Source organism: Rhizobium sp. SRDI943, assembly GCF_057653695.1.
In genome coordinates, this window is the sequence record NZ_JBYGKN010000004.1 from 111,123 (window position 1) to 168,793 (window position 57,671).

At 58.7% G+C, this 57,671-nt stretch carries 46 protein-coding genes and 10 pseudogenes (1 of these 56 only partly in view); 34 read left to right on the forward strand and 22 right to left on the reverse strand.

Annotation, left to right across the window (positions count from 1 at the left end):
• The first annotated feature begins 277 nt into the window (after positions 1-277).
• Positions 278-589 carry a response regulator gene (locus AC245Y_RS33660; RefSeq protein WP_313903143.1) on the forward strand — a complete coding sequence of 104 codons (312 nt, stop codon included), beginning with the start codon at positions 278-280 and terminating at the stop codon, positions 587-589.
• Between the two features lie 156 nt (positions 590-745).
• Here the strand turns inward: AC245Y_RS33660 and AC245Y_RS33665 are convergent.
• From AC245Y_RS33665 to AC245Y_RS33675, 3 genes and pseudogenes are all read right to left on the reverse strand, one after another.
• Positions 746-1,606: pseudogene (locus tag AC245Y_RS33665) on the reverse strand (ATP-binding protein); the annotation flags it as partial.
• Positions 1,607-1,782: 176 nt separating this feature from the next.
• A complete protein-coding gene (locus AC245Y_RS33670; RefSeq protein ID WP_003555433.1) occupies positions 1,783-2,049 on the reverse strand; it encodes a hypothetical protein in 267 nt (88 codons plus the stop codon).
• A gap of 177 nt (positions 2,050-2,226) precedes the next feature.
• Positions 2,227-3,255 (reverse strand): zinc-dependent alcohol dehydrogenase family protein, encoded by a 1,029-nt coding sequence (locus AC245Y_RS33675; protein WP_026157716.1) that lies wholly within the window; start codon positions 3,253-3,255, stop codon positions 2,227-2,229.
• Positions 3,256-3,362: 107 nt separating this feature from the next.
• On the opposite strand from AC245Y_RS33675, the gene AC245Y_RS33680 reads away from it, so the two are divergent.
• The 5 genes from AC245Y_RS33680 to AC245Y_RS33700 all read left to right on the forward strand — a co-directional run bounded on the left by AC245Y_RS33680 (position 3,363) and on the right by AC245Y_RS33700 (position 7,399).
• Positions 3,363-4,298 (forward strand): LysR family transcriptional regulator, encoded by a 936-nt coding sequence (locus AC245Y_RS33680; protein WP_017997363.1) that lies wholly within the window; start codon positions 3,363-3,365, stop codon positions 4,296-4,298.
• Between the two features lie 57 nt (positions 4,299-4,355).
• A complete protein-coding gene (locus AC245Y_RS33685; protein WP_017997362.1) occupies positions 4,356-5,246 on the forward strand; it encodes a LysR family transcriptional regulator in 891 nt (296 codons plus the stop codon).
• 177 nt (positions 5,247-5,423) lie between these two features.
• Positions 5,424-6,218, forward strand: coding sequence for an SDR family NAD(P)-dependent oxidoreductase (locus AC245Y_RS33690; RefSeq protein ID WP_012760431.1), 795 nt, complete (start codon positions 5,424-5,426; stop codon positions 6,216-6,218).
• Between the two features lie 33 nt (positions 6,219-6,251).
• A complete protein-coding gene (locus AC245Y_RS33695; protein ID WP_003555162.1) occupies positions 6,252-7,025 on the forward strand; it encodes an SDR family oxidoreductase in 774 nt (257 codons plus the stop codon).
• Entirely contained in the window at positions 7,013-7,399 is a 387-nt protein-coding gene (locus tag AC245Y_RS33700) for a hypothetical protein (protein WP_245274076.1), read from the forward strand. Before AC245Y_RS33695 ends, AC245Y_RS33700 begins: the two co-directional genes overlap by 13 nt.
• Here the strand turns inward: AC245Y_RS33700 and AC245Y_RS33705 are convergent.
• A complete protein-coding gene (locus AC245Y_RS33705) occupies positions 7,368-7,985 on the reverse strand; it encodes a TetR/AcrR family transcriptional regulator (RefSeq protein WP_003555158.1) in 618 nt (205 codons plus the stop codon). The genes AC245Y_RS33700 and AC245Y_RS33705 overlap by 32 nt on opposite strands.
• A gap of 89 nt (positions 7,986-8,074) precedes the next feature.
• On the opposite strand from AC245Y_RS33705, the gene AC245Y_RS33710 reads away from it, so the two are divergent.
• A complete protein-coding gene (locus AC245Y_RS33710) occupies positions 8,075-8,848 on the forward strand; it encodes an SDR family oxidoreductase (RefSeq protein ID WP_012760428.1) in 774 nt (257 codons plus the stop codon).
• A gap of 254 nt (positions 8,849-9,102) precedes the next feature.
• Positions 9,103-9,252: pseudogene (gene ligD / locus AC245Y_RS33715) on the forward strand (non-homologous end-joining DNA ligase LigD); the annotation flags it as partial.
• A gap of 28 nt (positions 9,253-9,280) precedes the next feature.
• Here the strand turns inward: ligD and AC245Y_RS33720 are convergent.
• The 4 genes and pseudogenes from AC245Y_RS33720 to AC245Y_RS33735 form a co-directional block, all read right to left on the reverse strand.
• Positions 9,281-9,474, reverse strand: a pseudogene (locus AC245Y_RS33720) (hypothetical protein).
• 464 nt (positions 9,475-9,938) lie between these two features.
• The gene (locus tag AC245Y_RS33725) at positions 9,939-10,196 is read right to left on the reverse strand and encodes a thioredoxin domain-containing protein (protein WP_003555151.1); all 258 of its coding nucleotides are present in this window, start codon (positions 10,194-10,196) and stop codon (positions 9,939-9,941) included.
• Positions 10,197-11,480: 1,284 nt separating this feature from the next.
• Positions 11,481-17,018, reverse strand: coding sequence for an ATP-binding sensor histidine kinase (locus AC245Y_RS33730; RefSeq protein ID WP_017997359.1), 5,538 nt, complete (start codon positions 17,016-17,018; stop codon positions 11,481-11,483).
• Positions 17,019-17,792: 774 nt separating this feature from the next.
• Positions 17,793-18,431, reverse strand: coding sequence for a response regulator transcription factor (locus tag AC245Y_RS33735; RefSeq protein ID WP_003555145.1), 639 nt, complete (start codon positions 18,429-18,431; stop codon positions 17,793-17,795).
• Between the two features lie 526 nt (positions 18,432-18,957).
• On the opposite strand from AC245Y_RS33735, the gene AC245Y_RS33740 reads away from it, so the two are divergent.
• The 6 genes and pseudogenes from AC245Y_RS33740 (at position 18,958) to AC245Y_RS33765 (ending at position 24,050) form a co-directional block, all read left to right on the forward strand.
• Positions 18,958-19,353: a response regulator transcription factor gene (locus tag AC245Y_RS33740; RefSeq protein WP_012760425.1), complete on the forward strand. Its 396-nt coding sequence runs from the start codon at positions 18,958-18,960 to the stop codon at positions 19,351-19,353.
• Between the two features lie 481 nt (positions 19,354-19,834).
• Positions 19,835-20,350: a hypothetical protein gene (locus tag AC245Y_RS33745; RefSeq protein ID WP_012760424.1), complete on the forward strand. Its 516-nt coding sequence runs from the start codon at positions 19,835-19,837 to the stop codon at positions 20,348-20,350.
• A gap of 642 nt (positions 20,351-20,992) precedes the next feature.
• Positions 20,993-21,118: a hypothetical protein gene (locus tag AC245Y_RS33750; protein WP_017997356.1), complete on the forward strand. Its 126-nt coding sequence runs from the start codon at positions 20,993-20,995 to the stop codon at positions 21,116-21,118.
• A 43-nt stretch (positions 21,119-21,161) separates the two neighbouring features.
• Positions 21,162-22,351, forward strand: a protein-coding gene (locus tag AC245Y_RS33755) for an IS3-like element ISRle4 family transposase (protein ID WP_085989693.1) whose coding sequence is annotated in 2 segments (ribosomal slippage) — positions 21,162-21,411 and positions 21,411-22,351 — 1,191 coding nt in all. Because the reading frame shifts where the segments join, the coding sequence is not laid out codon by codon here.
• A pseudogene (locus AC245Y_RS33760) lies at positions 22,348-23,021 on the forward strand (HD domain-containing protein). Before AC245Y_RS33755 ends, AC245Y_RS33760 begins: the two are co-directional and overlap by 4 nt.
• 102 nt (positions 23,022-23,123) lie before the next feature.
• On the forward strand, positions 23,124-24,050 hold the full coding sequence (locus AC245Y_RS33765; protein WP_012760422.1) for an NADP-dependent oxidoreductase: 927 nt from the start codon (positions 23,124-23,126) through the stop codon (positions 24,048-24,050).
• A 33-nt stretch (positions 24,051-24,083) separates the two neighbouring features.
• On the opposite strand, the gene pdxR is transcribed toward AC245Y_RS33765, so the two are convergent.
• Entirely contained in the window at positions 24,084-25,511 is a 1,428-nt protein-coding gene (pdxR, locus tag AC245Y_RS33770; RefSeq protein WP_026157715.1) for a MocR-like pyridoxine biosynthesis transcription factor PdxR, read from the reverse strand.
• 88 nt (positions 25,512-25,599) lie between these two features.
• Here pdxR and AC245Y_RS33775 point away from each other — a divergent pair, with 88 nt between their 5' ends.
• Both AC245Y_RS33775 and AC245Y_RS33780 read left to right on the forward strand, forming a co-directional pair.
• Positions 25,600-26,019, forward strand: coding sequence for a cupin domain-containing protein (locus AC245Y_RS33775; RefSeq protein ID WP_017997354.1), 420 nt, complete (start codon positions 25,600-25,602; stop codon positions 26,017-26,019).
• Positions 26,020-26,180: 161 nt separating this feature from the next.
• Positions 26,181-26,825 (forward strand): HD domain-containing protein, encoded by a 645-nt coding sequence (locus AC245Y_RS33780; RefSeq protein WP_003555127.1) that lies wholly within the window; start codon positions 26,181-26,183, stop codon positions 26,823-26,825.
• A 256-nt stretch (positions 26,826-27,081) separates the two neighbouring features.
• Here the strand turns inward: AC245Y_RS33780 and corA are convergent, their stop codons facing one another.
• Positions 27,082-28,047 carry a magnesium/cobalt transporter CorA gene (gene corA, locus AC245Y_RS33785; protein ID WP_012760421.1) on the reverse strand — a complete coding sequence of 322 codons (966 nt, stop codon included), beginning with the start codon at positions 28,045-28,047 and terminating at the stop codon, positions 27,082-27,084.
• 603 nt (positions 28,048-28,650) lie between these two features.
• Between corA and AC245Y_RS33790 the strand changes: the two genes are divergently transcribed.
• From AC245Y_RS33790 to AC245Y_RS33815, 6 genes are all read left to right on the forward strand, one after another.
• Positions 28,651-30,093: a DUF7125 family protein gene (locus AC245Y_RS33790; protein WP_003555124.1), complete on the forward strand. Its 1,443-nt coding sequence runs from the start codon at positions 28,651-28,653 to the stop codon at positions 30,091-30,093.
• Positions 30,090-31,148 (forward strand): sensor histidine kinase, encoded by a 1,059-nt coding sequence (locus AC245Y_RS33795; RefSeq protein WP_003555123.1) that lies wholly within the window; start codon positions 30,090-30,092, stop codon positions 31,146-31,148. The genes AC245Y_RS33790 and AC245Y_RS33795 overlap by 4 nt, the downstream gene beginning before the upstream one ends.
• Before the next feature lie 288 nt (positions 31,149-31,436).
• Positions 31,437-33,620, forward strand: a complete 2,184-nt coding sequence (locus tag AC245Y_RS33800) for an ATP-binding protein (RefSeq protein ID WP_017997352.1) — start codon at positions 31,437-31,439, stop codon at positions 33,618-33,620.
• Positions 33,621-34,212: 592 nt separating this feature from the next.
• Positions 34,213-35,379, forward strand: a complete 1,167-nt coding sequence (locus AC245Y_RS33805) for an SMP-30/gluconolactonase/LRE family protein (RefSeq protein ID WP_487762881.1) — start codon at positions 34,213-34,215, stop codon at positions 35,377-35,379.
• 210 nt (positions 35,380-35,589) lie between these two features.
• Complete coding sequence (locus tag AC245Y_RS33810; RefSeq protein WP_017997350.1) at positions 35,590-36,498, forward strand: alpha/beta fold hydrolase; 909 nt, start codon at positions 35,590-35,592, stop codon at positions 36,496-36,498.
• Between the two features lie 338 nt (positions 36,499-36,836).
• Entirely contained in the window at positions 36,837-37,025 is a 189-nt protein-coding gene (locus AC245Y_RS33815) for a hypothetical protein (RefSeq protein WP_017997348.1), read from the forward strand.
• Between the two features lie 71 nt (positions 37,026-37,096).
• On the opposite strand, the gene AC245Y_RS33820 is transcribed toward AC245Y_RS33815, so the two are convergent.
• Complete coding sequence (locus AC245Y_RS33820; protein WP_245274074.1) at positions 37,097-40,402, reverse strand: DEAD/DEAH box helicase; 3,306 nt, start codon at positions 40,400-40,402, stop codon at positions 37,097-37,099.
• Positions 40,403-40,534: 132 nt separating this feature from the next.
• Here AC245Y_RS33820 and AC245Y_RS33825 point away from each other — a divergent pair.
• A pseudogene (locus tag AC245Y_RS33825) lies at positions 40,535-40,942 on the forward strand (transposase); the annotation flags it as partial.
• Between the two features lie 204 nt (positions 40,943-41,146).
• Here the strand turns inward: AC245Y_RS33825 and AC245Y_RS33830 are convergent.
• Positions 41,147-41,419: a helix-turn-helix domain-containing protein gene (locus AC245Y_RS33830; RefSeq protein ID WP_003555113.1), complete on the reverse strand. Its 273-nt coding sequence runs from the start codon at positions 41,417-41,419 to the stop codon at positions 41,147-41,149.
• Positions 41,420-41,499: 80 nt separating this feature from the next.
• Between AC245Y_RS33830 and AC245Y_RS33835 the strand changes: the two genes are divergently transcribed.
• On the forward strand, positions 41,500-42,390 hold the full coding sequence (locus tag AC245Y_RS33835) for a LysR family transcriptional regulator (protein WP_017997344.1): 891 nt from the start codon (positions 41,500-41,502) through the stop codon (positions 42,388-42,390).
• 309 nt (positions 42,391-42,699) lie between these two features.
• On the opposite strand, the pseudogene AC245Y_RS33840 reads toward AC245Y_RS33835, so the two are convergent.
• The 5 genes and pseudogenes from AC245Y_RS33840 to AC245Y_RS33860 all read right to left on the reverse strand — a co-directional run bounded on the left by AC245Y_RS33840 (position 42,700) and on the right by AC245Y_RS33860 (position 45,684).
• Positions 42,700-43,082, reverse strand: a pseudogene (locus tag AC245Y_RS33840) (type II toxin-antitoxin system VapC family toxin).
• Positions 43,079-43,279: a type II toxin-antitoxin system VapB family antitoxin gene (locus AC245Y_RS33845; protein WP_012760413.1), complete on the reverse strand. Its 201-nt coding sequence runs from the start codon at positions 43,277-43,279 to the stop codon at positions 43,079-43,081. Before AC245Y_RS33845 ends, AC245Y_RS33840 begins: the two are co-directional and overlap by 4 nt.
• 107 nt (positions 43,280-43,386) lie before the next feature.
• Positions 43,387-43,485 (reverse strand): annotated as a pseudogene (locus AC245Y_RS33850) (LysR family transcriptional regulator); the annotation flags it as partial.
• A gap of 142 nt (positions 43,486-43,627) precedes the next feature.
• Positions 43,628-43,906, reverse strand: a complete 279-nt coding sequence (locus tag AC245Y_RS33855; protein ID WP_012760412.1) for an HU family DNA-binding protein — start codon at positions 43,904-43,906, stop codon at positions 43,628-43,630.
• Positions 43,907-44,403: 497 nt separating this feature from the next.
• Positions 44,404-45,684 carry a DUF3422 domain-containing protein gene (locus AC245Y_RS33860; protein WP_012760411.1) on the reverse strand — a complete coding sequence of 427 codons (1,281 nt, stop codon included), beginning with the start codon at positions 45,682-45,684 and terminating at the stop codon, positions 44,404-44,406.
• 407 nt (positions 45,685-46,091) lie between these two features.
• Here AC245Y_RS33860 and AC245Y_RS33865 point away from each other — a divergent pair.
• The 7 genes and pseudogenes from AC245Y_RS33865 to AC245Y_RS33895 form a co-directional block, all read left to right on the forward strand.
• A pseudogene (locus AC245Y_RS33865) lies at positions 46,092-46,618 on the forward strand (aldehyde dehydrogenase family protein); the annotation flags it as partial.
• A 27-nt stretch (positions 46,619-46,645) separates the two neighbouring features.
• Positions 46,646-46,837, forward strand: a pseudogene (locus tag AC245Y_RS33870) (ISNCY family transposase); the annotation flags it as partial.
• Between the two features lie 295 nt (positions 46,838-47,132).
• Entirely contained in the window at positions 47,133-47,429 is a 297-nt protein-coding gene (locus AC245Y_RS33875) for a type II toxin-antitoxin system TacA family antitoxin (RefSeq protein ID WP_017997340.1), read from the forward strand.
• Positions 47,426-47,932 (forward strand): GNAT family N-acetyltransferase, encoded by a 507-nt coding sequence (locus AC245Y_RS33880; protein WP_017997339.1) that lies wholly within the window; start codon positions 47,426-47,428, stop codon positions 47,930-47,932. The genes AC245Y_RS33875 and AC245Y_RS33880 overlap by 4 nt, the downstream gene beginning before the upstream one ends.
• A 762-nt stretch (positions 47,933-48,694) precedes the next feature.
• Positions 48,695-48,823 carry a hypothetical protein gene (locus AC245Y_RS33885; protein ID WP_017997338.1) on the forward strand — a complete coding sequence of 43 codons (129 nt, stop codon included), beginning with the start codon at positions 48,695-48,697 and terminating at the stop codon, positions 48,821-48,823.
• Between the two features lie 151 nt (positions 48,824-48,974).
• Complete coding sequence (locus tag AC245Y_RS33890; RefSeq protein ID WP_017997337.1) at positions 48,975-49,892, forward strand: zinc-dependent alcohol dehydrogenase; 918 nt, start codon at positions 48,975-48,977, stop codon at positions 49,890-49,892.
• A gap of 75 nt (positions 49,893-49,967) precedes the next feature.
• Positions 49,968-50,840 carry a sugar phosphate isomerase/epimerase family protein gene (locus tag AC245Y_RS33895; RefSeq protein ID WP_012760408.1) on the forward strand — a complete coding sequence of 291 codons (873 nt, stop codon included), beginning with the start codon at positions 49,968-49,970 and terminating at the stop codon, positions 50,838-50,840.
• Positions 50,841-50,966: 126 nt separating this feature from the next.
• On the opposite strand, the gene AC245Y_RS33900 is transcribed toward AC245Y_RS33895, so the two are convergent.
• From AC245Y_RS33900 to AC245Y_RS33920, 5 genes and pseudogenes are all read right to left on the reverse strand, one after another.
• Complete coding sequence (locus tag AC245Y_RS33900) at positions 50,967-51,935, reverse strand: LysR family transcriptional regulator (RefSeq protein ID WP_487762882.1); 969 nt, start codon at positions 51,933-51,935, stop codon at positions 50,967-50,969.
• 168 nt (positions 51,936-52,103) lie between these two features.
• A complete protein-coding gene (locus AC245Y_RS33905) occupies positions 52,104-52,718 on the reverse strand; it encodes a DUF1989 domain-containing protein (protein WP_003555093.1) in 615 nt (204 codons plus the stop codon).
• 116 nt (positions 52,719-52,834) lie between these two features.
• Positions 52,835-53,718, reverse strand: a pseudogene (locus tag AC245Y_RS33910) (polysaccharide deacetylase family protein).
• A 2-nt stretch (positions 53,719-53,720) separates the two neighbouring features.
• Positions 53,721-55,064: an amidase family protein gene (locus AC245Y_RS33915; RefSeq protein WP_017997335.1), complete on the reverse strand. Its 1,344-nt coding sequence runs from the start codon at positions 55,062-55,064 to the stop codon at positions 53,721-53,723.
• Positions 55,065-55,081: 17 nt separating this feature from the next.
• Positions 55,082-55,747: an FMN-dependent NADH-azoreductase gene (locus tag AC245Y_RS33920; RefSeq protein ID WP_017997334.1), complete on the reverse strand. Its 666-nt coding sequence runs from the start codon at positions 55,745-55,747 to the stop codon at positions 55,082-55,084.
• A 287-nt stretch (positions 55,748-56,034) separates the two neighbouring features.
• Here AC245Y_RS33920 and AC245Y_RS33925 point away from each other — a divergent pair, with 287 nt between their 5' ends.
• The 3 genes in view from AC245Y_RS33925 to AC245Y_RS33935 are tightly spaced (at most 51 nt apart) and all read left to right on the forward strand, a layout consistent with a single transcriptional unit that may run on beyond the window.
• Complete coding sequence (locus AC245Y_RS33925) at positions 56,035-56,205, forward strand: hypothetical protein (protein ID WP_017997333.1); 171 nt, start codon at positions 56,035-56,037, stop codon at positions 56,203-56,205.
• Complete coding sequence (locus tag AC245Y_RS33930; protein ID WP_017997332.1) at positions 56,206-57,474, forward strand: purine-cytosine permease family protein; 1,269 nt, start codon at positions 56,206-56,208, stop codon at positions 57,472-57,474.
• 51 nt (positions 57,475-57,525) lie between these two features.
• A protein-coding gene (locus AC245Y_RS33935) for a VOC family protein (RefSeq protein ID WP_003555081.1) crosses the window boundary here: on the forward strand, positions 57,526-57,671 show its 5' portion. 412 nt of this gene lie beyond the right edge of the window; only the first 146 of its 558 coding nucleotides appear in the window; the start codon lies at positions 57,526-57,528; the stop codon falls past the right edge of the window.

The window sequence follows — 57,671 nt, forward strand, 5'->3', positions numbered from 1 at the left end:
ACCCCTCAGCTGCGACCATGAAGCAATATATTCGATCCGCCCGAGCAAAATAGGGTGTACCGACTTGCGAGCAAGATGCCGCCGAAAGAGGCGCGAGGAGGAGATAGGACCGACTTTCGAAACCTTCTCTACGCCACCTGCTTTCGAGCCGGCCATAGCAGGCGGTCTGAAAATTGCGGAACCCCAATCAAAGCAGAAAGTTATAGGTCGAACGGGAGGCGGGACCTGCGCAATGGCAATGAAGATACTCGTGGTGGAAGACGAACCAATGCTCCTGATGTTGGCGGTAGACATCGTCGAGGAAGCGGGGTTCGAAGCAGTCGAAGCCCGTAATGCTGATGAGGCAATGGTTGTGCTTGAGGGCGACGAAGACATCTCCATCCTTTGGACAGATATCGACATGCCGGGCTCCATGAACGGATTGATGCTTGCGGCCACCGCTCGCAACCGCTGGCCACCCATGGAAATCCTCATCGTCTCCGGTATGAAGCGCCCGGCAAGTTCCGACATACCCGACCGCGGCGTGTTCCTTCCCAAGCCCTACGATACTCACAAGATCACCGAAACTCTGATGAGAATGGCGGCCTGAAGATGGCCGGGCGATCTGTCCGAATCTAGCCGTCGAGAGCGCTACGCACTTTGCGGGCAAGATCGCCGAGTGTCGTGGGTTTCTGCAAGAATATGACGCCGGGAAGACGACAGGCAGGTGCGGATGCTTGCTTCGGACCTCGTCTGCCAGCTTGCGGCCATTCATTGGCGCCATGACGATGTCGGTCAACAGCAGGCGAATGTCGGCGCGCTCGTCAACGATCTTGAGAGCCGTGACTGGTCCATCTACTGCAATGACGCTGTAGCCGAGTTCTTCCAGCATCTTGGTGTGGATCTCACGGACACTGGCGTCGTCCTCCACCAGCAAGACGGCTTCGCTCGCGGTCCCTCGCGGCACACTTTCGTCCTTCACGTGGGGCGCGATGTCGTTCGTGCCATAGTCACGCGGCAGGTAGATTTTCATCGTCGTGCCGGTTCCGACCTCTGAAAAAATCTTCAGATGTCCACCCGACTGCCTGGCAAAACCAAAGGCCTGGCTGAGGCCAAGGCTGGTCCCCTTACCGACAGGCTTGGTGGTGAAGAACGGGTCGAACGCCTTCTTGATGATCTCCTGCGGCATGCCGCAGCCGGTATCCGTGACCGCAATCATCACATACTGTCCGGGCGCGACGTCGTGTTCTGCCGCGTAAGCTTCGTCGATATGAGCGTTTGCTGTCTCGATCGTCAGCTTGCCGCCGTCCGGCATCGCGTCACGCGCATTGACGGCGAGGTTGAGCACCGCGTTTTCGAGCTGGTTCGCATCGGCCTTGGTCCTCGTCTCACCAAGGGTCGAGGACAGGATCTCGGCCATGTTAGCAACCAGCTTGTTGGCATCGACAGTGTCAGGAGAAAGCGGTTGCTGTCGCGAAAACGCCATGGCGTCAAGTCGAAGTGTGGAGGTATGGACCAATTGATCTCTCAGACGAGCGTGAAATACCGCTGCGGCCTCGAACCAAGCTCCCGCCCGTGCGTTTCTGTGGTATCTGCAGAGGGCGACTTTACTCATGACAACTGACATTGCGAACCATGTAGCAAGACTTGCGTTCGATTCGACCGTGCTTCGCGCAGTCCATGCATTGCCTCAGCATCAGCCCATCGCGGCCGACGAGCGTTTCAATGAACTCCTCAATCGCCTTTCCCAGTCAGAGCAAGGGCCCTCCCTGCCGGTGCATTCGTCACCTGCGACGCAAGAACTCAGGCACGATCATAGGTAAAGGACGTCAAGAGCGTGGTGACGAAGTTGCTCACCCTTTCCTTGACAACCACTTCCGTCCATTCGTCCGTGCCAAGCAGTCGCAAATCGGTATAGTTGCTGTCGACAGAAGCTTCCTCTATGCGTTTGATATTCCTGTTCTCACTGCCGGCATGATACATGTCCCTGATGACCATGCGCAGGATTTCCTGAATGGCGTTCTGCCAAGGGGTATTGATAGCCTGAAGCTCGTGAGCGTCCTGCGTCATAGGAAGTCCTTCGATCGGGGAAAGGTTAGCCCGCTAATGCAGGAGTTTAACGGGCGCGATGATTTCAAAGGTGGCATCCATCCGGGGCCGCAGCCTGCTACTGCGGCACCGAAGAACGCTGTGGTCGACATGAAATCTCTACGGTACATGGTTCACCTTACCTTTTCCGTTGTTCGATCAAAGAGCGAAGTCGACGACGATCTTGCCGAAAGCACCACGGGTGAGGTGGTCCAAGGCCTTCTGGAGATCCGATAGGCCATAGCGGGCGTCGACGATGGGCTTGATCTGCAATTCGTCGATCGCCCTCACAAGCTCTTCCTGCGCGCGTTGATGACCGACGGCAATACCCTGAATGACAGGCCCTTTCAGAAGGAGTGGGCCAACGGAAGCAGACAACTGCCCGCCTTCCAAAACGCCGATCATCGAGATGCGGCCACCAGGCGCGACTGCTTCGAGAGCCTTTGCGAGGTGAGGGCCGCCAACAATTTCGAGAACATGATCGACGCCGCGGTCCGACGTGATGTCGTAGACTTTACCGACCCAGTCCTCGCGAGTTCGGTTGATCACGAAATCGGCAAGGCCAAGCGCCTTCGCCCGTTCGAGCTTCTCGTCGCTTCCGGAAACGAGGATCACGGTCGCACCTTTTGACTTGGCGATCTGCGCGCCGAAGATCGCGACGCCGCCCGTTCCCTCAATCAGGACTGTCTGGCCCTTCTCGACCCGGCCGAGTTCGACGAGCGCGTACCAGGCGGTGAGCCCCGCGCAAGGAAGCGTGCTGGCCCCGACCTCGTCGAGTGTTGATGGGCCTTTCGTCAGCCATGCCGCCGGAAAAGCGACGTATTCGCTCAAGACGCCTGGATAGTGACCGCCAAGGGATTGGTAGTTTGGATGTCGACCGGACCCGAGAGGGCGACCATCTTTCCAGTCCGGAACGAATGTCGAGATCACCCGGTTTCCGAGCGCGAACTTTTCAACTGACTTGCCCACCTCGACAACCGTACCAGACATGTCTGAGCCTATGGTAATCGGCAAGTCGAACTCGCCCATGCGCCCGGCAATAACGTCCTGGTCGCGATAATTGAGTGCGACCGCATTGACCCTGACGAGCACTTCGTCTGGCCCAACTATTGGGACTGGCACTTGTTCAAGGCTCAGTCCGTTCCGGTTGAAGGCTGATAGTTCCCAACGCTTCATGAGGTTTTGCATGGATTTAATCCTTCCGATTTTTGATGACGAGAAGGTAGCACCTCGAACAGCGCACCAGTCGCGCCGTTTCGGCTCGACTCTGGTGCGTAAGGTGCTACAATGACTTTATGACGATCTCCATGAGCGACATCCCCGTTTTCGTCTGTGCCGTCGATACCGGAGGCTTTTCCGAAGCTGGGCGACGGCTGAACCTGTCACGCTCTTCGGTCGGAAGGGCGGTCGCCCGCCTCGAAGCAGGTCTGAATGTCCGGCTGTTCGACCGAACCACGCGTCATCAGAGCGTCACGGCGGACGGACAGCTCTTTTACGAGCACTGCCAGCGGGCGATGGCCGAACTTCGTGCCGTCGAGGCCGCGCTGGATTCGGGATCGAGCGCGCCGCGGGGCAAGCTTCGGGTGTCTATGCCTGTTCTCTTCGGTCGAATGTGTGTCGCTCCCATCCTGACCAGGCTTGCCAGAGAAAACCCCGGCCTTGAGCTGGAACTCAGCTTCAGCGATCGTAAAGTCGATCTCCTGGAAGACGGCTTCGACCTCGCGATACGAAACGGTTCGCCGGGCAATGCCGCGGGCACGCGCATCCGTCGGGTCGGCCATGAGGAGACGATGCTTTACGCCGCGCCGGGCTACCTCGAAAGGCAAGGCGTTCCGGAAGCTATCTCAGAGCTCGACGCCCATGACACGGTCACGTATTCCCGCGCGGGGCGGGTGCAGTCCTGGACGCTCGAGGTCGAAGGTGTCGTCCATGAATTCAATCCTGTCTCCCGGCTCCGGTTTGACGACATCGACGCCATAGCAGACGCCGCGACAGAGGGTTTCGGACTAGCGTGGCTGCCGTTCTGGCTCGTCAAGAAACGGGTCGAGACCGGTGAGCTCGTGCCTGTGATGCGGCAGATGCCTCCCTATGTATCCGAGGTCTGGGCTTTGTGGCCGGATGGCGCTCACCTGCCAACCCGGGTGCGGGCGGCCATAGATGCACTCGTAACGGAACTGCCGAAGCAAGCATCATCGTCGAACGGCGCTGGGAGGGATGATACATGTGTGTAAAAGTATGTGCAGGAATGGTCGGAAATATCCCAGCCTTCCATACCGTAAAGGCATAAGATGGACCGGCTTTCCGAGCTCAAGGCGTTCCTTGCGGTCGTCGAGACGGGCGGCTTTACGGCGGCCGCCCGCAGAACCGGCACGTCACAGCCGGCGGTCAGCAAAGCGATCGGTGCGCTCGAAAACCGTCTGGGCGTCGCACTCTTCAATCGCAGCACCCGAAACGTCACCTTGACGGATCAGGGGCAAAGATACTTCGACAGGATGAAGCCGTTGCTCGAGGAGATCGACGACGCCAATCGCGAGGTCATAGGCAGCGCGGTCGACATGTCGGGGTCGATACGCATTGCTGTCCCCACCACCCTCGGTCGACTTCATATCCTGCCAATCATTCCGGATCTGCTGTCCAGATTTCCCAAGCTCGAAGTGGATCTGGTTCTATCGGACCTCATGCGGGACATGGTCGAGGATCGGGTCGATTTGGTGATAAGAGTGGGGTCTGTCGAAGAGCCCGATGCCGTCGTCAGACGGGTGGCAAAGACTCCTCTCGTATGCGTCGGATCTCGCCAGTATTTCGAAAAGCATGGTATTCCCACAAAGCCTGCCGATCTTGCAGATCACAACTGCCTCGTCTACGGCGGCTTCAAGGAGTCGGCGAATTGGCCATTCGTCGGTCAAGAAGGTCACTTCAGCGTCGCAGTGCGCGGCAACCTCACCTCCAACAGCATCGAGACGATCCGTGCGGGTGTGCTTGCAGGCGTCGGGATCGGCATGTTCACCAAGGCATCGCTCGTCGAAGAGCTCTCGCATCCTGACGTCGTGACGATCCTCGGCGAATATGTTCAGGGCACAAGGGACATCAGCTTTGTCTGGCCGAAGCGTCGGCTGGTTTCTGCGCGGGTTCGGCACGTGACAGACTTCCTCGCCGCGTCGCTCGAAGGGCGGATCTAGCGGCATTTGAACGCCTTGGCGACCTTCGGTAACAAGCGCCGGAGTGTGAGATCCGCACTTTAAGCTCGCTGCTATTTATTCCAATATCGCATCAATTTCATGCCATTCGTCCGTATTATAGTTATTTTCGCCATGCGCTACAAACAGTGATCGTCAGAATTCATCGAGAACACGATCATGAACATTTCACTTGAAGGTCGCAAGGCAGTCGTCACCGGATCCACCGCCGGCATTGGTCGGGCGATCGCACAGGGCTTGGCGCGGGCCGGCGCATCCGTGGTTATCAATGGCCGTAGCGAGGGCCGGGTCTCCACAGCGGTGGCTGAAGTCAAGGCGCTCTTCCCAGACATCGAGATCGCCGGCGTGGTTGCGGATCTGGCCACCAAGGAAGGCAGCGCGGTTCTTGCAGCCCAGGCGCCCGATGCCGACATTCTTATCAACAACGCAGGCACAGCCAATCCCAAACCCTTCTCCGATCTTACCGATGAAGACTGGCTGAGCCTGTTTCAGCTCAACGTCATGAGTGGCGTTCGTGCAGCGCGCCATTACCTGCCGAGGATGACCGCGCGGGGCTGGGGGCGTGTTGTGTTCATCAGCAGCGAATCCGCACTCGCAATCCCAAGGGATATGATCGACTACGGCATGACCAAGACGGCGCAGTTGGCGATCTCGCGAGGTTTGGCTGAGACGGTTGCGGGGACGGGCGTGACGGTCAATTCGGTGCTTCCTGGTCCGACGAACTCTGAAATCATGGCGAACTGGATGGCGGGAACGGCTCGGGAACAGGGCATCACCCAGGAAGAGGCGGAACAGCAATTCCTGAAGGCCATGCGCCCGACAACGCTCATCAATCGGTTCACGAGCACGGAGGAGGTGGCCAACATGGTCGTCTACATATGCTCGGAGCAGGCATCCGGAACAACCGGGGCCTCCATGCGCGTTGATGGCGGTGTGCTTAGACAGATCGCATAGCTCATTCAGACAAACACACTCAAGGAAGCTATCATGGCAACGGCACAGAACGAGCTGAAGCGTGCGCAATCACCCTCATATGATCTCACTGGAAAACGTGTGGTCGTCGTCGGCGGCAAAACAGGGATAGGGCTCGGCATCGCTCAGGCCGCTCACGCGGCGGGAGCGAGCGTAACGGTCGCCAGCCGGCGCTCGGTTTCTTCAGCAGACCATCCAGAGCTGGCGCCCTTCGAGCAGCTAGTGCTCGACATTAGCGATGAGGACGACGTTCGGGCTTCCTTCAAGGCAATTGGCAATCTGGATCATTTGCTTGTCGCTGCGGGGCCAACCGATGGCAGCTGGGGTGCATTCATGGACGAAGACATGCGAGGGGCGCGCAGCTACGGCAATAGCAAGTTTCTCGGCTCCTGGGCATGTGCGCGCTATGCTGTACCAAAACTCTCCTCTAACGGGTCGATCACCTTTATGACCGGAGGGATCGCGGCCCGTTCGAAGATCGGCATGACGAGCGTCACATCGACTTTTGCCGCAGTGGAGGCACTCGCGCGCTCGCTGGCGCTCGAACTTGGCCCAATCAGGGTAAACGTCATTCGGCCTGGGTTCATCGATACCGACCTTTGGAACTTCCTTTCCGCGACAGACGCCGCTGATGTCCGCGAAAAGGTGCGCGCCAATTTCCCAGCGCGCCGGATCGGTCAACCGGCCGACGTGGGGCACGCTGCGGTGTTTTTGATGACCAACCCCTACGTTACAGGCACTGTGCTTGAGGTGTCTGGCGGAGAGCAGCTCGTCGATTGGCAGTTCTGAGCGGTTTCTTGCCGTTTTCACATTCCAAACCCGAGACGGTTATCATCGCGCATCATACTCGTGCCCCTCGTCACCCCATCACGATTACGGATTTTCCTGGAAGCCGGTTGCCGGCTTCGAAGTCTCCGATCAGGGAAATCGCCTCGGATAAAGGGGCGGTGCGGCTGATCGGTATCGTGAACTGGCCGGTGGTGGCCAGGTCGATGATCTTTTGCAGGATGGATGTGACCTATGCTCTCGACCGTTATACTGTTTTTGAAGAACAGTATAACGCCGGAGTCGAGCTTATGAAGTCCGTCGATCTCACGTATCAGACGATGCTCGCCGAGTTGCCAGCGCTCGTTAGGTGCTACGCTTCCCGGGCCAGGCCGTGAGTGCGATGTCGATCATCCGCTTCAGCCGCGCATTGCAGGCGCCATCGCAGGCCTGTGCGGACATGCCCTGGATAATCGCACCATAGAAGCGCGCGAGCGTATCGGTATCGGTTTGCGCCGGCAGTTCGCCTTCCTCGACGGCCCGGTCAAACCGGGCTTTGAGTGTCTGCATCGAGGTCTCGCGCAATGCCGCCGTCATCCGCGCCACTGACGCATTCTCTTCCGCGTGCTGCAGGACCGCCGTCGAGACCATGCAACCTCGCGGCTTGTCCGGCTGGGTGTCACCATCAGCGATGTCGTAAAGGTAGAGGCTTAGGGCTTTGTGAACCGGAAGGTTGGACGCTAAGATTTCTAACCGGCGGCTGTTTTCACGGGCAATGCTGAAGTCGAGCGACTGACGGTATAATTCCTCCTTTGAGCCGAACATCGAATAGAGAGTCGGCGGATTGATCCCCATGGCCTTCGTGAGGTCGGCCGTCGAGGTTCCTTCGTAGCCGCGTTCCCAGAACAAGCGTGCCGCGATGTCGAGCCCGACGTCGCGATCAAGCACGCGTGGTCTGCCTCGTTTGCGGACTGGATCCGTCATTAAAATAGCAATCCCTATTAAATTGTTGACAGGCGAGCTTCACCGCTTATGATAGCGATCACTACTTAATTTAGCAACGGAGTGACCCCATGTCCCAAAGACTAGCAAACAAGATAGCCCTTATCACAGGAAGTTCGCGCGGTATCGGCCGGGCGGTTGCTCTTGCGTTTGCGAGGGAGGGTGCCGCACTGATTGGCGTGCACTACACCGCCAACGGGGATGCGGCCAAGGCCACCGTACGCGACATCGAGGCGCTTGGTGTCAAGGCTGTCGGTGTCAAAGCTGATCTGAGACAGGGCAAGGAGGCGGCCGACAGTCTCTGGGCGCAGTTCAGCGAAGCCGCGCGTACCGAGACGGGCTCGTCCGCTCTTGATATTCTTGTGAACAATGCAGGCATTGCGCCGGCACTGCCGTTGAAGCAGACGAGCGAAGCTGCTTTCGATGAGGTGATGACGATTAACTACAAGGCGCCGTTCTTCCTGATCCAGGCAGTGGCCGATCACATTCGTGACAACGGCCGCGTCATCAATGTCTCCACTGGGTTTACGCGGATCGCGGCGCCGACCCATCCCGCCTATGCGGCCTCCAAGGGGGCGCTGGAGACATTGACCCTGGCGCTGGCGCCTGAATTTGCAGCTCGCGGGATTACGGTCAATGCCGTGCTGCCGGGTGTAACGGAGACGGATATGAATGCCGAGTGGTTGGCATCGCCGGATGCGCGCGCCGGCGCCGAAGCCCTCTCGGTCTTTTCACGTGTCGGACAGGCGGAGGACGTCGCCGACGTCATCGCCTTCCTCGCATCGAACGATGCGCGTTGGACGACGGGCCAGATGATTGATGCGACGGGTGGCGCCCGGATCTGATCGATCCCGACACTCCGCTATGTTTGTAGCCATTCCAGCTGCGGCAGAGGACGCACCCTTGACAAGGCGCCGGTTGAGGTCCGGCTCCCCGTCAAACTACTAGACAGGATCGCGCTCGCCGAGCGCGATCCTGTCTTCATCCACTCGGCGGGGCGGCTGCCCCAAGCTGGCGGGATCATTCCTCACATCGTGCAGAACGATGGAGCGGTCCGGATCGATAGTGGGAATGCATTGCTGCGCGGCCGCCGGCCTAGATCGGCGGCGTTGAGCTGCATCCCTGGAACTGTGAGCCTGGTCAGCCGGAAGTGCCTGGCCATCCGGTGTTCGACCTCGGTCCTGATGTCGAGTTCTCGACTGTCGTCGAAGGCGCCCGTGAAATCCGCGACCGCCTGGAAGAGCTCGGTCGATGTTGCGCTGGGTCACCGGTTGCTCCTAAAACCGTTCAGCAAAACACCAGTGGCTCACTTGGCTGCCACGGTTTAGCAGATCGACCAATTTATTGGCCTCCTCGGCGGTGAGCATGTCCATGACAAACCCATCGATGATGGCCGCCTGTCCGATGACTTATCGAACACCGTCCAGTAAATGTTGAGGTTCTTGCAAGGGCTGTATCTCTGCGCTGCCATCGTGAACGACCTCCGTGTGGTAACGACTTTCGTTCAATTGTGAGCGGTCGATCAGACATGGCTGCCGGGCGTCTCTTGGAAATCTGCGAGGCTCGTGACACCAGTCGGCAGCTCAGCAGAGGAAGAGGGCTCGCATTCAGCGGGTGGCAAATGAACTCTGGCACCACGAAGAGTTAGGCCGCTCGTTGCCTTCAAGAAGGCGCTCACAATAGAGCATTCTTGTACCCGCTAATGAAGAGATGCGTTGGAATCAGGCATGCTATCTTTTCGTATAACGGCGCTTGCATCACTGGTTTATCCACCATGCGCTTGCCGCCGCTTCCTACAGTCCTCCCGGCCTCGTGTTTCCAGTTACCGCGGCCTCGATGAAGAGCTTTCGCGCCAAGGATGACTCAGGTGAAGACCATGGCGAGCCATCGGAGGGCGGACGCAATGGCGGGCGCGACTTCCGCAGGACTGCCATTTCATTCGGCCGTTGGGCTGTGCATCGATTTGTGTGGACCTCCATTCGCTCGGCAAAGAATACTGAGGGCATCTTGCAATCTAAGGGCGGCCAGCGCCCGCGTTGCTTCCTCGGCTGGCCATCCGGCTGCCATTGCCGCCGAAAGCAAGGTGGATTCGGTGCGCAGCGCCAGTCTTTCGTAGAGGGGTTCAAGCGCCTCGTGGGCGGTGACTAGGCGCTCGTCTCGAGGCGTGATCGGAGTCGGAGATAGCGTCGGCATTCTGCGTCCTTCCCTAAGGGTTTTGAACCTGAAAACTGGCCATAGTTCCAACGTTCTGTGAATGGCTAGCGACCCCGGTGCGAGGATGAGCAGCGTGGCGAAGCCTGCACTTGCGAGCAACGTTAAAACAAAGTGCGCAGGTCAACCATCATACTTGTGTATGCGGAAATTATACGGCCGCAGCAGACAAGCGGGAGCTGGGGAGCCATCCCAGGCTCAACCAGTCGTTTTCGAGGATGTTGCCCTCGGAAAAGGAGCTCGATATCGGCGTCATGGTCGTCTGTCTTTGCCGAGGGCATCTCGCGAAGCGTGTGATGGTCGACTTTTCAGCAGAGCCATCGCGCGGCTTGCCGGCCTCGAGCAAGGCCTCCTAAACCCCCGTATAAGTCATCCCCTCCCATTTGCCACCCGATCCTAACCTCCGATCAATGGCAGGTCGGGCAGCGTCCTGCTATGGTCAGGTTACATTCTCCCACGCGGCCATTTCGTCAAGCTCACTGGGAGTTCAGCGGGGTACCTGAATCAAGGACATTCCGGACGGCGGGTTCACCGCCGGCGAGCCCACGGGTCGCACCGTTTGCGTCGTTCTTTGCGTTCTTCCGAGGATTGGCACCATGACATATGAACTCGACCGAATCGAAATCGAGCTGGTCCCGTTGACGCTGTTTCCCAGCGCACGAGGGAAAGCTGGGCCCTGGATTCTGGCCTCTCCGCTCCAGATGCCGCCAGATGGTGCATCACGGCCGAATACGGCCTTTGAAGCTCATTTGATGACGTTTTCCACCAAGCCAAGCCAAGCAATCACGCCTCCTTGGGAACAAGCTTTGCTCGCCTGGAGATCTGTCTTTACCCTATATGTTACGGGGACGCGGTTCGATCTTTGGTGCTACTCCCTCGGGCTTGTCCGTCTTGTGGAGGACCTCGAGAATCTTTGCCCTTCAGAGAGTTCCGCGGCCATGCATTGAGCCCAAGCGATCCGCGTCTTGGAAGGGGTTTTTGGGTCCGTACCCGAGGACCATCGAGCTTGGGGCCTAGACCGTTTTGCTGGTGTGGACATGGTGGTACTGTCCGTCGCGTTCAGCTTACTGCCGCAAGATTTCGTGCGATGCGATGCGCTTGTTGCTTTCGCCACTGCTGCCTCCATTGGCCTGAAGACCGCGCCGTGAAGGTGAATTCAACTTCGGCAGCACCTCAGTCGTCTCGCGATGGAGAGGAGAGGCCCGCCGACGGCCTTCACACTTCGCGGAGAGCACTGCCTGCGTGAGCTTCAGCCAGTCGTTGGCCCTATTTTCCAAACATCGCGATTTGGTCGGTATGGGTTGCGCCAGGGGTTTCGTCTCGTTCTAGAGGCAGGGTGAACAGAAACGCCGCCCCACGAGGGCCATTAGCGGTGGCCCACATCCGACCGCCATGAGCCTCGATGATCGAACGGGAGATCGCCAGGCCCATACCCATGCCGCTGGATTTGGTGGTGTAGAAGGCCTCGAAAATGCAGTCCATACTTTGTGGGTCAAGGCCCGGACCCGAGTCGCGCACCCCGACGACCACACCTCCCGAGGCCTCTGTCCCCGTGCTGATCAGCAAATCGCGCTCTTCCTCATTAAGGCCGATCATCGCCTCGATGGCGTTCATGATCAGGTTTAGGATCACCTGTTGCAGCTGGACGCGATCTCCTTCCACGGATGGGAGGCTCGTCGCGAATTGGGTCCGCAGCGTGACGCCTTGTCGGAGCACTTCATTGCCGGTCAAGGCAATCACGTGACGAATGGCCTCGTTGAGGTCGAATTGCCCCTTGCGAGTGGGTTCCTTCTTGACCAAGGCACGGATCCGGCCAATGACATCGCCGGCTCGATTGGCGTTCTCGACAATCCGGTCGAGCGCCTGAGTCACCTCCTCCAGGTTCGGCGGACGGGTAGCGAGCCAGCGCAAGGCCGCCTGGGCGTTGGTGAGCGACGCGGCGAGCGGCTGATTGACTTCATGGGCGATGGAGGCTGTGAGCTGCCCCATCGTGGCGACGCGGTTAACGTGGGCCAGTTGCACCAGCGCTTCGCGCAAGGCCTCCTCGCTCTCCCGTAACGCCTCTTCGGCCTGCCGGCGCTCCGTCAAATCGAGGACGAAAGAGACACCTTCGTTCCTGCTTTCTTCTAAAAGAGCACCGCCCATCAGCACGGGTAGACGGCTGCCGTCTTTCCGAAAGTACTCCTTCTCGAACGGTTGGACCGACCCGATCGTCTTTAACTCCGCGACGTTCCGAGCATCGCGGTCGCGCCATTCGGCCGGCGTCAGGTCCGTCCAGCATAGCCGACCCGAGGCAAGATCCTCTCGGTCGTATCCCACCATGCGGAGGAACGCGTCGTTGGCCTCAAGGATGCGACCTTCGATATCCCAGATGACGATCCCGATGATGTTGGCCTTGACGAGGCGACTGATCTTGGCTTCGCGTTCATCGAGATCGCGGTACAGCCGGGTATTCTCCAGTGAGATCGCTGCCTGAGAGGCGAGCAGCTTCAGCACTACGATCCGGGTCGGCGCGAAGACCCGAGGGGCGAGGTTGTTCTCAAGATAGAGTACCCCGGCAAGTTGGCCCTGATTGAGCAACGGAACACAGAGAATGGAACGAGCACGGTGGTGACAAATGTAAGGGTCCGCGGAGAATGGATTCTGAGCCATGGCGTCGTCGAGTACGACGCTTTCGTTTGTGCGCAAGACATAATGAAGGAGCGATTGCGGCAGGGTTGTCCCTGTCACGATCTCGTCACGCATCCGCACCACCACCGTTTCGCCGCCCGTCGTGGCCTCCGCGGTGATCCGTGACTCACCGCCACGCGGCAGGATCAACAAGCCGCGCTCGGCGCCCGCCTGCTCAACGGCTGTGCGCAAGACCGTGTCGATCAGCTTTTGAAGAACAATCTCGCCCGACACGGCTTGCGAGATTTTGATAACGGTCGCGAGATCGAGTTGTTCGACCGGTGCACCAATAGTGCTCGTTGGAGCGGGAGCACGTTCTTCCCCTCTCAAGTCGGGATAGAGTTGGTCGAGTTGCCGCACCTTGCCGTCGGCACCCCAGCGCAGATAGCAGCCACGCGCGTTGCGGAGATAAAGACGAGTGAAGTCCTCGAAGCGTCCTCGCGCATAAAAGCGGGCGGCGAGTTCATATGCGAGGGCTTCATGATGAACGAAGCCGTTTGCGCGCGCCGAGCGGATAGCTTGTTCGTAAAGGCGCGCCGCGTCGATATCGCGGCCTTCAAGGCGTGCTATCTCGGCGCCGACCAGCCCGGCTCGGTTCTCGAAGTTCTCCGGGCAATTCTTCGCGTAGATTTCAAGCTGTCGGTGGTGGGCGAGCAGCGCCTCCGTATGCCAGGCCCGCTGGTCAGCTGCGGCAGAGTCGCAGCATGCGGCGCGCGCCAAGGCGCCGTAGAAATGATGCTCCGGCGTTTCTTCGAAATGCGACACCGATGTCCATGGCAGTCTCTGTGCCCGCAATGAGGCATCCACGGCCGCCTCATGGTCGCCCGCGAAGAACCGCGCCTGCAGTTTTCTGACGAAGTAGCAGGTTTCCGCAAGATTCGGATTTTCGGAAAACCGGCGTTCGATCTCACCTTCGTCAAATCCGTCGTCGTCAAAGGAGCCGAATTTCCGTGTCAACCCGCGCAGTGTCCGGACGAGTCCGAGCTGCGCGCTGGCGAGGTCTTCAACGAACTGGAACCGCACCTCGCGCGCGAACGCGAGGCCAATCTCTGCTTGCTGTTGCACGTCGATAAGCGGATCGCCAGCCGCCAGCAGGTTCGAGTTCAAACTAACATGGCTGTATCCGGCGAACGTGAGGTCGCCGCTCTGGTTGGCGATGTCAAGCGCGCGCCGCAAGATGTCGCGGCCGGTCCGGACATGTCTCGTCCACGGTATGACGTGAGCCCCGAAGTCTTTGTAAGTCCTGGCCTGAAAGCGGTTCAGGTCGTGCTTTTCGACGAGACGGCAGCCTAGCTGACCGAACCGAAATCCGGCCTCATAGTCGCCGAAGCGCGGCCCGGCAATGTAGCCAAGCGACACATAATGGTAGCAGGAGCCGTCGCTGTTACCCCGCTCGAGGCTCAGGTTCACAGCTAGGCAGATTGCCATGCAGGCCAGATTCGCATCCGTATGCCATACCGCCCCAACGAGCCGCGTGAGAATATCCAGGGTCGCGGAGGATGCTGGGTCGCTCATCAACGGAAGATCAATGAGCTCCTCGATGGCGTGGCTCCCGAGCCCCGACCATATCCGGTCATATTCTCGCTGCACCTCCTCGTCGGCCGGATGCGGCGACCAGTCAATGGCGAGATGCTGCCTGAGATAGTCGAGACCGACCGCCGCGGATCGATTGGTCTGACCGAGCGCCGCATAGAGATCGATGCGCAGGCCGGCGACAGCAGCCTGGTCGTCGCAGCAGAGAGCATGATTGGAAAGCTGAGCCAGCCGCTCCTCCGCGTCCGGCAGCGCGCCCAGGTGGAACTCGCATTCGGCTCGGTTCAGCTCAAGCGCGAAGGTCAGATTGGGCCGGCGCTCCCAGGCGTCTTCGGGCAGCAGCTTCGTGCCGGCGACAAAATAGTTGAGCGCAGAGGCGTATGCCGTCGACGCCTCGGCGCGCTTGCCAGCCAGCAGATTGAACTCGGCCAGTTGCTCGCGCTCCTCGGTTGACTTGATCAGTGCGGCTCCCCGATTGAGCTGGCTGACAATCTCGAAAACATAATCGTCGATCAACCCCGGCGCGGTGTTCGCCGCAAGCAGTCTGCCTATGCGTAGGTGCAACTCGCCGCGTCGCTCCTCCGGGATCAGCGAATAGGCGGCCTCCTGAACGCGATCGTGGACGAACCGGTAGGCGTCCGGCAGCCGCTCGAGTAGCTCATGAGCGACGGCGGGCCACAAGGCCCCGGCGACTTGCTCTTCCGGGATCCCGAGGACGAGTGAAAGCATCGTGGTATCAGCGATGTTTCCAAGACAGGCCAACTGCTGCAACGCCTCCCGCGTTTCGAGTGGCTGGCGCGCGAGCTTGCCGACCATAAGGTGCACGACGTTGTCGGTGTATCCCTTGGCGTGAATGCGCTCGAGATCCCAGGACCAGCATGCCGCGTCATGATCGAAGGTGAGCATTCCCTCTTCGGCGAGCGAAAATAGAAACTGACGGACGAAGAACGGATTGCCGCCAGTCTTGTCGTGCATCATTTGCACGAGCGGGTCTGCACGGTCGGGCTGACAGTAGAGCGCATCCGCGATCAAGTGCTGGAGACAGCCTTTGGTAAGCGGCGCAAGCGTGATCTCCGCGACCTTGCCGCCGGCGCTTTTGATCGCGTGAAGTTTCCGCATCAGCGGATGGGCGGCGGTTATTTCGTTGTCGCGATAGGCACCAACCAGCATCAGGTATTGTAGATCCGGCCGGGTCAAGAGATCTTCCAGCAGATCGAGCGTCGCTGTGTCAAGCCACTGCAGGTCATCCAGGAACAGTGCCAGCGGATGCTCCGGCTGGGCGAAGACACCAATGAACCGCCGCAGTACGAGCTCAAATCGCCGTTGCGCCTCCGATGGCGGAAGGTCAGCCACCGGCGGCTGGTCGCCGATGATGAGCTTCAGTTCGGGGACGAGATCGACCATCAGCCGTCCGTTCGGTCCCAGAGTCTCTATCAGCGTCTCGCGCCAGGGTGCCAGATCGGCGTCGCTCTTCGCGAGAAGTCCTCGGATAAGGCTTTGGAACGCCTGTGCCAGGGTCGCATACGGAATGTCGCGCTTGTACTGATCGAACTTGCCGGACGCGAACAGGCCGTGCGGCGGCACCAGAACTTTGTGGAGTTCATTGACCACCGCCGACTTGCCGATGCCGGAATAGCCAGAGACCAACACCAACTCCGGCGCCCCGCTCGACACCACGCGTTCGAAGGCGGTGAGCAAGGTCTCGACCTCGTCGTCCCGCCCGTAGAGCTTCTCGGGAATCAGCAGGCGGTCGGGGATATCGCGTTCGCCGAGCGGGAATGCGTCAGTCGGGCACTGCATTTCCCATTGGCTGAGACAGCGGCTCAGATCGTGCTCGACGCCGCCTGCCGTCTGGTATCGTTCCTCGGCCGTCTTAGCGAGCAGCTTCATGACGATGGCCGAGACCGCCGGTGAAACATTCACCACCCTCTCGTTGGGCGGTGTCGGCTGCCGTGCGACATGGCAATGGACCCATTCCATCGGATCGGAGGCGGAAAAGGGCAGGCTCCCGGTAAGCATTTCGTAGAGCGTCACGCCGAGCGCATAAAGGTCGCTGCGGGAATCGATCGAGCGGTTCATGCGCCCGGTCTGTTCTGGGGCCATGTAGGCAAGCGTTCCGGCGACCACTTCGGGCGGCTCGAGGGCCTGCCGCTCGCGGGAGAGGCGCGAGGCGATTCCGAAGCCGGTTAGCCGCACCTCGACGCCCGTGCCCGCTACCAGGATATTGGCGGGTTTGATGTCCTTGTGGACGAGACCGCGTTGGTGGACCTTGCCGAGCGCAGCGGCGATGCCGATCGCGAGGCGCAAGAAAAGCTCCGTTTCCATTGCCGTCCCGAGCAGCCGGGCGAGCGGCTCGCTGCCCGCGTCTTCGAGCACCAGCATGGTCCGGCCGCCTTCGCGCACCAACTCAAGCGGTCGCGCCGCCCATGCACCATCAAGTTCGTCCTTCAATCCATATTCATGGTCGAGGTGGCCTAAGCTTGAAGGTGTCGGGTACTCGAGGGCCGAAAGGACGACCAGCACCGGGTTCAGCTTGCCGTCGGTACCCCGGCGCCATTCCCGGTGGAACACGCGATCACCGTCCTCCCAAAGAACCTCCAAACTCCCATCTCCACCAACGCCGAAGAAAGAACATGTGCCTGCTTGCCGACTTCGTCATCTCGAGTGGCGCATCTGGCACCGCCACTTTCGCTTCGGAGATCCTTCCAGTCAATTTGGCCAGGGTGAGCATATATGACGAACCGCGACCACTCCCCCACCTTATCACATCTCGCCTGATCGTCCCAACAACGAGCGGCCATCGCCCGCCCGTTCGATACGTGGTCCACCTATACGAAGGACCGCCCAGCGGCTGCTGGGCGGTCGGGCGGGTCGTGGACCCGCAGAGCTCCGGATGGAGGGAGCGCCGAAGCTTGGTGGTAGCATCGGGGGGATTCGCCACCTATCTCCCGAGGCAACGAATAGACTCTAGCGATAGACGGGACGATGGGAAATTATACCGTGGTTTCGTCTTTGCGATACTTTGGAATACCCATCGGCGAACTTCTGCCCGGCGGGTCATGTCGGCGAAGTCATCCTGCGCCCCGCTAATGACTGGGGCGATGGTCTGAGGTACTCCAGCGCGGATGAACGTGCCGTCAGTTGCGAACCGTTGCCGGTGTTGGAGTCGAAAGTGTCTTGCCGGGACCGAGGCCAAAAAGAAAGCCTCCCGCGGGGTGGGAGGCCAAGGCGGGCCGATCGGTGGCGATCCGGCCTCTGGGAGGAGGGGAGAAAAGGAACGCTCACCATACGGCAGGGCTCCCGCCGGGGCTATTGGCCACCAGGAAGAATCGATTACCAATGAGGAGGAGATGACCTATACGCGCGGCCAAGACCTTATATCTGCGTTTGTGGCTTTCCCGGAGCGAGCATCAGCTTATCGGCCATACGCGCAAGTTCGGGCAGGGATCTGGTGCCCATCTTCTGCATGACCTGGCTGCGGTGAACTTTCACGGTAATCTCGCTCACGCCTAGATCGCCGGCAATCTGCTTGTTGGGCCTTCCGGTTACCACCAATGCCATCACCTCGCGCTCCCGCGGGGTCAGGCTATCGAAACGCGCTCGCACCGTCGCCAATGCCTTTTCATTTTCAAGCCAGGCGCGGTCGCGCGCCAGGCCGACGTGAACGGCGTCGAGCAGATCCTGGTCTCGGAACGGTTTCGTCAGGAACTCGACCGCGCCCCCTTTCATCGCCTTGACAGACATGGGAATGTCGCCGTGCCCGGTGATGAAGACGATCGGCAGCTGAATATTTTCCCGCGACAGCTCGAGCTGAAAATCAAGGCCGCTTTGCCCCGGAAGCCGGACATCGAGCACGAGACAGGTTGGTCCGCTGGGTCGCCCAGACCTGAGGAAGTCGCCCACCGAAGCGAGGAGATTGACGGCAAAGCCGACGGAACGCAGCAGACTGCCAAGCGCCTCGCGGATTTCCGGGTCATCATCGATGACAATGATGGTTGCTGGCGCCTCGGTCAATCGTCAGAGCCCTCAAGGTGAATCGACGTCTTGGGATATATACTATCCACCCCCACTGCAGCAGAGGGCGAAGCCCAACCAGCAGAGCGCCAGTCATGCGATGAGAACACTCCTCCTCTCTCCTTCGCTAGTGATGAAACGGAATTTCTTCGTACGCCAGAATGCGCGATAATTACCTCGGCCACAAGACTAGATGCGGGCGGTCCCCAAAAGCGCTGGCGCGTCCTGGAGTCCGCCATGGCGTGCCGATGCGCCACATGGCTGCGTCCACCGTCAAAAGGGCACGGTGGGTGCGGCAAGCATCGGGCGGCGCGAGGCAAGCGAATCTCAAGTATTTGCGACGCTGTGCCGAGTGATTGGGACACGGCCACTTTTTGGGCAGATGCCCCGCTCGTTGCCGCAAGTCTTCTCTATACGATCGTATAGCTTGCGCCGCCTTTGTCTCCGTTCAATATTAAATTCGTCCAGTCGAGCGCGCCCCGACGCTAATTGGGATGATGCTGATCGGCGAAGTTGGGAGGCGGCCGTGCCAACCAAGAGACCTCTGATTGCGATCGTCGACGACGACGAGTCGATGCGGGAGGCTATCAAGGGGCTCATGAGGTCGATGGGATTTGATGCCGAGACCTTTTCATCCGCGGATGACTTCTTGAGATTCCCTCATATCCGCCGCACGGCCTGCCTCGTGACGGACGTCAATATGCCGGGAATGAGCGGGCTCGATCTGCACCGCCGGCTGGTCGCGCTGGGCAAGAGCATCCCGACTGTTCTGATCACCGCCTTTCCGGAAAAGAATGTGCGCGTGTCTGCGTTGGGCCCGGACATCGTCGGCTGCCTGACAAAACCGTTTGGCGAACAGATTTTGCTTGATTGCATCCGTTCTGCGCTGGCTCTCAATAGCGAGGGCAAGAGCGGTTCGTGAGGTCGCAAAAGCCAATGGAATCTCACATCAAACGGCTTCGACGAACCCCCCGAGCTCTGCGCTTCGATTCGCCGCAGCAGGTCAAGGGACTTGAGCGAGGGGCGGTACCACTGGCAGGCGCGGGAACGCCGGTGATCGGAGCCCGTCCAATCTAGAGCCGCCCACCCGCTGTCGGGCATGCTGGCGGCCGAGAAGATCGCTGCGGTGATTTTATCAGGCCGCATCTGGAATATAGTCTCATGCGACCTGCAACGGGCCGAAGGCGACGGTTTCAGTCGGGGACGGCCTCAAAAGCCTTGACCGAAGAAGGCCGGATGAGGCCTATTTGACCCCAGCACCGCTGCTCAATGCGGCTTACCCAATGGCGGAGTTTGACTAAGTTAGGAAATCCTATTCACTCAGGCCGCGACTCCTTGTTTACGAAGTCGTCAGCAAGGATCCAGCAAGCCACTTTTAACAGAGCCAACACAGAAGGAAACCCGTGGCACTCAAATTGAAAGCCGGAATCATGTTGATTGTGGCAATTGCCGCAGCCTGTCAGGCGCGCGCCGAAGATAGTCTCCTGGTCCATGCTTTGACCTGTGAACTGCCCTCTGGGGAAGTAAAGAACTTGCCGGCAGACCTTGAGGCTTCCGTGCCCGGCTTTGCTGCGCCAAAGAAAGAATTCACCTTGCCTTCCATGGATCTCTACAGCCTGGAAAAGCCAATTTCGGCCTTTGGCTATATGAGTTCAGAGGTCTTGATACAGCCGGGGCGCATATTGCTTGCGATTTCTGGCACCAACTTGGACGCTGTGATCAAATCGCAAGAATTGACGGTAGCCGATATGGATATCTTACCTGCGCTGAAACAGGTCGGCCTAAATACAGCGATCGTTGCGTTTCGGAGCGGCCAGGAAGATTTAGCATCGAAGGTATTATTAGGTTGCGAATATCAGATGCCTGAGGCTGCCTGGCCCATCGGCGGATCGGTCGATGATCTGAAGTTGGCCCAATAACCCTATCGAGCCTGTCAGTCTATGATATGATAAAAGGATTAAAATATCAGGCTTTGATATGTTAATCGGTCATATAAAAGCAGGCTACAGTCTGTCTCAACGAGATCGTCTCCCGCTCCGGCTTCAGGACATGAAACCTGACTCCAAACCCAAGCCTGTCAACAAGATAGCCGATCTTACAAAGGCATCTGGATCGGCATTGCGCGCAAGCCGCAATGGCGCTGCCTGATCCTGCTCACGGGGCTTCGCCGAGATAGTTGGCGAGGGAGTGCCTGGTTCAGAGCACTCGAACCTGTTGGTCGGACGGCCGTCCGAACTTGGTGGATCAATCTCGCCTCAAGCTTGCCAGTTCCGGCGTGACGTTCAATTCGTTTGAGAGCCGGGTTCCTGCCAACGGGCGCCGTAAACCCTGCCACGGGACCGAAACGGCTCCGCAGCATCTATGGCGATCGCAACCTTTGGCGACTTGGTAGAGGCGCTCGAGGAGAGCTGGACGCAGTTCGACCGCTTTCAGTTGGGCGTCGAGGTCACCCGCGTGGGACGCGCTCAACCGAGCAGCTGGTACATCATTATTCGAAATTCTTGGTCCTGTTTCCTGGTTCAGCGCAAAATTACATCCGGCTTGCGACAAGGAGAAATACGATGAACTTCCGAACCATCATCGCAGCCACCTGCACCGCCCTTGCAGTTATTGCTGGCTTGACCGCTCTTTCGAAAGAAGGCCGAGCCGAACCGCTTGTACTCGATGACCTTGCCCCGTTGAAATAATCCATTTTGAAGTAAGCTCTGGCCCATTTGAGAGGACCAGAGGATGAAGCGCAATCGTTTCACAGACGAACAGATCATCGGCATATTGAAGGAGCACGAGGCAGGCACGCCGGTCTCGGAGCTTTGCCGCAAGCATGGCGTCAGCGATGCCAGCATCTATAAATGGAAGGCCAAGTTCGGCGGCATGGAGGTGTCCGAGGCCAAGCGGCTGAAGACGCTTGAGGACGAGAACACGAAGCTGAAGCGGCTTCTGGCGGATGCGATGCTCGACAATGCTGCCTTGAAAGACCTTCTGGGAAAGAAGTGGTGACGCCCGCGGCCAAGCGGAAAGCTGTCGCGCATCTGATGAGCCATCATGAGATGAGCGAACGGCGGGCGTGTAAAGCCATTGGTTTTTGCCGAATGACGGTCCGTTACGAGACCAGGCGCGACGATGATCATGAGCTTCGCGAGCGAATGAAGGCGTTGGCGCATGAACGTCGCCGCTTCGGATATCGACGCATTCATGTGCTGCTCCGGCGCGAGGGACACCTTGTGAACCACAAGAGGCTCTTCCGGCTCTATCGGGAGGAGAAACTGACGGTGCGCAAGCGCGGCGGTCGCAAGCGAGCGATAGGCACGCGAGCGCCGATGCTGGTGCCGATGGTGGCCAATGATCGTTGGTCGCTAGACTTCGTGTCGGATCAGTTCACCGATGGGCGCAGGTTGCGGATTCTGACCGTCGTCGATGATTGCACGAGGGAGTGCCTGGCGCTCGTCTCCGATACATCGCTTTCCGGTCTTCGCGTCGCACGGGAGCTTGACCGGATTATCGAGGAGCGCGGCAAGCCGAGGATGATCGTCAGCGACAACGGCAGCGAGTTCACCAGCAACGCGATCCTGCAATGGGCGGACCGGACCAAAGTTGACTGGCATTACATTGCGCCTGGCAAGCCTATCCAGAACGCTTTTATCGAAAGCTTCAACGGGCGGCTGCGAGACGAGTTCTTGAATGAAACTCTGTTCTCGTCGCTTGCTCACGCCCGGTCCGCGCTTTCAAACTGGCGTAGCGATTACAACGATCAACGCCCGCATTCAGGCCTTGGCTGGCTGACACCGGCCGAATTCGCTCAGACACTCAACCCGCGACGTGATGCGGTGCTGCGCAGCCGAAATGGCTCCGCACCGCAACCCGCCGCTACCGAACCAACAACAGCAACCAAAAACCGCTGGAGCGAACTCAAAACTGGATAAAACTTGGGGGCAAGGTCATCGAGACTGATCTCAACACGAGTATCCTTCAAGCAGAGATACCGGACACTGAATTGACTCGCGACGCAACGCGCCTGGTTCGGAAGGCGGAGGGCGACTTTCTGTTTGAGCACTCTGTTCGCGTCTATCTCTGGGCTTCCCTGGCGGGCCGGCGCAAAGGCCTCCCCTTCGATCCAGGGCTACTGTATGTGGCAGCCTTGTTTCATGACTTTGGTCTGACAGGCAGGTACGGCCAGAGCCATCTGCGTTTCGAGGTGGACGGCGCAAACGCCGCACGTGACTTCTTGAACAGCCACCGCGTGTCTGAAGCTTCAAGCGAGACTAACTGGCTTGCGATTGCGCTGCACACGACGAATGGAATTTCCGCCAATCTTTCCCCGATCGCGGCTCTGGTTGCCGAAGGCGCCAATATCTTGTCGGGGCAGGCTACGATAATTTCACGAGTGCCGAGCGCAATGCTGTCGAGGCGGCTCATCCACACCCACCCCAGTTTGCGGATGGCTTCATGCAAATCCTCTACAAGAGTCTTGAGCATCGTCCATACACCACAAGGCACCGGGCTTGCCGACGTCATGGCTTATAAAGACCCTGCCTTTCGCCGCAGGGACTTCAGCATCTGATGCGCAATTCGAAATGGGCCGTTAGCGACTAAGTGGACAGGCAAAAAAAACGTGCTTCCAGGAGCAGCAAACTCAAGGAGTTCATCATGACACCCGACACCACTAATCCATATCCAGAACAACAGGAGGCATCCATGATGGCGTGGCGCGTCCATGACTTCGGCTCGCCCGAGGCAATGAAATTCGAGCCTGTCCCGAAGCCGGCACCTGGCCCAGGCGAAGTTCTGATCAGGGTCAGGGCCGCTGGAGTGGGCCCATGGGATGGATGGATCAGGGCAGGCAAGAGCGCCTTGCCTCAGCCCCTGCCGCTGACGCTCGGCTCCGATCTATCCGGAGACGTCGTCTCGATCGGCGCCGATGTGGCCGATCTTGCGGTTGGGGACCCGGTCTATGGCGTAACCAATCCGAGGTTCATCGGAGCATATGCGCAGTATGCGGTGGCGTCGGCGGAGATGATTGCTCGCAAGCCTGCAACGATCAGCTACGCAGATGCTGCCTCCGTACCGGTGATCGCGGTCACGGCCTGGCATGGCCTGTTTGATCAAGCGCAACTCGTCTCCGGGCAAAAGGTGCTCATTCATGGCGCCGCCGGAAATGTCGGCGCCTACGCCGTGCAGCTGGCTAGGCGTGCGGGTATCGAGATCATCGCCACTGCTGCCAGGAGAGACTTCGCCTACCTCCGTGAACTGGGCGCGGATACTTTGGTCGACTATCACAGCGAGCGCTTTGAAGACGTTGCCCGGGATGTGGACGCTGTCCTTGATCTCGTCGGCGCCGAAACGCAAAGGCGTTCGTTTCAGATCCTGAGGCGCGGCGGAAAACTGATTTCGGCTGTCTCACCTCCCGATCAGGATCTTGCCAGGCAGCATGGGGTTGAAGCGGCGTTTTTTCTTGTCAGGGTCGGAACCGAGTACCTGACGAAGATCGCCGAGCTGATCGACAATGGCGATTTGAAGACGCGGGTGGGTGTCATCCTCCCGCTTGAGGAAGCGTACGTGGCCCATCTGATGCTTGAGGGCGTGCGCATTGCGCCAGGGGGGAAGATTGTTCTCTCAGTTTAAGCTAACTGCCCGGTAAGGTATCAGGGAGCTTGTTCAGGATGGAGCGGGCAAGCGTGACTGACCTATCACCTCGAGCAGCCGATCACACGATCGGGTAAGGTTCTTCATCGGCGTCGTCGCGACGCCGAGAAGGAGCCCGGATGCCGCGTCGTCGGACGACACGTACCAGGCCGACAGCGGCGATGGCGACATTCCAAAGCTGAAAGCTGCGCGAGCCGCTGCCACGTCTGATACATCCTCGGGCAATCTCAGTAAGACGGCCAAACCGGTCGCCTCGGCGCTATCAACACCAACACGCGACCGCAGGTAATCCAACAGCGCCTCTTGTCTGGCTGCGTAGGCGCGCTTGGTTCGGCGCAGATGGCGGATATAGTGACCCTCCTGCATGAACTCTGCGGTGGCGACCTGTATCGCAGGTCCAGGGGCCGGCGCCAGACAGGCTGCCATCTCAGAGAACCGGCCGACGAGATCGGCCGGCGCGACAACGAAACCAAGCCGTATTGCCGGGCTGATCGTCTTGCTGAACGAGCCGATGTGGATGACGCGCCCACCCCGGTCGAGTGATGCCAGCGCCGGCGCGGCGCGTCCCGTCAACTGAAGCTCGCTCAGATAGTCGTCTTCGATGACCCATGCGCCAGCGTTGCTGGCCCATTCGAGGAGACCAAGACGTCGGTCAAGCGACAACGCCGGCCCGAGAGGGGCCTGCTGCCCTGGAGTCACGACGGCAATCTTGGCGTCGGGATGCTGACGCAATCCGAAATCAATATCGATGCCATCCACATCGACGGGAATTGGTGCGAGCGAAAGGCCGGAAAGCTCAAGGCCTTTTCTTGACCAAGGGAATCCCGGATTTTCGACCCAGGCGGCATGGCCAGCCAGAGCCAGGACGCTGAGCGCTAAGCCTAGGCCCGCGCCGAATCCACCGGTGATGATCACCTGCGAAGGCGAGCAGTTGATCCCTCGGGCGACGGCGAGGTAGGAGGCAATCTCGCGCCTGAGCTCGAACTCGCCGCGCGGATCGGGATAAAGCGGCAACGCACCTGCCTTTGTGCGGGCAGCCTTCGCGTGGATGCGTGAGAACAACGTCGCTGGGAAGGTGTCGGTTGCTGGGACGCCCATCTGGAAGAATGCCGGTCCCTTCGTCATCTCCAGATAGGTCTCCAGAAACGAGCCTGCCTGTGGCAGAGGGTCGCCTTTTTTGATCGCGTGAGGGCGCTGCGCAACCCGGGTACCTGAGGCTCGGGACGCTTCGATCAATTGTGCGGCGGCTAGTTTTGCGTATGCAGTTCGAACTGTTCCCCGCGCGACACCAAGCTGGGCAGAAAGATCCTGCCATGACGGGAGTCGTGCGCCGGGCACCAACACCCCGCTTTCAATTGCCAAGACGATCCCTTTGCGGATCTGCTCCGATAGGGACGTTTTGGCTGACCGATCGACATTGAAGTTCAGTGGCTTGTTCATGAGCCATGGTACAGGATTTTGCTTCGTTCTTGGTACTTTATTCTGACCTTCCGACTGGCCATCTTTCCAGTGTCAGAAGGAGAAAACCATGAAAATCCGCGTTATCCTCCCCGCAATCTGCGTCGCACTCGCCTTTAGTCTCGGCGGGCAGGCCGTTGCCCATGACGGCCAAGCCGAAACGGTCATACCCAAATTCGATCAGGCGATTGCTAATATCCCCGGTAAGTCGCTTCGTGTCGTAGAGGTTGATTATGCACCGAGCGCAGCATCGCCGGCACATAGCCACGCCAGGTCCGCCTTCATCTACGCCTATGTGCTCGCAGGCGCGATTGAATCAAAGGTGAACGACGGCCAAATCAGGATATACAAGGTTGGCGACAGCTGGTTTGAACCACCTGGCGCGATCCATTCGGTGAGCCGTAACGCGAGCAAGACAAAACCCGCAAGGTTGCTCGCAGTCTTCGTTGTCGATGCTGACGAGACCACTCTTACCACCCCGATCAAATGAATGGGATCCGGACGCTAACCAATGACAAGCCGGTGGGACGACAGCCATCTCGCTCACAACCGCACCGACCCGCTCGGCGGGATACCCCATGTCATGCAGAGCGGCTCAGCCGGCCGGTTGTCTAGTTTATCGACCGGCCTCGCAGCGAAGGAGATATAGATATGAATACAGACGAGCTTTGCACCTTAGGAATTCCTGACAGCAAACTGACCCGCGATGTGACGCAGTTTATTCGCGACACGGAGAGCGATCTGCTTTTCCATCATTCTGCGCGCGTCTTCTGTTGGGGTGCCATGACAGGAAACCGCAAAGGCATGATCTTCGATCCCGAGTTGCTCTACACGGCTGCGATGTTCCACGACATTGGCTTAACGGCGCACTACGAGAAAAGCCAGCTACGCTTTGAGGTCGATGGGGCCAACGCCGCGCGCGAATTCCTCAAGAGTTACGGCGTCACCAACAACGACCTGCAAATCGTCTGGAACGCAGTCGCTCTCCACACGACGCCCGGCATACCGGAATTCATGGATCCTGAGATCGCGCTGCTCCAGAGCGGGGCCGGCATGGATGTGGCCGGCCGCGGCTACGATCGGTTCACAGATGAAGAACGGCAGGCTGTTGTCAAAGCTTTTCCGCGTGAAAACCACTTCAAGGAAGGGATCATTGACGCGTTCTATCATGGCATGAAACACCGCCCCCACACCACCTTCGGAACCTTCAATGATGATGTCCTGACGTTCAAGGACCCGAAGTTTCAACGGATCGATATGTGCAGCGTCATCTTAGGTTCAAGGTGGCCGGGTTGAACTGGGTCACCGGCAGGGTGCAGTGCCTTGATGACTTCGTGTCTCGGAAAAAGCACCTCTAGCTCGCCTCGCTCACGAATTCGCGCGGGGAGCTCTTCGACAATCGGATGTCGGCTGTCGAGAGCTCGACAGATTTGCACGACGGAAGTGAGAACGAGGGTCAGGGCGCAACTCGATTTGTTGTGTGGCCGACTTTTCATCTGCCCCTCATGGGCGCATGGGCGGAACCGCCCTTTATGAACTTCCGGCGGTCGGGTTACAGCCATCCAGCTTTTCTGAAGCGGGAGTAGAGGATACCACAGACGACGACGATGACGGTCAGGACGACGTAGTAGCCGTACTCTGTCCCTAGTTCCGGCATGTGCTCGAAGTTCATGCCGTATATGCCCGCGATCGCAGTCGGCACGGCGAGAATCGCGGCCCATGCGGCGAGCTGCCTCGTAATGGTCCCCTGCCGCTGCTGCTCCAGAAGGTTGGATGCCTCGAAGACCGATGTGATGATGTCCCGCAGGCCGCCCACGACGCTCTCCACGCGCCGGACGTGATCATGGACGTCGCGGAAGAACGGCTTTGAGTTCTCGTCGACGCAGGGCAGGTCCAGGTGGGTCAGCTTTCCGACGACTTCCGACATCGGCCCCAGCACGCGCTGGAACTTGATGACCTGACGTCTCATTCTGAAAATGCGCCTGATCTGCTCGCGTTCCAGGAAAGAGATCAGGACGTGCTTCTCGAGCTCGAGGACCCTGTCTTCCATGGTTTCCACCATCGGAAGATAGCCGTCGACAACGAAGTCTATAATGCCATGGAGAACATAGTCCGGGCCGTGCTCGAGGAGCTGCGGCGAATGCTCAAGCTGTTCCCGCAGGCCCTTATGCGACTTCGCGGATCCATGCCTCACCGAAATCAGGTGATGCTTGCCCACGAAGATGCATGTCTCGCCATAGGCTATCTTGTCGCCTTCCAAATGCGCCGTCTTGATGACCACGAAGAGTTGGTCGCCGTAGACGTCGACCTTCGGCACCTGCTGCCCGTTCATGGCGTCCTCCACTGCCAGCGGATGCAGCCCGAACATCATCTTTAGACTGTCCATTTCGTCGGAAGTGGGTTCTGCGAGCCCTATCCAGACAAACTCGCCGTCTCGGGTTACGAAGGACTGGGATTGAAGCGCTACCTCCTCGGCGCGCTTGCCGTTTCGGTAGATGTACGATGCGATGACTGTCATAGGATACTCGGAAGTTGGGGGTAGCAGCGTGGCTATTCACCGCTTCATCAACGCGGAGCGTTGGCGAAGGTTCGCTCCCGGCGCTACAGCCAGCGTAGATCAGATGCTGAACTGTTCGCCGATTTCCACGACCTTGTTTGCGGGAAGCTCGAAGTAGGTCGATGGGTCGACGCTAGCCCCGACTGCGCGATATGGAGGTCATCCTGCCACCGCGTAACGCCGAGGTCGGGTTGCCCATCAGCGTGCGTCGACCGCGATAAAACGACGTCGCGGAGGCGATCATGGTGTCGCCAATGAACAGCGCCGGACCTGTCAATCCTGCGAAGAGCGTCGCCGTACCAATGCCAGTGACGCGACGAGGCGCGATACCTGCTCGAACAGGCGCAACTTGCTTAGAGAAAGACATCCGTGGTTAGGTCTGAACAACCCGTCATGCGCTTGCACAGCGCCGCCGCTGCGTTTGCGAGGAGGGAACGCTGGCCGATTGGGTCCCAATGCTGTTGATGTTTCGAGAAACCGAAATATAACAGCAACTGCCTCCCTTCCCAGACGATGCCCGCCATCGGTCCCATTTGCGCAACACAATCCTAGCGAAAGACGAATATGACAAAACGGAAAAGGACCTCGATCGTCAGCACCGGGATTGGTGGACTTGACGAAATCCTACGCGGTGGCCTGCCGGCATCCAATCTTTACATGCTGCAGGGCGCGCCGGGATCGGGCAAGACAACGGCCGCGCTACAATTCCTGCGGGCCGGCGTCGAGGCGGGCGAAAGCTGCATTTACGTGACGCTTTCGCAGACAGCTGCGGAACTCGAAGCCATTGCCGTGTCGCACGGCTGGACGCTCGACGGGATCCGCGTCGAAGAGCTGTCCACATCCGGCGCGGTCAACGAGGCCGACGACCAGAGCATATTCTTGACCACTGATCTCCGGTTGGACGAGACCAGAAAAGCCATCGAAGCCGCGATCGAGAAACATAAGCCCCGCCGCCTCGTTTACGACTCCCTACTTGAGATCCGCTTGATCACCGGTGATTCGCCGCGTTTCCGTCGCGAGTTGATCGGCTTCAAGTCCTTCCTGGCGAAACAGGACGTCGTGGCGCTGTTGCTGGACACGCAGACAGCCGGCAACGACCGCAGCGGTGAGGAGGTGGAGGGGCTGGCGCACGGTGTCATTCGCTTCGACAAATCACTGGAAGAATATGGCGGCGTACGCCGCCGCATCGAGGTCTCGAAGATGCGTAGCGTGCCTGTGGCTGACGGCTACCACGATATGGCGATACGTGAAGGCGAAGGCGTCGTCGTCTTCCCTCGTATCACGCCGAGCACAGCGCCAGAGATCGCCAAGCCACAGCTGATCAAGTCTGGCGTGGCCGAACTCGACGAGATGTTCGGTGGTGGTCAGGAGGCCGGAACAACCACACTCGTAATCGGGCAGTCCGGCACCGGCAAATCAACGATGTCATCTCTTTATGCGACGGCGGCGCTGGAACGAGGCGAGAATGTCGCGCTGTTTCTCTTCGAGGAGCGCTTGGAGACGTTCTTCCGCCGCTCCGAAGGTTTGGGCATGGAACTGCGGCAATTCCACAAGGATGGTAAGCTGGTCCTGCGGGATTTTAACCCGAACGAGATTTCGCCCGGTGAATTCGGGCAGATCGTTCAGGAGGCGGTTACCCAAAACAGGTCGCGAGTGGTGGTGATCGACAGTTTGACCGGTTACCTCAACTCTCTGCCGCATCGAGAGAAAGCCGTTCGCGACATCCAATCGCTCCTGAAATACCTCGCCCGGTCCGGTGTCCTGACCATGCTCATCGTCGCGCAGCACGGCCTGCTTGGTCAAAATGTTGGGATCGACGTCGATGTCAGCTTTCTTGGCGACACCGTCCTCCTGCTTCGGATCGTTGAGCACGAAGGCCGCCTCCGCCGAAACATCACGGTGGTCAAGAAGCGTCATGGACCGCACGATCTCAACGTCCGCGAGCTGCTGATCGAAAGCGGCAGCGTAAGTGTCGTGGCCTACAATCCCTTGCCTGATCCGAAATGAACATCGTTACGCCCGAAAGCGAACTGGACTGGGTTCTCGTCCTCGCTCCTTTTCGCAAGGACGCGGAGTATATAGCGGCGTCTCTTCGTGAGCAGGCGGTCGAGGTCAAAGCAGTCAAGGCCGACGAAGATCTGGTCCAGCATCTTGCCTTGTCACCCGGGATCATCGTTATCACCCACGAGGCACTCAGTTCCGAGGTCGTAGGCAAAATCGCAGAACATCTCGCCGAGCAGGCTGGCTGGTCTGAAGTTCCAATCGTCGTTTTGTTGGAGCGGTCTGCGCCAGTCGCGAGAATACGCACCCGATTGCAGGCTTCCTGGCCAGATGCTCGCCTTCTGTTCCATACCCGCCCGATCGCACCGTTGGAATTCGTGAACGCCATCCAGTCGAATATGCTGGTGCGACTGCGCCAGCGCCAGGTTCGCGATTCCATCGAACGGGAGCGAGAGCTGCGTCTGGAGCTTAATCATCGGGTAAAGAACATCCTGGCGAGTGTCAGCTCGATCTTCCGGATGACCAGGCGCGGCGCGGCATCTGTCGATGACTTGGCCGACGATTTTACAAGTCGCCTTCAGGCGCTTTCCAACGTCCATACTGCTGTCTTCGAAGCCGGCGGGGAGGAGGTCTCGCTGTGCGACGTCGTGGGCCTGACGGTTTCTCCGTACAACAGTGATGGCATGAGCCGCATCAACGTCAGCGGCCCTGAGATCACGGTCGGCCGCGAGGCCGGAACCACGATAGCGCTGTGTTTGCACGAACTCATAACGAATGCGATCAAATACGGCGCATTGTCAGAGCCCGATGGAACGGTCGAAATCGTCTGGACGATCGCGGAAGCGGGCGGCCCCAAATTATGCTTGAAATGGATTGAAACGGGCGGTCCGCCGGTGCGTGAACCGACGCGGCAAGGCTACGGCACGAGATATGTTCGCTCAGCGTTCGCCTCCTTGTTCGGATCGCTTCCCGACATCTCCTTTGCCCCAGACGGCTTTCGGTGCAGCGTGAGTGGTCCGTTATCGCGTGTCACGCCGCAAAACCACAATACGGCAGATTAGCATGTTCAGGCAGCACTGTTCCTGCGCCGCGATTTAACCAGAGTGGTTCACCGAGCGCGAGGCCTTGCCGGGATCCCGCCGCTGTTCCATTGCCCACATCCCAGTCGAAGCCGCGGGCCCCAGGCTGCAAATCGACCACTGTCACAACAAATCCATGGAAATTCTATCACCGTACCCCTTTGCGGCGCGTGGCGTGGTCGGACCATCCGACACCCTCTCGCATGAACTCTTCCGAGGCTTTTGCGTTGTGGTAGTTCTGCCCGCAATTCAGGTCAGCCACGAGGCACGATGAAATCCCCAATCAATTTTCCCGCCGAACGCCTTCAGCAAATCCTCAACAGCGCCATCGATACCGGGATCATAACCCTCGACACTGAAGGCAATATCACCAGCTGGAGCAAAGGTGCCGAGAGGCTGCTTGGGTGGTCGCAGGAGGAGATGCTCGGAAAGACGCTGATCGAAATCTTCCTAGATGACGAGGGCGCCCCCGATTTGCTGGCAGCTGAGCTGGAAGATGCTCGACTGAACGGCAAAGGAGGAGGCGAAGGCTGGCGGATGCGCAAGGACGAGGGACGGATATGGGCGGTGGGAGAGACAACGCCGCTCTTCGATGACGGGCGCGAGCTGGTTGGGTTCGTGAAAATCCTCAGGGATCGTACCGAGCAGCGACAAATCGAGATCGCCCTTCGGGAGCGCACCCGAGCTTTGGAGATCCTCAATCGCGCGGGCGCCAGCCTTGCACGCGAGAACGATCTGGAGAAGGTCGTTCAGTTGGTGACCGACGCAGGCGTCGAGCTGACCGGTGCGCAGTTCGGCGCGTTCTTTTACAATGTCATCAACAAGGCCGGCGAGAGCTACATGCTCTACACACTCTCAGGTGTGGCCCGGGAGGCGTTTTCGAAGTTTCCCATGCCGCGCAACACCGAAGTCTTTGCGCCGACGTTCCTCGGCCAAGGCATTTTGCGCTCTGACGACATCACGAAGGATAGCCGCTACGGAAAAAACCCACCACGCCACGGTATGCCGGAAGGCCATCTCCCGGTCCGAAGTTACCTTGCAGTTCCTGTTATTTCCCGAACAGGAGAGGTTATCGGCGGACTCTTCTTCGGCCACGAGAATGTGGGTGTATTCGATGAGGAATCTGAAAAGGGCTTGGCGGGTCTTGCTGGCGAGGCAGCAGTCGCCATCGACAATGCGCGGCTATTCGACGCCGCTCAGCGCGAGCTGCTTGAGCGGCGGCGCGCCGAGGAGGCTCTAAGGGAGCTCAATGCCAATCTCGAAGATCTTGTCAGGCAAAAAAGGGATGAGCTTACACGCAACGCCGATGCTCTTCGACAAGCACAAAAGATGGAAGCGGTCGGGCAGCTGACGGGTGGTGTCGCCCATGACTTCAACAACCTCTTGCAGATTATTGTCGGCAACCTGGACACGCTGATGCGAACTTTGCCGCCTGAAGCTGGCCGCCTGCGTAGAGCGGCCTCACAGGCGATGAATGGTGCGCGGCGCGCCGCGGCGCTGACCCAGAGACTTCTGGCTTTCGCTCGCCGACAGGCGCTTGACCCGAAGCCCGTTGACGCGAATGCGCTCATACGAGGCATGTCGGAGCTGCTGCACCGTACGATTGGCGAGATCTACCAGATCGAAGTAGTGCTAGCTGGTGGCCTCTGGAGGACAGAAGCGGATCCGAATGAGCTTGAAAGCGCCTTGCTCAACCTGGTGATCAACGCACGCGATGCGATGCCCGGTGGTGGGAAACTGACGGTCGAGACTTTCAACGCTCATCTCGACGAGGCGTATGCCGCAATGCACGCCGAAGTCATTCCCGGCCAGTATGCCGCAATCAGTGTTTCCGATACTGGAACGGGTATGGAGGCCGAAACCCTTTCTCGCGTTTTTGAGCCGTTCTTCACAACCAAGGATCAAGGTAAAGGCACAGGCCTCGGGCTCAGCCAGGTCTACGGTTTTGTCAAACAGTCAAAGGGTCATGTGAAGATTTACTCAGAGGTCGGAGAAGGCACGACTGTCAAAATCTATCTCCCCAGGCTGTTGGCCGAAGGCGCGGAGGAAGAGGTGGCCGAGCGCGCGCCGATCCCTGAGGCGGCAGACGGCGAATTTATCCTCGTCGTCGAGGATGATCCGGATGTGCGGGCATATTCGGTGGAGTCGCTGCGAGAGCTGGGCTACCAAATATTGGAAGCGAAGGATGGCCCTACTGCCCTCCAACTACTGGCGGCCCACGGACCGGTTAATCTGATCTTCACCGATGTTGTCCTTCCCGGGGGGATGAGCGGAGCGGACGTCGTCGCTAGGGCAAGAGAAATGTATCCAGAAATGAAAGCGCTGTTCACCACCGGCTATTCGCGCAATGCTATCGTGCATCATGGCCGCCTGGATAAGGGCGTAAACCTTCTGACAAAGCCGTTCTCGTTCGAAGACCTGGCGGTACGAATAAGGGACGTTCTTGACCTCTGAAATAAAGTTTCAGTATGGATCCCCAGGGCGGCGAGGTGGTGGCTGAAAAGTCTCGGAAACTGCCCCATATTTGGTCCCCGCTTCTGGCGCGGCAACCGGCGGCCTTTGTGTTTTCCGGAGGCCTAGTCAGGGTTCGATCAGCCAATGGCCTTGATGCTGGTAGTCTTCTAGGGTTCCATCGACTGAGACGTCATATGACCAGCAGCGCGCCACGCAGCCCTTAAGCGGTGTTGGACATTGTATTTTAAATTGGCGCCTTTAGATTTTAAATTAGACGGAATGTGAATTAAGAATGGCCGGATGAAGACCGATCCTACCATGGGTTTCTCCTGTCTGCGTTGGTCGTTTGACCGGTAAAACGGCTTCCAAACGCCAGGGATTGATCTGCTGGTCACTCACCGATGGCGGCGCGAACCAGACCGGCCGGGAAGGGTCCCCGTGTGAGGCAATTTGATTGAGCCCGGGTGACCTTTAACCCACACGGAGGCCCAACATGCTCCGGCTCGGCCGCTCGAGGGAAATCAATGAAGCGAAGAGACGGAACCTGAAGGTCAAAACGAAGTTCGGCACCGAAATTCTCCAAAAGGAGCCAATGATGGTACCGAACGCATCCCTTGTTTCGCGCCTCGCCGTTGCAGGCGCGTTCATCTCGCTCGCACAACCCGCAAGCGCTCAAACCTCTGACAAGCTGACGAACAAAGCCAAGGAACTGGTTGCCTCGATTACCGGCCAGACCGACGAGCGCCTGCAGAAGGTCGCAACCTTCGACCATCAACCAACCGGCGTTACCGTGTCCGAAGATGGTCGAATTTTTGTGAACTTTCCACGCTGGTCGGAAGATGTGCCCGTGTCCGTCGCCGAGGTCATGACCGACGGTTCAATCAAACCCTATCCCAACAATGAGTGGAACGCTTGGCGCAATGCCAAGATGTCGGAGATCTCGCCGAAAGATCACTTCGTCACGGTACAGAGTGTCGTTGCGGATCAGAAGAGCTCCCTCTGGGTCGTCGACCCAGCTGCACCCAACAGCGAAAAGACAGTCAAGGACGGGCCGAAACTGGTCCAGGTCGACCTCAAAACCAATGCCGTCAAGAAGGTCTATCCCTTTTCGCCAGACGTCGCTGGACCCGCAAGCTATCTCAACGACGTGCGAATCGCCCCCGACCGCGCCTTTGCCTATTTCACGGACTCTGGCATTCCGGGCGGCCTGGTCGTGCTGGATCTTCGCTCGGGCAGGGCTTGGCGGGTGTTGAGCGGTGATCCATCAACGCAGGCCGAAAAGGATGTTATCGTCGAAACCGACGGCAAACCATTACGCCGTCCGGACGGCCGCCAGCCGCAGTTCAACGCCGACAGTATTGCGCTTACGCCTGACGGCAAGACCCTCTATTGGAAGGCATTGACCGGCAAGACCATGTATCGGCTGCCGACCGATGCCTTGCAGAAGGCGGAAACGGATCCCAATGCGGTTCGGCCCGAGAAGGTCGCCGAGACCGAGCCGACGGATGGCCTTTGGATCGACCAGCAGAACCGCATCTACCTCAGCACGATGGCGAACAATGGCATCAAAATCCTTGGCGCTGATGGAACGGTGACGCCAGTGCTCGAAGACAGCCGATTACGCTGGCCGGACACATTCGCCCAAGGACCCGATGGCACAATGTACGTGACCGCATCGCATATTCAGGACTCGCCTTGGTTCAATCAGGCTTGGACCGACAAAACCTTTACTCTCTTCAGATTCGCTCCGCCGAATTGAAAGGCACGTACCTGCTCACGCAAAACACGTTACCGCTTCAACGTGATCCACACTTAAAATAACCGCGCTAAATTTGCCGGCTTTAGCGTAAGCGGAAAGTGGCCCAATCTTGCTGAAATCCAACAGAAGCTGACCAGAGCGGGTCGGGACGCCTGTGACGACGTCGCGACGTCAAGAGGTTCTGGCGCTGAAAGCGAGGGAAATTTGTTCATGTTGCAGGAAACTCTCGTGAAACGCGTTTCCGCAGGCGTGCTCGACGTTGGCTATTACGAGACAGGGCCTGCGGATGGTATGCCGACCATTCTTCTTCATGGCTTTCCATACGATGGTCATGCCTATGACGAGGTGGTGACTAATCTTGCCGGCGCTGGCCACCGCTGCATCGTGCCATTTTTGCGTGGCTACGGTCCAACCCGGTTCTTATCGTCGGAAACGCGGCGCTCAGGCGAGCAGGCGGCACTAGGCGCGGATTTGCTGGCGTTGTTGGACAGCCTCGGTATCGAAAGAGCTATCCTCGGAGGCTATGACTGGGGTGGTAGAGCCGGCTGCATCGTCGCTGCGCTATGGCCTGAAAGAGTAGTCGGCCTTGTGAGCGCCGGTACGGGCTACAACATCCAGGACATCGCTGGCGCCGCCGAGCCGGGACCGCCTGATCAGGAGGCACGTGACTGGTATCAATACTACTTTCACACAGAGCGTGGCCGCAAAGGCCTGGACGAGAACCGGGGCGAGATCAGTCGTTTTCTATGGAAGACCTGGTCACCATCCTGGTCCTTCGATGACGCCACATTCAAGAGAAGCGCGGCCGCTTTCGACAATCCTGACTTCATCGATGTCGTAATCCATTCCTATCGGCATCGTTATGGCGTCATTGGAGGCGATCCAGCTTATGCAGAAATCGAAGAGAGATTGGCACGCAAACCCGATATTGCCGCTCCGACCATCGTAATTTTGGGCGCGGACGATGGCGTCGACCCTCCTCAATCGAATGACGAGGAGGCCAGAAAGTTCATCGGGTTCTACCACCGTCGCATACTGCAGGGTGTCGGGCACAACGTGCCGCAGGAAGCGCCGAGCAGTTTCGCGGATGCTATCCGGGAACTGCGCGAGCGGGATTGAGCGGCGTTTGGCCTTGCGATGTGATTGCTCGACCAAGCTTCTACCTCACCAAACGATTTGGCACACTCGGCCGGCCTTATCAATGCAGCTGTGCGATGAGGCGGTTACACGACCGCCTGTCCAAAAGCGATCACCTGCCATTCGCTGTTGGCAGAAATCGTTTGTGGGTAGCGGCGAAGACTGGATTGGGTCATCGCCCATCGGCAATATCTTCCCTTCCCTGGCATCGGCTACATTCGTGCTGCAGGCCGGGCTCGTTCTCCTGGCACCGGTCGAATATCACAACCGCGCCGCCCAATAGAGCCGGACGAAACGCGCCCCCGAGCCTTGCCAGGCCAGTGAACGAACCGGCGCGGCGCGCCTATCCGAACCTTCAGGTCATCGATGAGACGGGATTGGTCGTCGCGCCGTTTCCGCAGGCGGCGCTGTTTCTTGCCGGAAAGGCCCTAACGCCGTATAGCCGGGCCGGTGGCTCGGCCGGGTGCCTGACTGATTTCTTCGTCGGCGCGCATGCTGCGGTTCATTAGGTTTCGCTACCAACGCGAGAGGTTGATCGACACCGGTCATACTTCCCAACTGTCGTTGCGATCTCAGCGGCTCATTGATTTCGGAATTTCGGCCGGTTCGCCGCCGGGACGACCCGCTCGAAGAAAAGCAGTTGCTCCTCGCCAGTCATATTTGAGGCTTCAAATATCAGCCTGTCTACCCGCCGAACCGCCCCAGCCTTCTTCGTCAAAGCTGCAATGACCTTGGCTGGTGTCTTTGGTGTCAGCGTCATCGCAAGGGCTTTAGGCCCCGCCTCGAGTTTGGCGATGCCAAGCCGTCCCGCTGCAAGCTGCAGTCGGGTTGTCCGCAAAAGCAGGAGTACATCCTGCGGCAGTTCGCCAAACCTGTCCTCGAACTCCTCTTCGAGGTCGTCCATCTCGCTCAGTGTGGATGCCCTCAAAAGCTTGGCGTAGAGATTGAGCCTCACCGCCGGATCCGACACATAGTCCGACGGTATAGTGCCCGCCACACCGAGGTTCACGATGGCACGCAGCGGAGTACCCGCTGGTTGTTTGCGCAATCTCGCGACGGCACCTGCAAGCAGCTTCTGGTACAGGCCGATGCCAATAACCTTCATGTGCCCGGCCTGGTCCTCGCCAGCAATGTCGCCCCCGCCGCGCAAGTCGAGATCTCGAAGGCTGATTGAAAGGCCGGCGCCCAGGCGGTCGTTCTCGACGAGGGTCGAAAGCCGCAAGCGCGTTTCATCGGAGAGCTCGGCGTTTTCTGTCAGAAGAGTGGCGATGCCCTGAGCTCCGCCGCGCCCGACACGCCCGCGCAACTGATGGAGCTGTGCCAGCCCGAACCGGTCAGCCTGCCATACGAACATGGTATTGGCGCGCGGCACGTCGAGGCCGTTTTCGATGATGTTGGTGGCGAGAAGGACGTCGCCGTCGCCTTCCGCAAAGCCAACGATTGCTTCATCGATGGCCGCCGCCGGCATGTCGCCATGCGCGACCTTGACGGAAAGTTCCGGAACGATCTTTCGCAGTATCGTCTTGACGACGTCTATGTCCTCGATACGAGGCACTACAACAAAGCTCTGTCCTCCGCGGCGCTTTTCGCGCATAAGGCCGGTCCGCATTGACGCGTGGTCGAATACCGAAAGCGAGGTACGGACCGGCCGGCGTCTAAAGGGCGGGGTGGTCAAGAGGCTCACTTCGTGCACGCCCACCATCGCCGACTGCAAGGTCCGGGGGATCGGCGTCGCCGACATGGCGAGCGTATGAAGAGACGGTACGAGAGTGTTCATCGCCCGTTTTTCTTTCAACCCGAAACGGTGTTCCTCGTCGACGATTACCAACGCAAGATGGGCAAAGCGGACGTCTTTCGCAAGGATCGCCTGAGTCGTGACAATGACGCCAATCTCGCCAACGGCCAGTGCCGCCTTCACCTTTTTCGCCTCCCTCGGCTTGAGCAGGCGAGACAACATGCCCACCGAGACGCCGGTCCCTGCGAAGCGACGCGTAAACGTGGCAAAGTGCTGACGGGTCAGCACGGTGGTCGGGGCAATAACGACCACTTGCCCGCCGGCAAGTGCTACTGCTGCTGCAGCACGTAGTGCGATTTCGGTCTTGCCAAAGCCAACGTCTCCGCAGACAAGGCGATTCATCGCCCGTCCAGTCGCGAGATCGGAGAGGACTGATCTGATGGTTTCGGCCTGATCATGAGTTTCGGTAAATGGAAAACGCCGCGTGAAGGCGGAAAATCCGGCACGGGGCGGAACGAATGCCTCTGCCCGCGATGCCTGCCTGTGCTTGGCGAGCTTTATGAGATGACGCGCAGTCGACTGGATGTCCGCTGCGATCTTTTCACGCTTGTTCTGCCAAGCAGCGGTGTGAAGGCGGTCGAGTGTGACGGCCTCGGGTTCGGAGCCATAGCGCCACAGCTTTCCAAATTCCTCCATCGGCACGAGCACCGAATCCCCATCGCGGTATTCAAGGCGAGCGGCGTCGCGACAAACGTTCTCGACGGCTATGCTTTCCAGGTCTCTCAGAACCCCAACGCCATGGTCTTCGTGAACAACGACATCGCCGATCCGAAGCTCCGGCTCGACCAGAAGTGTACTGCAATTGGAAGCCGTGCTTATTCCATCGGCTGCGGCGACGACCGCTATCCTTTCTGTCACGTCGATAAACCCCTGGTCCAACTCACAGGCCAGTTTAAGAACAGTTCCGGGCTCGGCCTTCAGGACCGCCTCCCAGGTATCGATGGACTGGGGCGCCGTCCCGGTTGCTTGTCCCAGACGCCGACAAAGGGCTTCCGAGCCGTTGCCTTTCCCGGAAATGACGACCTTCAGCCCATGTCGCAGGCAGTCCTGCATCCAATTAATCAAGGCTGTGCGAGGGTGGGTGTCGGATGCCTCTGTAGGTAGGTCACCGCCTTCTTCCAGATCCAGTTCGCGTGCCGACACGCTGCTGGCCTGCCGCTCCCATTCGGCGCGGTCGAGGTAGAGCGAACGAGAGGAGGGGGCCTCCACCTCGCCGAAATCCTTGCGGGACTGGCGAGCGTCGTCGACGATCTCAAGATAGCGCTCCACCTGGTCGGTCGCACCCGGAGCGAGAACTACGGTGGCGTCGCCCAAGAAATCGAATACGGTTGGCATGTCTTGATAAAGGCGCAGAAGCAAGCGCATCACGGTATCCGAAGTCGGAACAAATTCTTCTGTAATGCCTTCGGTCAGAATAGCTTCGGATGCCGGACCGAATATCACCTTATCGAGATAACTCTCTGTCCGCTGAGACACACGGTCAAAGCCTCTCAATTCCAGAACGCTATCGTCCTTTGAAAGGACGATACGCAGAGGTCCTGGTGCGCCAGCAGGGTAGATGTCAATCACGCCTTCCCGAACTGCGAGCTCGCCGGGATCGTCCGCAACGCCTTCCTCCACATAGCCGGTCCGTTGGATGAAGTCTGAGAATGCGTCGCGATCGAACGCTTTTCCGACGACGAGTTCGAGACGGCTGTTTGCGATGACGGTCGCTGGCGGAATCCGTTGAAGCGTTGCATCGAGCGAGGTCAGAAACAATCGCGGCGCGTCGCTGGGCATGCTCCAGATCCGTAATGCGTCCATCCGCAAACCCATACAGCGCTGCGAAGGCGGCACGCGATCATAGGGCAGGCAGTCCCAAGGCGGCAAAACAATAATCTCGATGTCGGGGAAAAGGGCGCTGACGGCGTCAGCAATTTTGGTAGCCGCGCCTTCGCTCAATGCGACATAGCACAGCGATCGTTCCGAACGTCGTAGCGAGGCAACCAGCCTCGTTGCTACCAAGCCGGGCGGCGGCTTAAAACCTTGCATTTTTTGGGCTGCGGGAGGAGATGCGGATGCCTTTTCATCTCTATACTCAACGATGCTCACAGGAACTGCCATTCTCTCGTCAGTGATATTACCAACGTGTAAGAACGGGGTCTTAATCAGCTTGTTCCACTCAGACAGAGGCAGCCTATCAATCCGAAGGCATCCTCAGCGGTTTCGCCCAGTGCCCTCACGCTGAAATTCTTCGGGCTGAAGGTCGGCGAGGTCTCGGGCGGCAAGTTCGAGGAGAGGATACGCGAACTCGTCGAGGCGGACCCCGATCTGGCGGAAATCATGGAGCCCTTCCTCGCTGGTCGACGCAAGCTGCGCGAAGAGTTCGCCAAACTGGACAAGAAGGTTCTCCAGGAGGCAAAGCATGATGAAGTTTGCAAGCGCCTGATGACGGTGCCAGGGGTCGGGCCGGTTGTCTCCCTCGCCTATGTCTCGACGATCGATATTCCCAGCCGGTTTCGCAATTCGCGGGCGGTGGGAGCCGTACTGGGCCTCACCCCGGTGCTCAACCAGTCCGGCGAAAGCAAGCGGGTCGGTCACGTCTCCCTATGCGGGGATGCCATGATGCGAAAGCTCTTCCGTTCCAAGGCATGCCGACTGTTCGATACCTATCAAGGCGGCCAAGCCTAAAGTGTCCATGCCGAAGACGTAAGCATCAGATCGTAACTAATACACAGGTAACAATCTCGCGCCAGACTCACGCCGGTCCGCACGCCATTTTCCGAGCAAACGCCTCTTTCGAGCTTCGTCGAGACTCCATATTCGAGTACGTTGGCGAAAAAAACGCTCCACCTTTCACCTGCCGGTTTCCTTTTGTTTTCTGCCTGAGCGGAGAGGCTTTGGCTTTGGCGCGCGTGGATCAATTTCTGCGAACAAAGCTGAAACGTTCACCGAAAGAACCCGCGCAAACGCCTCGAGCGTAGCGACGGTGACATTTTCCATGCCTCTCTCGACCCGTCCGACATACGAGCGATCGATCTCAGCCTCGAGAGCCAGTCTTTCCTGAGAGAGACCTTTGGCCACACGAAGTCGTCTGAGATTCCAGCCGATGGTTTGTCGAACGTCCATCCCATAACAAACGCATATTCACGGCTTGACAATCGACGGACTGATAGTCCCTAATTAAAGCTGCAAAGAGGGACGCTCCCATGGAACTACGCCAGCTCTCCTACTTCGTCGCGGTGGCCGAGGAACTGCATTTCGGCCGGGCAGCGGCCAAGGTGCGCATCGCCCAGCCGGCGCTTTCCAATCACGTGCAGGCGCTGGAGCGCGAACTCGGCTGTCCGCTGTTCATCCGCTCGACCAGGCGGGTGGAACTGACCAGGGCAGGGGAGATCTTCCACGAACGCTGCGTCGGGATCCTGAGCGAGGTCGATCTGAGTGCCGAGATCACCAGGGCGGTGGCCGGCAAGACCATCCGTCAGATCAGGATCGGCACCGTCTATCCGGCGACCACCGGCGTGCTGCCGGCGTTTCTGGGAAAGATCGCCCGCAAGTATCCGGATATCCGCATCCATATATCAAGCGGCAACACCGGCGACATCATCCGCGGCCTGGAGAACGGCCAGATCAATCTCGGCTTCATTAGACCGGTGGAAAACATCGGCTCGTTGCGCTTCGCCTCGATCGCCCATGAGCGTTATCTGCTGGCGGTGGCCAGGAGCAACCCACTGGCGGAACAGGCGGAGATTGGCATCGACGATCTGCGCTCGGAGAAGATCATCGCCTTCAATCGCAAGAACCTCTCCTACACAGAGCGGTACTTCAACGAGAAGTTCGAGGAATATGACCTGACCCGCAACATCGCCTATAGCTGCGATGATACCTATTCGCTGGTGTCGCTGGTCTCGGCAGGCCTTGGCATCGGCTTTGCGCCGGAATGGACCGAGGGCCTGCCGAACCGGGACTTCGAACTGAAGGCGGTCAGAGGCATCGACTTCAGGATCGGGCTTGGTGTTGCCTGGAGCAAGGACGACCCAACCGCCTCGCGCGACGACATTGTCGATATCGCCCGCTCACTGGCACGGCCGGGCAGGTGAGGCGAGGGAGCCCACGGGTCCGCCCAAAGCGGAACGGCTTGCCGGGGGCAGTCGGTCCCGGGTTCCGCTCGTTCCCGAGCGGCGCTCCGCTAACCCTCCTGCGGCTGCCCTTTTAACCGGTCAAGCCGTGCGCGAACTGGCGCCGGCGCGGACGCGCCTTCGCCTGGTATGCTCATTGTTTGGAGGAGCGTCCTTGCCGAGGCAGGCAGGGCGTCGACACGAGAATTCGACCGGCCAGGAGCAGCGCATGTCGATCGCTGCCATCGCTAAAACACCGGCTCTCGACGAAGGCAGGATCGGCCTGAGCACTCAATGGGATCTGTCGACCGGTATGTGCAGGAAAGCTCCCGCCTTTTCGGCGGCTGCTCGCAAGTGCTTGTCTCTTGTCCACAGCGTTGCTCGCTGCTCCAGGAGGATCGACGCCAACAAGTGGGCATCCGTGTAGCCAATACCCATGCTGAAAATGCCATGTCGATCGATCATTGTCATGACTTCGTCATGCGTGGCGACGATTGCTTTGCGCTGGGCCGCAAGAAAAGCTAGGACGCTGCGGCAATTCCGCAGGCTGCCAAGAGCCATTTCGCCGATGACGCTCGGGTGCAAAGTAGTCGATCATCTTCGATCACGCAGCGTAGCTCGGCATTCATATGGCGGAAGTGATCAATCCAAATCGAGGTGTCCGCGAGTATCACTTAGACGCCGGGCTCCGGCGGCGCGGAGCTGCCTCGGCGTCGGGCATGGTTCCTCCCAGCGCAATGAGGCGTTTTCCCGATTCCACGCGAACAAGTGTCTCCAACGCTTGGCGGATAAGCGCTGCGGTCTCCTTGGTGCCGGTCAAGGACCTTGCTTTGTCCAAGAGTGTGTCGTCGAGATTGATCGTTGATCGCATCATCCGCCTCCGTGACAGAGCACACAAAGTGGCACCATTTGATGATAAAATCTATGCATGGGAGCAGCCAAGGCGCGCGTCGGCCGTTCGCAGAAGGATGACGTCCTTGCCCTGGTCAATTCCAGTGGTCTCGTCGAGCCGAGGGACAGTGGACAGCCTACATCCCGCGTCAGCGCCTGCACGTGATTGGAACGCGCCGGCTGGGCGTCTGCGCCGTGGTAGCATCCGGTCCTGTTTCAAGGGCGGCGGGAAGCAACTCAATGAGCAGATGCGCTGAGGGCTGCTTTTGCCGTTGCCAGCGAGCTTGGCGCACCGGATCGACCGGCACGCCAGGCTCAAAGGTTCGTTTCACTTATTCAGCGCATCTTTTAAAGCCTTGGCCGGCGTAAACGCCAGCTTCTTGGCCGCGGCGACCTTGATGGTCGCGCCAGTTGCCGGATTGCGCGCCTCGCGCTCCGGCGTTGCTTTCACTTTGAACTTCCCAAATCCTGGCAGCGAGGTTTCGTTACCGTCCATCGCAGCTTGAGTGATCGAGGCAATCACGGCCTCGACGATCGCCTTGCCCTGTGCCTTCGTCAGGCTGTGGTCGCCTGCAATCTTGTCTGCGATTTCATTCGTGGTGGTCATTGTGCTTCTCCGCATCATTGTTCCTGCGGAATCCCTGACAGCGGATTGAGCATCTGTCATTGAGGCACTGCGGCATCGTGTGTTGAATTGCCCGGATTTCCACAGTTTCCGAACGTCGCCAGCCTAGCCCGCCTTATCCGTGCCGCTTCCAGGAAAGGAAGCGCAGCTTCCGTCCACCGCGGACACCTGTTCCTTCTCTGCGCCCGCTTTCCAATTCTGCCCGCGCAACTCTTAGCATCGCAGGAATGAGCGCGTTGATCGAATTAGTCTCGAAGCAAAACTTCTGGCGGCCTATACTATTGCCGATCTCGGAAATCAGCAGTCGCCTTGGCTTTGACGAAGCGACCAATTTGTAAAATTCTTTCGGCGAGAGACAGGTTCAACTCCGCGCATACTTCGCTGAGAGGCTATCCGAAGCGCCGGATCTTTGACCTGTCGGACGCGTTGCATCGAGGCCGCAGGTGTCCATGCTGCCACACTGTCGGGCTGCGCTACGTCTAGCTCTCTGCCTTTAAGGCATGCTTGACGCGGAGGATGGTAATCACAACAGATCCTACAACCACCGGAACAGCGACGAGCATGATCATCGGATCGAAATGGAATCCTGCGTGGTCTGCTGTCTCAAATATAAATTTCAGCAAGCTCAGCAAGTAGTAGCTAATCGCGATCATCGAAAAGCCTTCGACCGCGCGCTGGATCTTGACCTGCGTCGCGGCCCGATCAGCCATCGCCTGGATCTGTGTAGAGTTCTGGAACTCAATCTCGACCTGGATTCGGGTTTGTAGCAGGTCGAGCAGGTGCATCGCAGCCCTTGATAGGTGCTCAAGCCTCAACGCGGTTGCTTCGCAGGTACGCACCGCAGGCTTGAACCGGCGCTCCACGAAGGTACCGAAACGTTGAAAGCCGGGGACATGGGTTTCCCGTAAAAGGGCGATCCTTTCTTCAACGATTTTGGCATAGGCAGCGGTTGCGCCAAACCTGTTTCTGGTTTCCGCGGTGGCTGAAATGATATGCGAGGAGAGAACAGTAATTTCCTCGAGCAATTGTTTGTGCTGATGTGCAGGCGTACTCAAGTTTCGATTGGTCAGCCGAACGAGCTCCGCGTCATATCCGCCCAGAAGCGGGGCAAGACGACGCGCCTCCGGCAATCCGAGCAGCGCCATTGACCTATAGGTTTCGATCTCAAAGATCCGCCGTACCATGCGCCCCAGCCGATGTGCATTCAGGTCCTTGTTGAACAGGATGATCCTGCTTGAATTGTCCCCTCGAACGCGAAAATCGGAGCAAACTTGCGCCGCCCCGCCGCCGATTGATGACGCGGCGGTGTCGCCGAAGTCGAGGGATTTTAGAACCGTTCCCAGCTGGTCTGGAGGGTTTCCGAGGACAAGGATACTCACGTGGCAAACGAGGAGAGGAGAGCTCAACCCTGCTAGCCGCGCAAAATCACCTTCACAAAGGTCAGTTTCCGGCCAATCCTCGGGCTCGCTGGCCAATTTTCGGACCCGCGTGACAGTCACGAACTCAGTGTGCCGTTCCACTCTGACGGAAATTCCACCATCAGCTTGGAGACTATCGTGGAACTCCTTGATCACGCCATCCGACGGCATGAAAGCAAAGTGTTCGACGATCGCCGGACCGGTGAAATAAATCGACGGTCGAGCGTGAAGCTCCGAGTTGAAGTCTGCGGGCTTCTGTTCAAAAGCAGCTGGACGAGACACCTGTGGTGCGGAAGCAGACCCCGTTGGGAAGAATGCTTCCTCTGCGCCCTTTGAATTCATGTCTGTCTTCCCCATTTCCGAAAGCACACCAATCGGCAAGCCTATATGAAGCCAATGCAGTCAACTTGAAAAGCCCTGCGTGAGTGCAAATGATTTGGCGCCCTCGTCGAGGTGCGAGCTGTAGCGGTCGACTTGTGCGGCAAGCCAGGGGCGTTGCTTTCCTGTTAACAGGACTAGACACTCGGTCGGCTGACGCCGAGCGTGCCCCCATGCACACCTCCGAGCTTTTGAACGGACATACGGGAGGTAAGGCCGATAACACCTTCGTCAGGTCCGACGAACCGTTTCCTTGTTAACACGCGTCTTAAGCAACCATTCAGACGACATGCATTGTCATCTTCTAGTCTTTCCAGGCATCCTGCTGGGCAGCTCAAAATGGCCGCAACATTGTGACGCGAGGTGAAGTTATGCTGACCGAACGCGAGGATCAGTTTTACATTGGTGGGAAATGGCAGGAATCTGGGGACGCAAACCGTCTGCCTGTTGTGAATCCCGCGTCGGAACGTGTTGTCGGGCATATTGCTGCGGGCGGTGCTGATCACGTCGATCTCGCGGTTGCTGCTGCGCGCGACGCGTTCCCAGCCTTTTCTCAAACATCGGTGGCTGAACGGCTCGGTCTGCTCGGCAGGATGCATTCTCTCCTGAAAGAAAGAGCAGAGACGTTCGCGGAGGCGCTTGTTATGGAAATGGGGGCGGCGATCAGCTTCGCGCGGGCTTCCCAGGTTCCTTTTGCTTCCGAGCACATCCGTGTCCAGATGGAAACTCTCTAGAAGTACCGCTTCGTAACGATTGATGAGCGTACCGCGACCGCCAAGGAGGCGATCGGGGTTTGTGCGCTGATCACCCCCTGGAACGGGCCACTTTAACTGCGAAAGGCGCTCCCGCGATTGCGGCAGGCTGTACCGTCGTCCTCAAGCCCAGTGAACTATCACCTTAAAGAGGCGCCGGGCTGTTGCCGTTACAGCCGCGCAGCAAAAGCGGCCCTCGTCGCACTGGACAGACAGATCATATGTTTGGCATTCGCGACGGCAGCACGAGCCACGGATATCAGAAGCGCGGGCGCAAGCCGGGTAAAAGGAAGGATTTCATGAGCGATCCGGACTTGATTGCTAAGCGACAGAAAGCTCTGGCTCGTATGGAGGCTGCAGAATGAATGGTGGCGAGCATATCTCAACGCTAAAGCCGAAGGCATCTCATCAGCCCCCGCTCCTCCCTAGCAACCCGGCCTAGCCGGTCGGATCGGGGGCTGATCCGAGGAACAAGTGTCGCGTTTCTAATTGGCTAGAACCGTCGCGGCTCTAACCAGCTTTGACAAGTCGAAATAGTGGGTCCGGCGTTCCGATCCTTTCAAGAGCTGAGAATGAACGCGTAACGACATCATCTTTACGAACTTACCTTGTAAAGATGATGTCGTTACGCTATATGGTCCTTCTAGACAGGAGCTTCCCATGCCGACCTCGCACACAGGCAAAAGCCCGGACGCAAGCGTGGCGCTGAATATGCGCATCAAGCCTTCGACGCGCAACTTGATTGACCGCGCCGCCGAGATGCTAGGCAAGACACGTACAGATTTCATGCTGGAGGCTTCCGAGCGCCGTGCCGAGGAAGTACTACTTGACCGGACGATCTTCACTGTCAGCGCAGAAATCTACGCTGAGTATCTGGCCCGGCTCGATGCGCCAACACAGCCCAATGAGCGTCTTAAACGCACCATGTCGACCAAAGCGCCGTGGGATGAGGTGTGACCTTAAGCGTACCCGCGCCACTTGGTGACCATCACGAGCTAGCCGAATTCCATTCTGGTGTCCCTGAGCTTGACGATTGGCTGCGTCTCCGCGCCCGCGCCAATCAGGCGAGCGGCGCATCACGTACCTTCGTCGTGTGTGAGGCGAACCGCGTCATCGCCTACTACGCCCTCGCTTCCGGCGCGGTAAGGCAATCGGAAGCGCCGGGGCGTTTCCGGCGGAACATGCCTGATCCGATACCAGTCGCCGTGCTTGGACGCCTTGCCATTGATCAAACCTATCAGGGACGTGGTTTCGGCAGGGCGTTAGTGCGCGATGCAGGTCTGCGCTTGATCAATGCCGCCGAGATACTGCGGATTCGCGGCGTTTTGGTCCATGCGATCTCGCATGACGCACGAGCCTTCTACGAAGCGGTTGGTTTCCTGCCTTCCTCGTCCGACCCCATGATGCTGCTAGTCGGGTTGCATGACCTCAACAACGCGTTGACCTCCTTACCAAGCTGATTGCTAAATCGCTGAAACCAAATCACGAACTTCGGCGAAAGTAATGAGGTGCCGAGGGTTCCGATCCGTTCAAGAGCACTAACGGGCGGGGCCTCGGCTCAGTCGCACCGATTTACAACGATTGCTTCGAGTCTTTCTCGCAACACCTGAGCGGGAACTGTAATCTTGGACAGATTTGGCTGGATTAGAGTGATTCAGTTACGGTATCCGTCGGACTGCGAAGCGATTTGCGCGAGCGGGACAGCGAGAGAAGGCACGTCCGCATCTCCTAAAGCAGGACCTTGATGAACGCGGATATGATAGTCGCCTGGGCGGTGGAAAATGGATTCCATGCGATGGATTCCGGGAATTATCGTCGCCATGACAATGCGGGCGTGATCACGATCGAGATAAAGAGGATGCCTCTCGCACTGTCCTCCAGCTCCTGAACCGGATGAGGCTGCACTTTGCCGTTTGTAGAGCGCCCCATTCTAACATTTTGGTGCCGACGCTTGGGAGCCTTTCAAGCGATCATCGCGCGATTGTGGATGCCATCCCACGCCTGCCATTCGCGCATGGTGAAAAAGGTTAGGCGCTTGTGGTAATCCCCGTTGACGATCTCACCAATCGCGCACCTTATCACGCTTTGATAGCGCAACGATACCGGAGCCAGTTCTTGATTGGACAGCCAGCTCCGATTACGAGTCCGATGGCGACTTGCAATAAAAAGGTAGCGATGTCACCAAATGAACCAGCAAAAGCCTAGAGCAACGCTACGAACCGTTGCCCAGCACCTACTTCGGCTTTCTGTTTGCGGCGGTCGTGATCTCCAGCCTGCCGCTGCTCGTCCTCTACCTTCTGTTCAGAAAGCACCTTCAGGCCGGGTTCTCCATGGGTGCGGTCAAGGGCTAGGCTCAGCCCGTGTCGTCACTAATTTGCAAAAGCAGGAGTAACGAACATTCTTTGTGTAGAAATCCTTGGACCGCGTCAGGCGCAGGTCTCCCAACGGCCGGAACCGCAAGCCTCCGGTGATATAGTCAAGATCCAGGTCCTGATCGCGCCCATGTGCACGGAATGGCAATCTTGGCGTTCTGGCAAGCTTTCGTGTGAGCTCGGTCATGAGGCGGTCGGCGTTGTTGTCGATGCCGCACAATCAAAGCGCCTGAAGGTCGGCGACCGCGTCATCGTCATGCCGCATGCCGGCTGTGGCGTCTGCCCGGCTTGCCGCTCGGGGGAACATATCCACTGCGCCTCGCAGCGCGATCTTTTGGACGAGACGGGTTCATCGTCCGGCATCGGCTGTTACGCCGAATTCCTGTTGAAGCCGGATTACCTGTTGCAACTTGTCCCTGACGACATCGAGACGCATCACGCCGCAATGGCGATTTGTGCCCTCGGTCCGAGCTTCACGGCGATGCACCGCATGCACGTAACCGCACAGGATACCATGCTGATTTCCGGCTGCGGCGCCGTCGGCCTTGGGGCGATCATCAATGCGCGAACAATTGGCGCGCGCGTCATCGCGCTCGAATTGAACCCATATCGCGCTGCACTGGCGCAGGAGGTGGGAGCAGAGCTGGTCATCGACCCCCGTGCGCCGGACCTTATCGAGCAGGTGCGGGCCGCAAGCGGCGGTTATGGCGTGGATGGGGCCCTCGACACCAGTAACAATGAGGGCGCTCCCGCAGTGGTCCTGGAGTTGCTGCGGGCGCGGGGGAGGCTTGCCTTCGTCACCTGGAGCGGTTCGCTACCGGTCAACCGCATCACGGGCAAGGGCATCGACATCTTTGGCGCTTGGCACTGGAACCATGACGTCTTCGCCGAAGAGTTGTTGCAGCGCGTGCGCGATGCCAGGCCGCTTCTCGACAGATTGACCACGCATCGTTTCGCCATGTCGGAGGTCGCGTCTGCCTTTGCTCTTCAGGAAACCGGCAATTGCGGAAAGGTGCTGCTCTATCCGGGCAAAATTCCTCAGGCTTGAAGGCCTCAGAGACAAGATGCGGCCGGGGACGCGTTGGCCGCCGCCCGCCAACAGAATCAATTTGGGAGACTATTCATGACGTTCAGACTCGGTGGCTATGGGATCGAATATGGGGGTGATCCCGAAGCCTATGCACGCGCACATGTGGAATTCGGGTACAACGCGGCCTACATGCCGACCATCAAGCTCGAGAACCGCCAAGAAATCGCCGATCTGGTGAAAAGCTTCGCCGCCGCCGATCTCGTCATTGCCGAGGGAGGTGCCTGGAAAAACCTCATTGCCCATGATGATGTGACGCGGAAAGCCAATCTCGAATATGCCGTGCATCAACTGGCTCTGGCGGACGAACTGGGAGCAGGCGCCATCGTCGCCTACCACGGAACCGTTGGCCATCCCGATGACCGGTGGCAGCTGAGCGACAATTACGACTATGGCCCGCATCCAGACAATCAAAGCGAGGCTGGATTCCAGCGCGCGGTCGATACGGCCCGCTATGTCATCGATATGGTGAAGCCCAAGCGCACCAAGTTCTCGTTGGAGATGGTGCCGTGGCTGGTGACCGATACCCCGGAAAACTATCTCAAATTGTTAAAGGCGATCGACCGGCCGCAGTTCGGAGCCCATATTGATGCGGCAAATATGGTCATCTCGCCGCGGCTCTATTTCAATACAGGAAAGATGATCCAAGATTGTTTCGCCCTTCTTGGACCTTGGATCGTTTCGTGCCACGCGAAGGATCTGGTGATGAAAGGCGGACCTGGAACGATCTCTTTCCATTTGGATGAAGTCGTGCCCGGCGAAGGTAATCTCGACTACAAGGCTTATGTCACCGAGATTGCCAAACTCGGGCGCGAAGTTCCGCTCATGCTCGAGCATTTCGATGTGCCCGGCTATCGGCGTGGCCTCGCGCACATCAAGACGGTCGCACGCAGCGCAGGGGTTGTTTAAGAGCGGTGACCAGCTACGAAACTCTTGTGACGATTGGAGGGGCCGTGCGCCCCAGGCGCGTCACCGTTCGTTTATACTCCCGAACGCATCGAGCAGGCACGCTGAACGAGCCGCAGGCGAAACCTTTCAGGTGGAAGGGGTGTTCATCGGATGCGGAATGCCGCGAGCAAATGTCACGGCTTCCTCCTTCAGCCAGTCGGCAAACCGGACCGCGCTTTTCTTCTTGCCAAATGACGGGCCCTCGATCAGGCGATAGGCATAGCCGGGCAGAATGGGTCCCTCAATTCTGCGCAACGTTCCGTCGCGCAGTTTCTCATCGACGAGTACATTGCTCGTCAACAATGGACCCAGGCCACGTTCGGCGGCGTGGAGCGCAAGTGTCTCTTCGCTGAACCAGGATATCTTGAAATCGCCGTCAAGCTCGTGGGGCGTCTCCGCCAGCCACGTTGACCACGTCGGGCAAAGGAATGCGGGGTTCTTCCACTTGTAGGCAAGCAGGGGTCGCTTGCGGTAGTCGTCGATCACGGGCTGCCGCTCGGAGTTCGATATCGATGAGGCGGCCACAGCCAGATAGACGTCCCGCAGAAGTATCATGGGCTTCGCCGCGAGATCGACCGGCCCGTACCGTATGGCGAGATCGATGCTTTCCGCCCGGAGGTCGACCACGTTTTCCGAGGCGTGGACGTTCACGATTACATCGGGAAAAGAGGAATGAAACCGGTCGAGCCTCGGCATGAGCCAGCGCTCGGCAAAAACCTTCGTCATCGAGACGGCGACGACATCGGCTTCTTTTTCTCCGGAAACCTGAGCAAAGGCTTCGGCCAACTGATCAAAGCCGTCACGCAATCTCGGATAAATCGCAGCGCCCGCCTCGGTTAGGACGACAGACCTTCCCGAGCGTTCGAAGAGCTTCTTGTCGATCAATTCTTCCAGTTGCCGGATCTGGTGGCTCACGGCCGTGACCGTGACGAAGAGTTCCTTCGCCGCTGCGGTGAAGCTGCCGTGTCTTGCGGCAGCTTCGAAGGCCCTCAACGAATTCAGCGGGGGAAGTTTTCGCATTCCAGCTCCTCGACGTATGGATCGGCGGGTCTTCATAACACGGCTGCATCTCTTGGAAGGGCGATAGAACTATTCCATCCTTGTTAGAGCCGTTGAAGCCTTGATGCCGGCCGGACGCAACGTCCTGGGCGGTCCTGCTATCTGATATCGATACCCGCATCCATGGAAAGACAAAACCCGCCTGTCCGGCGGAGCGCGCCGTCTTCATCCGATTTTGAAATGCGCCTCGGTCGGGTCCATGTTGTTTACGGGTACCATGTCCTGGGGGCAGGCGGAGAAGACGATGATGAGATCCATCTCCGCCCTGAGGGCGATGTACTCGCCCGGCTTGCTGGCCGGAGGCTGGAATGAAAGGGCACCGTCGGCTTCGACCGGAACGTTCATGAACAGGTTGAGAGGGCTCGGGGTTCCCCCGGCCTTGAGCTGGATTGCCGCAAGCGCATTGTGGAGATTGTCGGTGCAATTGTCGTGATAGCCGTGTGCACCGAGTTGTTCGTATCGGTGAATGTCGCAGGCTGCCATCAACGTATCGTGGATACCGGGGGTCGTATCCTCGACGATGGTGAGAATTGGTTGGCGCCTGTTCGTCTTGAATACATCCCCGGCTTTCGGAAACAAGGTGAGCATCGACGCCCGGCTGTGCTCCATCGACATGAATTCGGTCAGGTCGGTTGCGTTATAGGCCCAAGTATCGACAACCTGGGATCCATGGGTGTTGATGACGGTGACCACGCGACCGGCGGCGACATGTGCGGCGATCCCTTTTCGGGCGGGAATCCGATACACCGAATTCGAATCCAGCTCTGTCTGCTTGTTCATTCCTCGAGACCTTCCGTGTCGTATCGTTGCGGATCAATTGAAGCAGAGTGGCTTAGCGAATTCCAATAATAATAACGGCATTCATTATAGCTAAAACCTATAATGAAATGAACCGGTCACAGGGCGACCGGTTTGGCGTAATAGGGCAGATCGTCGGTCCGCGCCCGATAGCGGCCGGCCTTTTCCAGCTCATCGACATAGGACACAATTTCCTCCAGCGGAGCGAACCAGACATCTTTCGTGGAAAGGGTGTGTTCAAGCCAGCGCTCGACGACGCGCCATCGGGCCAGACGCCCGTCAGGAACGGGTGCCAGATGCCCATCCAGAATCCACCAGCCTCGTATTGCGCATCGAACTCCTCGAAGGAGGCCGCGAGACCTTCCGTCGGCGACTTTACGGGCATCATGTAGCCGATCTCCGCGAAATGCGCGAAGGGAGGCCAATCGTCCGAGCCCCAGTGCGGCGGCACCTCGAAAAGCGCGCCTCCCGCGGTTTTCATTCTGTAGGGAATGTCGTCCGCCATCAGGGATGAATCGTAGGTGAAGCCGTGTTCGATCAGGAGGTCGATCGTCGACTGAGTCGCGTTGTAGACGGGCGCTCTGTATCCCCGCGGTCTGCGTCCCGTCATCCTGACATGCACGTCGAGCGCCTTTTCGAACCAGTGGCGCTGTTCCGGCGGCGAAATCTCGCTCGGGTCCTCGTGGATGTATCCGTGATGGCCGATCTCGTGGCCGCCCGCCAAGATGGCATCAACGATGTCGGGATACTGGTTCATCGTCCAGGCCGGGATGAAGAAGGACTGCTTCAGACCAAGGCGCCTGTAGGTCTCCAGAATGCGCGGGACGGCAACCTGATCGTACCTGCCCATGGTGATCGGGTACAAACGGTCGAAACTGTCTTTTGGTTTCGCGATATGGATGAGACTGTCCGCGTCGATGTCGAAGGAGATCGAGCAGGCGCATCGTGCTCCGTTTGGCCAGGGGATCGGGTTCTGGATCATGGTTATTTTCCTTGTGATCTGAGAATATGGTCGATGCGGACCGCCGATCGAAGCAGGCGGCCATCGTGGCCATTCGGTGCTGAGAACAGAGCCGAGGTATTGCCGCCGGAACCGTCAGTGCCGGTCGGGATCGCGAAGCCCGGCATGTCGAGAAAGCTTCCGATCATCGTCAGCGACAGGGTTTCCAGGTTGACCCGCGAGAACACGTCGTCGTCTTCCACATCGAGAAGGTGCGGAGCCGCATGTTTGACCGTGGGGATGACAAGTATCCGGCCTCTGAGTGCCTGTGCCGCGTCGAGCATGAGTTGTCGCCGCTCGCGGTAAAGCGTGGTGACCTGCTCCTGAGAAAACCCTGATGATGCGAGGAGCCGCGAACGGACCCTACGGTCCAGGATGATACCGTTCTTGCTTGTCACGACGTCCTTCAGAAAAATCCACGCCTCATGGGAACCCAACCAGCCGCTTGTGGCGATGAGGTCGCGCACCCGTGAAATGACATCGACGCGGCCGGAGGTCACTCTGGCACCGGCCCGCGCAACCGCTGCCAGCGCGATTTCCAGATTTTTCCTGACGTCGGGCTGGACATCCAGTTCATTGAGGATCGCGCTATCGATCACGAGATCGAGTTGGTCCGTCGGGAGGGGGCGGACAGGCTCCGGGGCGATCCCGCGCATGGCCTGATCGATCAGCAGGCAATCCGAAGCGGAGCGCGCGATGGGGCCAAGCGTATCGAAGGAGCTGGCAAGCGGATGGACGCCCCGCATGGGATATCGACCCGTGGAGGGCCGAAATCCGTGCAAGCCGTTGAAAGCGGCGGGAACGCGAATGGACCCGGCCGTATCGGAGCCGATAGCGGCGAGGACGACGCCCCGCTCGACCGCGATCGCCGAGCCTGAAGACGACCCGCCCGGGACGCGCTGTTCCGGGGCATAGCCGGGAATCGGAGTTCCAAAATGGGGGTTGATGCCAAGGCCGGAGAACGCAAACTCGCTGAGGTTTGTTTTTCCGATCGATATGAGCCCCACACCGTGGATCGAGGAGACAACCTCGGCATCCTCTCGGGCCGGTGCCAGATTTCTGCGGATCTCCGATCCTGCGGTCGTCACGGTTCCGGCAATGTCGAGGAGATCCTTGACCGCAATCGGAACACCGTCGAAGGCACTCAGCGGCTTGCCCTCCCGGTGGCGACGATCCGACGCTTCGGCCCGAACCAAAGCCTGATCGGCCTGGATGGATATGAAGGCATGGGGCGCGGAGACGGCCCGCGACAATGCCTCATCCACAAGCTGCATCGATGTTGTTCGACCGGTGGCAAGGGCCAGCGCGACTTCGGAAAGGCTTTGCATTTGGAGTTCTTTCCGGCTCACTCGGCAGCGATCGGACAAACTTGGCCGATCAGCTGGTCGACGAGGCACGGCACCGCCTCAAAAGCCTCCCGGACCGATTTTTCATGCCTTTCGTCGCCGAATTCCTGATAGTCGATGGCAAGCACGTGGCTCTCTTCGACGCCGAGATAGTTGGCGCAGGTGACAATGTGCGTCTCCAGATGGTTCATGTGTTCGCGAACCCCACCGACGCCGAAGCCGAACTCGCCTCTCGCGCTGAGTATGACGAGCGTCTTGCCCGACATGATCGGTGCCAGGGGGTAGTCGCCTCTTTGAAGATCGAAAGTGAAGGTTTTCCCGATCCGGATGACCTTGTCGAACCAGGACTTGAGAGCCGCGGGCATTCCATAATTGTGCATCGGCGCGCCGATGACGATCAGGTCTGAACGGCCGACCTCGTCGATGAGGGTGTCGGAGAGCTTCAGTTCCCGCTGTTGAGCCGGAGTGCGCGTCTCGGCGGGCGTGAAGACGGCGGCGATCCATTCTTCGGTGATGATCGGCGGTGGAGACCGTCCGATATCACGCGTTATGACGACCGCCGACGGATCCTTTGTCTTCCAGTGATCGACAAAGGCCGCGGAAAGCCGACGGCTTAAGGATCGGTCGCCGCGAGGGCTCGCATCAATATGCAAAATCGTGGTCATGAATATGCCTCTCGCTGAAGATCTAAGACCGTTGGATCATCGCGCAGATCGGCATGCATGCGTTATTGAGGTTTCTTTTGGAACTCTTGAGTTAAACTTAAGAATAAATCCCGGCCAGAACGCAGAGGCAGCCATATAGGGCTGCCAAGCAATCCCGTCTTACATGCTTCTCCCCTACTTTTCACTTTGGCTCAACCCGGGTTGAGAAGTTTTCATTTTCATAAATCTGTCACACCTGCGGAAAGTGGCGTCCGGGAGTAGGAGCAACAACCTGACAGGGGAATCCAATGTCAAAATCCGCCAATTTCACCTCAGACGAACTGTCGGCATACGACGTCCATGGCATCGCGCCGGTTCCAGTGTCGCACCGAACGTCGTCACCACTCGACCAATTCTGGATCTGGGCCGGCGCGAACGTCGCTCCGATCAACTGGGTTCTGGGAGCGCTCGGAATCTAGATGGGGCTTAGCCTCTGGGATACGTTTCTCGTCATTGCGATCGGCAATCTCGTGGGGGCAGCGCTTTTCGCCACATTCTGCCTCATGGGATACCGAACCGGCGTTCCGCAGATGGTTCTCACTCGGCTCGCCTTCGGTCGCCGCGGCGCCTACCTGCCGACTTTCGTGCAGCTTCTCATGGCGATGGGCTGGGTGGCGACGAACACCTGGATCGTACTCGATCTTTCGGTCGCTGCGCTCGATCGCATGGGAATTGGTGGTGGGATGGAGGTGAAATATGCGATCGCCCTCGTCATCATGGTGGTCCAGATCGGGATAGCCGCCTGGGGCTTCAATGCGATCAAGTATTTCGAGCGCTACACGATGCCGGCGATCCTGCTGATCATGGTCGCGATGACATTCATGGCGTCTTTTACGGTTGATATCCAATGGTCCACCTCAACAGTCACGGGTATCGCGCGGTGGTCCGCGATGAGCCAGCTGATGACGGCAATCGGTATTGGCTGGGGCATATCCTGGCTGGTCTATGCGTCTGACTACACGCGGTTTTCAAAACCAGGCTTGAAACCGTCCAGCGTCTTCAAGGCAACGTTCCTGGGAATGTTCGTGCCCACGGTCTGGCTCGCCACGCTCGGCGCGGCGATTGCTTCCGCCGGCGTCGGGTCCGATCCGGCCCAGCTCATCATCGCGGCGTTTGGCGTGATGGCCTTGCCGGTCCTGCTCGTGCTGGTTCACGGGCCGATCGCAACGAACATCGTCGTCATTTATTCCGCCGCGCTTTCAAGCCTTGCCATGGATATCAACAAGCCCCGCTGGGTCGTTTCGCTCGCTTGCGGCGTTGCGGGATCGATCATTCTCTACGGCTTCATGCAGTCGCAAGATTTCGCGCATGCGTTCGAAACGTTCATGGTGACGATGGTCGTCTGGATCAGCCCCTGGGCTGGCGTAACCGCTGCCGATTTCTTCGTTATGCGCCGCGGGTCGATCAATGTCGACGAATTGTACAAGCCGCACACGACGAGCCGGCTCGGTGACGTCAACTGGACCGGCGTCCTGTCATTGCTGGTCGGCGTCTTCGCTGCCTATCTCTTCCAGATGAGCGTCGTCGAAGTCCTTCAAGGCCCCCTTGCCCTTGGCCTGGGCGGAATTGATCTTTCCTGGCTGGCCGGCTTTGCCGTCGCGTTCATGGCCTACATCGTTTCTCACAAGCTCCGAAGGACCGCGGATGTCGGCGCGTCCGCACTGACGTTGCCTGTCCGTGGCGAATGAGACCGAAGGGGTCGCGGCAGCGCGACCATCTCTCCGAGAAAAGGAAATGCAATGACTATCGTTCTTCAACAGGACAGCGTCCTGAAGGCGCTTTCCGGCGGGGCTGAAACCGATTCTTTCCTCGGCAACGTGGTGGAATTGGCGATCGTCACGAGCGATCACAAACGTACCATGGACGGCCTGCTGAAGCTCGGCAT

What these genes read in the sequence shown, in the direction of transcription:
- AC245Y_RS33855 (WP_012760412.1), bottom strand. Translation starts at nt 43,906, where the DNA reads ATGACCACCACGAATGAAATCGCAGACAAGATTGCAGGCGACCACAGC.
- AC245Y_RS33905 (WP_003555093.1), bottom strand. Translation starts at nt 52,718, where the DNA reads ATGAACAAGCAGACAGAGCTGGATTCGAATTCGGTGTATCGGATTCCC.
- AC245Y_RS33695 (WP_003555162.1), top strand. Translation starts at nt 6,252, where the DNA reads ATGGCAACGGCACAGAACGAGCTGAAGCGTGCGCAATCACCCTCATAT.
- AC245Y_RS33835 (WP_017997344.1), top strand. Translation starts at nt 41,500, where the DNA reads ATGGAACTACGCCAGCTCTCCTACTTCGTCGCGGTGGCCGAGGAACTG.
- AC245Y_RS33900 (WP_487762882.1), bottom strand. Translation starts at nt 51,935, where the DNA reads ATGAAGACCCGCCGATCCATACGTCGAGGAGCTGGAATGCGAAAACTT.
- AC245Y_RS33925 (WP_017997333.1), top strand. Translation starts at nt 56,035, where the DNA reads ATGTCAAAATCCGCCAATTTCACCTCAGACGAACTGTCGGCATACGAC.
- AC245Y_RS33860 (WP_012760411.1), bottom strand. Translation starts at nt 45,684, where the DNA reads ATGAATTCAAAGGGCGCAGAGGAAGCATTCTTCCCAACGGGGTCTGCT.
- AC245Y_RS33675 (WP_026157716.1), bottom strand. Translation starts at nt 3,255, where the DNA reads ATGCAAAACCTCATGAAGCGTTGGGAACTATCAGCCTTCAACCGGAAC.
- AC245Y_RS33920 (WP_017997334.1), bottom strand. Translation starts at nt 55,747, where the DNA reads ATGACCACGATTTTGCATATTGATGCGAGCCCTCGCGGCGACCGATCC.
- AC245Y_RS33750 (WP_017997356.1), top strand. Translation starts at nt 20,993, where the DNA reads ATGAACTTCCGAACCATCATCGCAGCCACCTGCACCGCCCTTGCAGTT.
- corA (WP_012760421.1), bottom strand. Translation starts at nt 28,047, where the DNA reads ATGACAGTCATCGCATCGTACATCTACCGAAACGGCAAGCGCGCCGAG.
- AC245Y_RS33685 (WP_017997362.1), top strand. Translation starts at nt 4,356, where the DNA reads ATGGACCGGCTTTCCGAGCTCAAGGCGTTCCTTGCGGTCGTCGAGACG.
- AC245Y_RS33915 (WP_017997335.1), bottom strand. Translation starts at nt 55,064, where the DNA reads ATGCAAAGCCTTTCCGAAGTCGCGCTGGCCCTTGCCACCGGTCGAACA.
- AC245Y_RS33725 (WP_003555151.1), bottom strand. Translation starts at nt 10,196, where the DNA reads ATGCCGACGCTATCTCCGACTCCGATCACGCCTCGAGACGAGCGCCTA.
- AC245Y_RS33795 (WP_003555123.1), top strand. Translation starts at nt 30,090, where the DNA reads ATGAACATCGTTACGCCCGAAAGCGAACTGGACTGGGTTCTCGTCCTC.
- AC245Y_RS33845 (WP_012760413.1), bottom strand. Translation starts at nt 43,279, where the DNA reads ATGCGATCAACGATCAATCTCGACGACACACTCTTGGACAAAGCAAGG.
- AC245Y_RS33810 (WP_017997350.1), top strand. Translation starts at nt 35,590, where the DNA reads ATGTTGCAGGAAACTCTCGTGAAACGCGTTTCCGCAGGCGTGCTCGAC.
- AC245Y_RS33780 (WP_003555127.1), top strand. Translation starts at nt 26,181, where the DNA reads ATGAATACAGACGAGCTTTGCACCTTAGGAATTCCTGACAGCAAACTG.
- AC245Y_RS33660 (WP_313903143.1), top strand. Translation starts at nt 278, where the DNA reads ATGTTGGCGGTAGACATCGTCGAGGAAGCGGGGTTCGAAGCAGTCGAA.
- AC245Y_RS33775 (WP_017997354.1), top strand. Translation starts at nt 25,600, where the DNA reads ATGAAAATCCGCGTTATCCTCCCCGCAATCTGCGTCGCACTCGCCTTT.
- AC245Y_RS33680 (WP_017997363.1), top strand. Translation starts at nt 3,363, where the DNA reads ATGACGATCTCCATGAGCGACATCCCCGTTTTCGTCTGTGCCGTCGAT.
- AC245Y_RS33690 (WP_012760431.1), top strand. Translation starts at nt 5,424, where the DNA reads ATGAACATTTCACTTGAAGGTCGCAAGGCAGTCGTCACCGGATCCACC.
- AC245Y_RS33800 (WP_017997352.1), top strand. Translation starts at nt 31,437, where the DNA reads ATGAAATCCCCAATCAATTTTCCCGCCGAACGCCTTCAGCAAATCCTC.
- pdxR (WP_026157715.1), bottom strand. Translation starts at nt 25,511, where the DNA reads ATGAACAAGCCACTGAACTTCAATGTCGATCGGTCAGCCAAAACGTCC.
- AC245Y_RS33705 (WP_003555158.1), bottom strand. Translation starts at nt 7,985, where the DNA reads ATGACGGATCCAGTCCGCAAACGAGGCAGACCACGCGTGCTTGATCGC.
- AC245Y_RS33790 (WP_003555124.1), top strand. Translation starts at nt 28,651, where the DNA reads ATGACAAAACGGAAAAGGACCTCGATCGTCAGCACCGGGATTGGTGGA.
- AC245Y_RS33890 (WP_017997337.1), top strand. Translation starts at nt 48,975, where the DNA reads ATGTGCACGGAATGGCAATCTTGGCGTTCTGGCAAGCTTTCGTGTGAG.
- AC245Y_RS33895 (WP_012760408.1), top strand. Translation starts at nt 49,968, where the DNA reads ATGACGTTCAGACTCGGTGGCTATGGGATCGAATATGGGGGTGATCCC.
- AC245Y_RS33805 (WP_487762881.1), top strand. Translation starts at nt 34,213, where the DNA reads ATGATGGTACCGAACGCATCCCTTGTTTCGCGCCTCGCCGTTGCAGGC.
- AC245Y_RS33765 (WP_012760422.1), top strand. Translation starts at nt 23,124, where the DNA reads ATGATGGCGTGGCGCGTCCATGACTTCGGCTCGCCCGAGGCAATGAAA.
- AC245Y_RS33710 (WP_012760428.1), top strand. Translation starts at nt 8,075, where the DNA reads ATGTCCCAAAGACTAGCAAACAAGATAGCCCTTATCACAGGAAGTTCG.
- AC245Y_RS33875 (WP_017997340.1), top strand. Translation starts at nt 47,133, where the DNA reads ATGCCGACCTCGCACACAGGCAAAAGCCCGGACGCAAGCGTGGCGCTG.
- AC245Y_RS33670 (WP_003555433.1), bottom strand. Translation starts at nt 2,049, where the DNA reads ATGACGCAGGACGCTCACGAGCTTCAGGCTATCAATACCCCTTGGCAG.
- AC245Y_RS33830 (WP_003555113.1), bottom strand. Translation starts at nt 41,419, where the DNA reads ATGGACGTTCGACAAACCATCGGCTGGAATCTCAGACGACTTCGTGTG.
- AC245Y_RS33930 (WP_017997332.1), top strand. Translation starts at nt 56,206, where the DNA reads ATGGGGCTTAGCCTCTGGGATACGTTTCTCGTCATTGCGATCGGCAAT.